This is a genomic window from Nocardioides sp., assembly GCF_016462705.1.
In the GTDB taxonomy this organism is placed as follows: Bacteria; Actinomycetota; Actinomycetes; order Propionibacteriales; family Nocardioidaceae; genus Nocardioides.
Window position 1 is genome coordinate 1 of the sequence record NZ_JAEMSS010000006.1, and the last position, 51,274, is coordinate 51,274.

Consider the following 51,274-nt stretch of genomic DNA (forward strand, 5'->3'; position numbering starts at 1 on the left):
CCCCCGCCCGGTCCCCGTCGCCAGGCCGTCCGCGTCGCCGCTGGTCGTGCCAGGTCCTGACAAGGAGACCCACCTCGCGGTCATGAGCGGCTTCGAGCGCCGCGGGATGTGGGTCGTGCCGGAGCGGATGACCGTCGTCGCGTTCTGGGGCGGCGCCGAGCTCGACCTGCGGCAGGCCAGGTTCGCGGCGCAGGAGTGCGTCATCACGATCAACGCGGTCATGGGCGGCGCCCAGGTGATCGTGCCTCCGCACGTCAACGTGCGGATGGAGGGGACGGGGATCATGGGCGGCTACTCCGGCCCGTCGGGCCTCGTGGACCCGCAGCTGACGGCCGACTCTCCCACGGTCCGGATCCGCGGCGTCGCGATCATGGGCGGCGTCAACGTGGAGCGCAAGCACGGCTAGTCGGCAGCTGCACCGCTGAGTCGGCCCAGAAGCGGGTAACGGATCGTCAATCGATCCAAACGCGCCGAGCGGGAGTCCGGGGGGCAGGGGTGGACAGAACCAGTCGGCAACGACTAGATGTGATGGGCAGCACCTATCGGGAGGGGCGCCCATGACGAAGCCGCACGCTAGGACCACAGCTCGCCGAGCCGGGGCCCTGGCTGCCGCCCTGGTGGTGGGCGCCACGGGCCTGACCGCCTGCTCGGACGAGTCCGGCAAGCCCACCCTCAACTGGTACGTCAACCCCGATGGGGTGGACACGCTCACGGCGCTCGCCGAGTCGTGCAGCACCGACGACTACGACATCGAGATCCAGCTGTTGCCGTCAGGCGCGACCGACCAGCGCACCCAGCTCGCCCGCCGGCTCGCCGCCGAGGACTCCTCCACGGACCTCATGAGCCTCGACCCCGTCTTCGTCGCGGAGTTCGCCAACGCCGACTGGCTGGAGCGACTGCCGGACGAGGCGGCCAGCGCGGCGACCGACGACGACGTCCTCGAGGGCGCCGCCGAGACCGTCACCTGGGACGACGGGGTCTACGCCTTCCCGCAGTGGGCCAACACCCAGGTGCTCTGGTTCCGCAAGTCCCTCGCGGAGGCGGCCGGGCTCGACATGACGCAGCCGGTGACCTGGGAGCAGGTCATCGATGCCGCGGCTGACAACGGTGGCACCGTCGGGGTCCAGGCGAACAAGTACGAGGCCTACGTCGTGTGGATCAACGCGCTGATCCAGGGGGCCGGCGGCCAGGTCATCTCCGACAACGAGGCCGGCAAGGACGCCAAGATCGAGATCGACTCCGACGCCGGTCGCGAGGCGGCCGCCGTGATCGAGAAGCTGGCCGGGTCGGAGGCCGCGCAGGCGGACCTCACCACCTCCAACGAAGGCACCAGCCTGGGCCAGATGTTCGGAGGGCCCGGAGAGTTCATGGTCAACTGGACCTTCGTCTACCAGAACTACAAGGGCCTCATCGAGTCCGGTGACATCACCGAGGAGGAGTTCGCCGATCTCGGGTGGGCCCGCTACCCGGCCACCGTCGAGGGCGAGGAGTCGAAGCCGCCGATCGGCGGGATCGACATCGGCGTGGGCGCCTACTCCAAGCACCCCGACTTCGCGCTCGAGGCGGCCGCGTGCGTGACGTCGGCGGAGGCCCAGGTCGACCTGGCCGTCAACGAGGGGCTGATGCCGTCGCGCACCTCGGCCTACGAGTCGCCCGAGCTGGCGGAGGCCTATCCGGCCGACCTGCTGGACCTGTTCAGCCAGAGCGTGGACAGCGGCGGCCCGCGGCCCAAGAGCGCCTACTACGCCACCATCTCGGCGGCCATCCAGAGCGTGTGGCACGCCCCGACGTCGGTCGATCCGGACCAGACGCCCGAGGAGTCGGCGGCGTTCCTCCGCGAAGTTCTCGACGGGAAGGCACTGCTGTGACGACGACGGTGGTGGCACCACGGACCGAGCGGCAGCAGAAGCCCGAGGTCAGCGACCGGGCGAAGGCGGAGACCCGTCTGGGCCAGAAGCTGGTGGCTCCGGCCATCGTGCTCATGCTCGTGGTGACGGCGTTCCCCATGCTGCGCGCGCTCTACCTGTCGCTCTTCAACTACTCGCTGACCGCACCCGAGGACCGGGAGTTCGTCGGTCTGAGCAACTACGCGACGGCGCTGACCGACCCGCTGTTCTGGAAGACGACCGGTGTGACGGTGCTCTACATGCTGGTCACGGTGGGTGTGGAGCTGGTGATCGGGTTCGTGTTCGCGATGGTGATGCACCGCGTGATCTTCGCCCGCGGGGTGATCCGGACCTCGATCCTGATCCCCTACGGGATCATCACCGTGGTCTCCGGCTTCGCGTGGCAGTTCGCCTTCAGCTTCCAGAACGGCTTCGTCAACGGCTGGCTGCCGTTCCTCGACACCGACTTCAACTGGTTCGGGGACACCACCCCGGCGGTGATCGCGATCATGGTCTCGGAGATCTGGAAGACGACGCCGTTCATGTCCCTGCTGCTCCTCGCCGGCCTGGCGCAGGTGTCCGAGGACATGATCGAGGCGGCCAAGGTGGACGGCGCGACCTGGTGGCAACGCCTCTGGAAGGTGGTCCTGCCGAACATGCGGGCGGCCATCATGGTCGCGGTGCTGTTCAGGGCGCTGGACGCCTACCGGATCTTCGACAACATCTTCGTGATGACGGCCGGCGCCGTGAACACCGAGTCGATCTCGTTCCTGACCTACCGCCAGACCATCGAGCAGTTCCAGCTGGGGATCGGCTCAGCGCTCTCGGTGCTGCTGTTCCTGTCGGTGCTGGTCATCGCGTGGCTGATCGTCAAGTTGTTCAAGGTCGACCTGGCCTCGGCACGGCAGGAGGGCTGACATGCGCAAGGTCGGGACACTCATCGGGTGCGCGCTCATCCTCGTGTGGTGCCTGCTGCCGGTGGTGTGGATCATCTCGTTGTCGTTCAAGTCGCAGACGGCTATCACCAACGGCAGCCCGGGGTTCTTCCCGGCGTCCGGTGACAGCGCCGGGTGGCAGAACTACCAGGACGTCCTGGACAACGAGCAGTTCCGCAGGGCCATCTTCAACTCCATCGGAATCAGCCTCATCGCCACGCTGCTCTCGGTCGTCATCGCCACCCTGGCGGCCTACGCGATCGCGCGGCTCGAGTTCCAGGGCAAGCGGTTCGTGCTGACCACGGCGCTGGCCATCGCGATGTTCCCGGTCGTCTCGCTGGTGGGCCCGCTGTTCGACATGTGGCGGGCGTTCGGGCTCTACGACACCTGGCCGGGACTGATCATCCCGTACATGTCCTTCACGCTGCCGCTGGCGATCTGGACGCTGTCGGCGTTCTTCCGGGAGATCCCCTGGGAGATGGAGCAGGCGGCGCAGGTCGACGGAGCGACCTCGTGGCAGGCGTTCCGCAAGGTGATCGTCCCGCTGGCGGCGCCAGGGGTGTTCACCGCGGCGATCCTCACGTTCTTCTTCGCCTGGAACGACTTCGTCTTCGGCATCTCGCTGACCTCGACCGAGCGCGCCCGTCCGATCCCAGCCGCGCTGTCGTTCTTCGTCGGCTCCGACCCGTTCAACCGGCCCGCCTCGCTCCTGGCCGCGGGAGCGGTCGTGTCCACGATCCCGATCATCATCATCGTCCTGATTTTCCAGCGCAAGATCGTTGCCGGGCTGACCTCCGGCGCAGTGAAGGGTTGACCCATGGCTGCCATCGAGATGAAGAACATCGTCAAGAAGTACGGGGACGGCTTCCCGGCTGTCAACGACGTCAGCATCCACGTCGCGGACGGCGAGTTCGTGATCCTCGTCGGTCCGTCGGGGTGCGGGAAGTCGACCCTGCTGCGGATGATCGTCGGGCTGGAGGACATCACCGAGGGGGAGATGATCATCGGCGGCAAGGTCGTCAACGACCTCGCGCCGCGAGACCGCAACCTGGCGATGGTCTTCCAGAACTACGCCCTCTACCCGCACCTGAGCGTCTACGAGAACATCGCGTTCCCGCTCCGGCTGGCCAAGGTCGACGACAAGACGGTCGACGAGAAGGTCCGCGAGGCGTCCAAGACCCTCGAGCTCGACGAGCACCTCGAGCGCAAGCCGGGCAACCTCTCGGGTGGCCAGCGTCAGCGGGTCGCGATGGGCCGGGCGATCGTGCGCGACGCCGATGCCTTCCTCTTCGACGAGCCGCTGTCCAACCTGGACGCCAAGCTCCGTGGCCAGATGCGCAGCGAGATCGCGCGGCTGCAGAAGAAGCTGGGGATCACGACGGTCTACGTCACCCACGACCAGACCGAGGCGATGACCCTGGGCGACCGGGTCGCAGTGCTCAAGCGAGGCCTGCTCCAGCAGCTCGCCACGCCGCGCGAGCTCTACAACAACCCCGGCAACCTCTTCGTCGCCGGGTTCATCGGCTCGCCGCCCATGAACTTCCTGCCCGCGACGGTGGAGGGCACGACCGTGGAGCTGCCGTTCGGCAAGGTCGAGATCCCGGCGGACAAGGCGGAGAAGGCGGCGGGGAAGGGCCTGCTGATCGCCGGCATCCGGCCCGAGGCCTTCGAGGACGCCTCCGTGGTCGACACGAGCTCGTCCCGTACGGGCTCGACGTTCACGGCGACCGTCGACGTCGTCGAGTGGCTGGGCAACGAGGCCTACGCCTACATCCCCTTCGAGGCGCCGCCCGAGGTGCGCGAGCAGCTCGAGCAGCTCGAGCGTGACCTGGACGGCGAGACGCTGCGCACCCAGCTCGTCATCGGCCTGTCCGGCACCACCAAGATCGCCGAGGGTGACGAGGCCGAGATCTGGGTGGACACGTCCAAGATGCACCTCTTCGACCCGTCCACGGGGGAGAACCTCACGGTCGACCTGGACGACGCCGGCGAGATCCCCGCCAACGCCGCGAAGCAGCCCGCCACCGCCTGACCACGGTTCTACGCCCGGCGACCCGGCGGCGGCCCCGTGGTGCCCCGGCCGACGAGCCGGGTCTCGAGGATGACCTGCCGCGGCTGCCAGTTCTCTCCCGAGGCCTTCGCGCCCAGGGCCGCCAGCACCTGCTGGGCGGCCACCCGGCCCTGCTCCTGGACCGGTTGGGCCACCGTCGTGAGGTCGAAGAAGTCGGCCAGCTCGTGGTCGTCGACGCCGACGACGGAGAGATCCTCCGGAACGCGCAGCCCGAGGTCGCGGGCGGCGCGCAACACCCCGAACGCCATCTCGTCGGAGGCCGCGAACACCGCCGTCGGGCGGTCGGGCCGGTCGAGCAGTGACCGTCCCGCAGCCGTGCCGCCGGCGATCGTGAAGCTGCCGTCGCGCTCGAGGGTGGGGTCGGGAGTCAGCCCGGCATCCAGCAACGTGTCGCGGAAGCCGGACAGCCGGTCGGCCGGGGCGGAGAAGTCCAGGACACCCTCGGTCGCCCCGCCGACGTAGGCGACCCGCTGGTGGCCGAGGTCGATCAGGTGCTGGATCGCGGACCGGGCCGCGGCCCGGTCGTCGATCCGGACGGTCGCCCAGCCGGGCACGTCCGCACCGACGAAGGTCACCGGCCGGGCCAACCGGTCGAGGCGGGCCAGCTCATCGGTGGTCGGCCGCAGGCTCAGCACCAGCACGGCGTCCACGCGCTTGGTGAGCAGGTCCGTGTCGAAGACCCGGTGCCTGGCCGCGGTCGACCCGGCGAGGTTGTAGAGGAGCAGGTCGTAGTCGCGGCCGCTCAACACCTCCTCGGCGCCGTGGACGACCGAGGAGAAGAACCACCTGGTCACGTAGGGGACGACGACGGCGACGGTCCGGGTCTGGCCGCTGGCCAGCCGTACGGCGGTGGGGGAGGGCGCGTAGCCCAGTCGGAGCGCGGCCTCCAGGACGATGGCACGTGTCTCCTCGGTGACGCCGGGGAGCCCACGGAGGGCGCGCGAGACGGTGGCCGTGGACATCTCGACCTCGCGGGCGACGTCCTTGATCCCGGTCATCGTCGGCACTCACTACGGTGATCCGTATGCCACGTCATCTTCCCGGTCCGTCCACACTCGCCTTCGGGGTCGCGACCGCGGCCTACCAGATCGAAGGGGCGACTCAGGAGGACGGCCGCGGCCCCTCGATCTGGGACACCTTCGCCGCTAGGCCGGGGACGGTCCGCGACGGCAAGGACGGGTCGGTGGCCTGCGACTCGTACCACCGGTTCGACGAGGACCTGGACCTGGTGTCGGGGCTCGGGGTGGACTGGTACCGCTTCTCGATCGCCTGGCCGCGCGTCCTCCCCGAGGGCGCCGGCCAAGTGGAGCCCCGCGGACTCGACTACTACGACCGGCTCGTCGACGCCAGCCTGGCCCGGGGGCTGTCGCCCATGGCGACCCTCTACCACTGGGACCTGCCACAGGCGCTCGAGGATCGCGACGGCTGGCTCAACCGGGACACGGCCGAGGCGTTCGCCGACTACGCCATGGTCGTCCACGAACGGCTCGGCGACCGCGTCCAGGTGTGGTCCACGCACAACGAGCCGTGGTGCGCGGCCTACCTCGGCTACGCCGCGGGTGTGCACGCCCCCGGCCGCAAGGAAGGTGGCGCCGGGCACCGCGCCGCCCACCACCTCCTGCTCGGCCACGGCCTCGCGGCCGGCCGACTGCACGAGGCCGGGGTCGAGGACCTGGGCATCGTGCTCAACCTGGCGCCGTTCTGGCCGGAGACGCCGGAGGCGGAGGAGGTGACCGACGGCATCGACGCGATCCGCAACCGGGTCTGGCTGGGCCCCTTGGTCGACGGCGCCTACGACGACGGGCTCCTGGCGGTCGCCCCCGAGCTCGCCGACCCACAGCTCGTCCGCGACGGTGACCTCGAGATGATCCGCGGGTCGGCCGACTGGCTGGGGATCAACTACTACACGCCGTTCCACACGACGTTGGCGGATCCCTCGGTCGCGCGCCACCCCGAGCTCGACGCCTATCCGGGGGCCGGCGCCGTCTCGTTCGTGGTCCGCGAGCCGCGCACCGACATCGGGTGGGAGGTCGACGCGAACGGTCTGGAGGAGCTGTTGGTCGACACCCACCGGCGTACCGGGCTGCCGCTCCTCGTGACCGAGAACGGTGCCGCCTACCCCGACGACCGCACCGTCGACGGGACCGTCGACGACCAGGACCGGATCGGCTACCTCCGTGACCACATCGCCGCGACCGACCGGGCGCGGGCCGCCGGTGCCGACGTCCGCGCCTACGTCGTCTGGACGCTGCTGGACAACTTCGAGTGGGCCGAGGGCTACACCAAGACCTTCGGCGTCGTCCATGTCGATGCCGAGGACCAGACGCGTACCCCGAAGGCTTCCTACCGCTGGCTCGTCGATCATCTCGCCGCCCGGTAGGTCCCGCGCAGCACGGTCCTAGCCCTTGACGCTTCCGGCCAGCAGCCCACGGACGAAGTAGCGCTGCAGGGACAGGAAGACGACCAGCGGGACGACCAAGGAGACGAAGGCGCCGGCCGACAGCAGGTGCCAGTCCTGGCCGCGAGTGCCCGACAGCTCCGCCAGCCGGACCGTCAGCGGTGACACGTCGAGGCTGCCGCCACCGAAGACCAGGGCCACGAGCAGGTCGTTCCACACCCACAGGAACTGGAAGATGCCGAACGCCGCGATGGCGGGCGTCATCAGCGGCAGCATGATCCTGGAGAAGATCTGCACGTGTCCGGCCCCGTCCACGCGGGCGGACTCGATCAGCTCCCCCGGGATCTGGGACATGAAGTTGTGCAGCAGGTAGATCGCCAGGGGCAGGGCGAAGATCGAGTGCGACAGCCAGATCGTGTAGAACCCACCGCCCGGTGCGTCGCCGCCGGCGAGCGGCTGCAGGTTGAACGGCGGCTGCACGTAGAGCTTCAGCAGCGGGATCATCGTCACCTGGATCGGCACGATCTGGAGCGCGAAGACAGCCACGAACAGGAAGTCCCGCCCGGGGAACTTGATCCAGGCGAACGCGTAGGCCGCCAGCACCGCCAGGCAGATCGGGATGATCACCGACGGGATGGTGATCACGATCGAGTTGACGAAGTAGGTCGCCAGGTCGGTGTCGGTGCCGTTGAGCACCTGGTCGTAGTTGTCCCACGTGAAGCTGGGGTCGGTGAAGATGTTCCACCACCCGTTGCTCTTGACGTCGTCCTCGGGCCGGAACGACGAGATGAGCAGGCCCGCCGTGGGCACCGTCCAGAGGACGGCGATGACCACCGCGAACAGCGACGCCCACGGCGAGCTGAGCTTCTGCCGGGCCTGCGAGGACGCCGTCTGCTTGGCGACGACGTGCTCGACCGGGAGGTCTGTGGCGGCGGTCATCGGGCCTCCAGCTTTCGCATCTGACGGACGTTGTAGATGACGATGGGCATCACGAGCACGAAGATGAGCACGGCCAGGGCAGCACCGAGTCCCGCGTTGTTGGAGCGGAAGCTCTGCACGTAGAACTCGTAGGCCAGGACGCTCGTGTCGAAGTTGCCGCCCGTCGCGGTGCGGACGATGTCGAAGACCTTCAGCGTGGTGATGCTGATGGTGGTCACCACGACGATCAGCGACGGTCTGATGCTCGGCACCGTGATGTAGCGGAACATCCGCAGCCCGCCGACCCCGTCCAGCTTGGCGGCCTCGACGATGTCCTCGGGGATCGCCTTGATGGAGGCCGAGAGGATCGTCATCGCGAAGCCGGCCTGGACCCAGATCATGATCACGATCAGGAACAGGTTGTTCCACGGCTCGGTGAGCAGGAACTGGTAGGTGTCGAACCCCAGGGACTTGAGGACCTGGTTGGCCAGCCCGATCTGGGAGTTCTCCGCGTCGCGGTAGTCGTAGACGAACTTCCAGATGATCGACGCGCCCACCAGCGAGATCGCCATCGGCAGGAAGATCAGGCCCTTGGCGAACTTCTCGAACCTGGACCGGTCGACCAGGACCGCGTAGACCAGGCCGACGAACGTGGACACGATCGGGACGAGAGCCACCCACAGCGCGGTGTTGCGGAGCACCTTGATCTGCTCGGAGTTGGTGAACACGGTCTGGTAGTTGTCGAAGCCGACGAACCCGCTGCTCGTGTTGTCGCGGAAGGACTGGTAGATCGTGTTGATCGCCGGGTAGAGCAGCCCGAGCGCGATCAGCGCGATGGCGGGCAGCACGAAGGCGACGAACTGGAGCCGCTCGCCGTTGCGCGACCGGAACCGCGAGGTGAGCAGCAGGATCAGGGCGACGACCCCGAAGAAGACGGCGATGCAGATCAGGAGCTGGACGAACTTCTCACCCGTGGACATGTGGCACTCCCATCGGACGCTGACAGATGGTGGCAGGCGGTGGCACGCCGGGACATGGATCCCGAGGGGCCCCGGCCGGTCGACGACCGGCCGGGGCCCGGGTCAGGCTGCGATCAGGAGGAGGGCCAGGAGTCCTCGATCTGGCTGAGGACGGTCTCGCTGTCCTCGCCGGTGATCCAGGCGGTCATCCCCTTCCAGAAGGAGTTGGCGCCCACCTCGCCCGGCATCTGGTCCGAACCGTCGAAGCGGAAGACCGCCTCGGGGTCCTGCAGGATCTCACCGGACAGCTGGTCGATCGGGCTGACCAGGTTGGCGACGTCGAGACCCGTGTTGGCGCTGACCCAGCCGCCGGCCGGCGTGTTCTTGGCCTTCTCGTTGGCCCACACGTCGGTCGAGAGGTAGGTCTGCAGCGCCGCGACCTCGGGTGCGTCGGAGAACGCGGTGGTGAACTCGCCGCCACCCAGGACCGGGCGACCGAACTCGTCGCTCACGGTCGGCAGGTAGAACGCGAACGCGTCGCCGTCCTCGGCCACGACGGTGCCCTCCGGCCAGTTCGCGGCGTAGAAGCCGGCCTGCCGGTGCATCGCGCACTTGCCGTCCAGGATCGGCAGGCCGCCGTCCTGGAACGCCGTCGTCGCGATCGACTTGACGTCGCCGATGCCGCCGTTGACGTACTCGTCGTTCTTGAGGATCTCGCCGACCTGGTCGAGACCCTCGACGACCTGCGGGTCGTTGAACGGGATCTCGTGGTTGACCCAGTCGTCGTAGGCGTCCGGGCCGGCCGTGCGCAGCAGCACGTCCTCGAGCCAGTCGGTGGCCGGCCAGCCGGTCGCCTCACCGGACTCGATGCCGGCGCACCACGGCTTGATGCCGGCGGCCGCGATCGTGTCGGAGAGCGCGATCATGTCGTCCCAGGTCTCGGGGACGGTCCAGCCGTTCTCGCTGAACATCGTGGGCGAGTACCAGACGAACGACTTCACGTTCGCACCGAGCGGGGCGGCGTAGAGGGTGTCGTCCACGCTGCCGTAGGCACGCCAGTCCTCGCCGAAGAACTCGTCGACGTTGTCCGAGACCGTGTCGGGAGCCTCGACCACCTTGCCGGTCGCGACGAGGGTCTTGAGCAGGCCGGGCTGGGGGACGAACGCGATGTCCGGCGGGTTGCCCGCCTGGACGCGCACGGGCAGCTGGGCCTCGAACTCCTTGGAGCCCTCGTACTTGACCTCGGCGCCGGTGCAGGTCGTGAACAGCTTGTAGGAGTCGATCTGCGGCTTGTCCTCCGGCGCGACGATGGAGGTGTAGACGCCCACCTCGCGACCCGAGAGGTCTCCGAACTCGGCCAGCTGCTCGAGGTCTTCGCACTCGGCCTTGTCCTCGCCGGGCCACGTGCCTCCGGCGGCCTCGCCGCCCTCGTCGTCGTCGGCGCAGCCGGCCAGGACCAGTCCCGCGCTCACTGCCGCGGCGACCAGGGCCATCCGGCGCCTGTTGCGTAATGCCATGCCAGGTCCTCTCTAGGTTTCAGCAAGGTTTCCAGGACCGATGAAAACGTTTACATGGACTGTGGTCAATGAATGCCCGCATCACGATCTGGTAACGCAGGTCACAGTGTTCGGGTCGCGGACGTTTGCAGCGCCACCCCGTTCCGCCGGTGCCGGACCTATGCGTAGGGTGACCCGCGTCACTTCACAACGGATCGTCCGGCACGTTCCTGCCGGTGAAGGGAGCACATCAACATGGCCACAGTGACGTTCGAGAAGGCACAGCGCTGGTATCCGGGGTCGGACAAGCCCGCGGTGCCCGGCATCGACCTCGAGATCGGCGACGGGGAGTTCATGGTCCTCGTCGGTCCCTCGGGGTGCGGCAAGTCGACCACGCTCAGGATGCTCGCGGGGCTGGAGGAGGTGAACTCCGGCAAGGTCTTCATCGGCGACCGGGACGTGACCGACCTCCCGCCGAAGGACCGCGACATCGCGATGGTCTTCCAGAACTACGCGCTCTACCCGCACATGTCCGTGGCCGACAACATGGCCTTCGCGCTCAAGATGGCCAAGGTCCCCGAGAGCGAGCGCAAGAAGCGGGTCGCCGACGCGGCCAAGATCCTCGGCCTGACCGAGTACCTCGACCGCAAGCCCAAGGCGCTGTCCGGGGGTCAGCGGCAGCGCGTCGCCATGGGTCGCGCCATCGTCCGGTCGCCTCAGGTGTTCTGCATGGACGAGCCGCTCTCCAACCTGGACGCCAAGATGCGGGTGGCGACCCGCACCGACATCGCCAAGCTCCAGGCCGACCTCGGCGTCACCACCGTCTACGTCACCCACGACCAGATCGAGGCGATGACGATGGGCGACCGGGTGGCGGTCATGAAGGACGGCGTCCTGCAGCAGGTCGACAGCCCGCTGCGCCTCTACGACCGGCCCGTCAACCTGTTCGTCGCCGGGTTCATCGGCTCACCGCAGATGAACCTGCTGGAGGCGACCTCCAAGGACGGGAAGGCGCAGATCGGCGGCTACCTGGTGCCCGTCGACCCCGCGGCGTCCCAGCAGCTGGGACAGCACCACCGGATCACCGTCGGCGTCCGTCCGGAGGCGTGGCGGCTCGTGTCCGCGAACGAGGGCGGCCTGCCGGTGGCGGTGACCGTGGTCGAGGAGCTCGGCGCGGACAGCTATGTCTACGGCACCTGCGACGTCGAGGGCACACCGTCCAACGTGATCGTCCGGCTCAGCGGCCGGGACACGGCGTCGAAGGGCGACACGATCTACGTGACGACCGACCCGGGCAACGTGCACGTGTTCGACACCGAGACGGGCGAGCGACTGTCGGAGTGATCGACTGATCGACCGAAGTGTGGTGTCGCCGAGTCGGCGGTACTGCGGCCCCGGGCCGAAGGCCCCACTGCTGCCGTAGCGCCGACTCGGCGCACGCGGCACCCCGCTGCGCCTGGCTGGGGACGCAGCCCACACGTGCATCAGGCCCGGTCCGCGTTCCTCCGGATCGCGCTCGCGAACGTGTCGAAGAGGTCCGGGGGCAGGTCGTGCCCCATGCCGTCGATGAGCAGCAGCTCGGCGCCGGGGATCGCGGCCGCGGTGGCGCGCCCGCCGGAGACGTGCACCATCTTGTCGGCGAGCCCGTGCACGACCAGGGTGGGCATCCGCAGCGCCCGGAGCCGGGGTCCGCGGTTGGGCTGGGTGACGACCGCCAGCATGTGGCGCAGGGTGCCGCTGCCGCTGATGCCGCGGTCCCAGGTCTCGGCGGCCCGGGCGCGCACCTTCTCCTCGCTCTGCGGGTAGCCGGGAGAGCCGATCCGGTTCCAGACGACCACCGTGGAGTCGAGGTAGTCCTGGCGTGTGCCTCGCTTCGCCAGCAGGTTGGGGAAGAGGCTGGGGTGCTGCCAGCCGACGGTGCGGCGGCCGGTCGTGGACATGATGCTGGTCAGCGACCGCACCCGGCCCGGCTGCACGATGGCCATCGTCTGGGCGATCATCCCGCCCATCGACACGCCGACCACGTGGGCGGACTCGAGCCCGAGGTGGTCCAGCAGCCCGAACGCGTCGTCGGACAGCGCGTCCAGCGTGTAGGGGACCTTGACCCGGCGGCCGGCGAACGCGCTCACCAGCATCGCCCGGGTCACCCGCCCCCGGCCCCGGCTGGAGCGACCGGTGTCCCGGTTGTCGTAGCGCACGACGTAGAAGCCGCGCTCGGCGAGCATGGTGCAGAGCTCGGTGTCCCACCAGTTCATGGGGCCGCCCAGGCCCATGACGAGCAGCAACGGGTCGTCGTCGGGGTCGCCGAACGTCTGGTAGCAGAGCTCGATGCCGTCGCCCACCGGGGCGAACAGCTCGTCGGAGACCGCCACGGTGGCCGGAGAGCCATGGATCGACTGGTCCATACCCGTAGTCAACCGCAGGGATGGATGTCCCACGCTCCCGGGTTACCTCCCCTTAACCTGCTGGACGGGGAAGGAGGTCGTATGGACGACCAGCTGGAGGGTTCGACGCTCGGTTCCTTCCTCCTGCCCCACGGTTTCCGCAGACCCGCGGTCCGCGCCGTGATCCGGGAGGGCCGGGTCGTGGCCGAGGCCGGCCGGTACGCCCTGGCGGCGCGCGCCGAGCGCCGCCACGGCCGCGAGTCGTCGTACCTCCAGCGCGCCAGCGTCCGTCAAGGGCCCCGTGGCGGCGACCCGGTGCTGCTGGTGCCGGGCTTCATGGCCGGTGACTACACGCTCGCCGCGATGGCGAGGAGCCTGCGCCGGCGCGGCTACCGGACCTACCGCTCGCACATCGCCGCCAACGTGGGCTGCACGCTCGACGCGGCTGCCGCTCTCGAGGCCCGGATCGAGGCGATCGCCATCCGGCGCGGGACCCGGGTCAGCATCGTCGGGCACAGCCTCGGCGGCATGCTCGCTCGCGGACTCGCCGTACGGCGCCCGGACCTGGTCGCGGGGATCGTCACCATGGGCAGCCCGATGCTGGCCCCCGGTGCCCATCACGTCGGCCTGACGGCCGGCGTGGAGGCGTTGGTGCGGCTGAGCCGGGCGGGACTCCCCGGGCTGATGTCGGCGGAGTGCGTCGCGGGCGCCTGCGCGCGGCAGAGCTTCGAGGAGAGCCGGGAGCCGATGCCCACGGAGGTGGCCTTCACCGCCGTCTACTCCAAGCGCGACGGCATCGTCGACTGGCGGGCCTGTGTAGACCCCGAGGCCCGGGCGGTCGAGGTGACGGCGTCGCACGTCGGGATGGCCCTCGACCCGGCGGTCATCGACCAGGTCAGCCGGGCGCTCGCCCTCCAGGACGGCCGCGGGTCCGCGTACCGGCCGGGGAGAGGCTCAGCTCTCGAAGTCGACAGCGGCGAAAGCGCGTAGCTTCGAGAGCTGGTGCTCGGAGCGGATCGACCGGATGGTGCCGCTGCGCGACCGCATGACCAGCGAGTCGGTGGTGCAGCCTCCGGGCCGGTAGCGCACGCCGTGCATGAGGTCGCCGTCGGTGATCCCGGTCGCCACGAAGAAGCAGTCGTCGCCGGTGACCAGCTGGTCGGTCGTGAGCACGGCGTCGGGGCTCAGGTCGTGGCCCGCGTCCAGGGCGCGCTGCCGCTCCTCGTCGTCGGTCGGCCACAGCTGGCCCTGGATGACGCCGTCCATGCACTTCATCGCGCAGGCCGCGATGATCCCCTCGGGGGTCCCGCCGATGCCGAGGAGGAGGTCGACGCCGCTCCCGGGCCGAGCTGCCGAGATGGCGCCCGCGACGTCGCCGTCGACGATGAACTTGATCCGCGCTCCGGTGGCCCGGATCTCGTCGACCAGTCCCTGGTGCCGGGGGCGGTCCAGCAGGACGACCGTCACGTCGGAGGGCTTGGTGCCCTTCGCCTTGGCCACCTGGTGGATGTTCTCGGCCACGGGGTAGCGGATGTCCACGACGTCGGCGGCCTCGGGGCCGGTGACCAGCTTGCGCATGTAGAAGACGGCCGAGGGGTCGTACATCGAGCCGCGCGGTGACACCGCGAGCACGGCGACGGCGTTGCTCATCCCCTTGGCGGTCAGGGTCGTGCCGTCGATCGGGTCGACCGCGACGTCGCACTCTGGACCGGTGCCGTCGCCGACCTGCTCGCCGTTGTAGAGCATCGGGGCGTTGTCCTTCTCGCCCTCGCCGATCACGACGGTGCCGTTCATCCCGATCGTCGAGATCATGACCCGCATCGCGTTGACCGCGACCGCGTCGGCGCCGTTCTTGTCGCCCCTGCCCACCCAGCGGGCCGCGGCCATGGCCGCCGCCTCGGTCACCCGTACCAGCTCGAGAGCGAGGTTGCGGTCCGGCGACGCCGCCGCGACAGCCAGGTCGGGTGCGAGGGGCGGGGGTGGGGATCCGCTCTCGGTCATGCCCCAACCCTAGTGCCCCACCTCCTGCAGTGATCTCGCCCCGAGGGCTGAAAGGATGGGTCGCGTGAGTGAACTCGAGGACGAGAGCCCGCGCGAGGAGCCGTCCCGCTACAGCCGGACCACCAACGGCTTGCTCGCGTCCCTGATCGTCACGGTCCTCGCGGTCGGGGCGTTCGTCGTGTTCCGCGAGGCGTTCCGCGACCAGCCCGTGGTCACGCGCGACGCCGTCGACTACCTCGGCACCGTCGAGGACGCGCAGGCGGGCGGGGTGGAGCTCGTCTACCCGAAGAACCTGCCCGACGGCTGGATCGCCACCAGCATCGACTTCGTGCCCGGCGAGCGTCCGGCCTGGGGGATCGGCATGCTCACCGCGGACGGCCGGTACGTCGGTCTGCGGCAGGAGGACGCCGATGTCGACGAGCTCGTCGCCAGCTACGTCGACGAGAACGCCGAGCCCGGCGACGAGAGCGGTGTCGAGAGCGGCCTCACCGCCGGACCCTGGCAGACCTGGGCCGACACCGGCGGGGACCTCGCGTACTCCACGACGCTCACCGGCGGACAGGCCAGCACGATGGGGGAGACCCTGCTGGTCTACGGCTCCGCCAGCCGCGACGACCAGGAGCAGCTGATCGGGCTGCTCACGACCGCCGAGATCGATTGAATACCCTCGTGAGCTTCGGCCCCAGGCCATGACGACGCTCGCTGCGCTCGCCGGCTCCGCCGTCGCCACGGCCGCGGGGCCGATCACGACGCGCGCGCGCTTCGCGCGCAACGCTCGCCTCGGTCGCCTCGCTCCCTCGCTCGCAACGGCGACCTGGCTCGCCTCGCGCAGTCGCGGCGGGAGTCAGTCTTCGTCGTCGTTGCCCTGAGCGGCGTCCAGCCGCTTCCGGACCCCGTCGAGCCACTGCTGGCAGACCGTCGCCAGGTGCTCGCCGCGCTCCCACAGCGCCAGCGACTCCTCCAGCGTGATGCCGCCGGCCTCGAGCCGCCGCACGGTCTCGACCAGCTCCTCCCGGGCCGTCTCGTAGGAGAGACCCTCGCCGTCGGTCTCGGTCGTCTTGTCAGCCATCGCTCTCCTCGAGCAGCTCGGTGCGGGTCGTGCCGGTGGTGACCGCGTGGACGCGTCCGTCGGCCACGCGCACGCTGATCGACGCTTCGGGCGGGACGCCCGCGACCGACGTGACCACGTGCCCGTCGGCGTCCTCGAGCACGGCGTAACCACGTTGGAGGGTGGCGAGCGGCGACAGCGCGCGGGCCCGGGCGCGCTGGTGCGCGACGTCGTCCTGCGCCCGGTCCAGCCGGTGGCCGAGCGTGCGTCGCGCCCGGCCGACCAGGTCGCGCACCTCCTCGGCACGCTCGTCGAGCAGGACCCGCGGGTCGCCCAGAACCGGTCGCGAGCGCAGGGCGTCGAGACCGGCCTGCTCGCGCGCCAGCCAGCCACCGAGCGTGTGCCGCAGCCGATGCCGGGCCGCATCGACCAGGCGCAGCTCCTCGGCGACGTCGGGGACGACGAGCTTGGCCGCGTCGGTCGGGGTCGACGCGCGGACGTCGGCGACCAGGTCGAGCAGCGGCTGGTCCTGCTCGTGGCCGATCGCGGAGACGACCGGGGTGCGGAGCCGGTGGACCGCCCGGATCAGCCCCTCGTCGGAGAACGGCAGCAGGTCCTCGACCGACCCGCCACCCCTGGTGACCACGATGACGTCGACGTCGGGGTGGCGCTCGAGCCGGCTCAGGGCCTCCATCACCTCCCCGGCGGCACGCTGCCCCTGCATCGTGGCGTAGGCGACCTCGAAGGCGACGTTGGGCCACCGGCGGCGGGCGTTGTCGAGCACGTCCCGCTCCGCCGCGGACTCGGGCGCGGTCACCAGCCCGACCCGGCGCGGGAGGAACGGCAGGGCGCGCTTGAGCTCGCGGGCGAACAGCCCCTCGGCCGCCAGCAGCTGCCGACGCTGCTCGAGCCGGGCCAGCAGCTCGCCGAGCCCGACCATCCGGATCTCCCGGACGGCGAGCGAGAACGAGCCGCGGTTGGCGTAGTAGGACGGCTTGGCCAGCACGACGACGCTCGCGCCCTCGACCAGCGGCGTCGCGAGGCTGTCGACCCGGTCGCGCGGGACGGTCAGGGGCACCGAGATGTCGGCCACCGAGTCGCGCAGCGTCATGAACACCGTCTGGATGCCCGGCCTGCGGTTGATCTGGGCGATCTGGCCCTCGACCCAGACCGCGCCCAGGCGGTCGACGTACTGGGAGACCAGGTTGGCGATCTGGCGCACCGGTGCCGGTGAGCTCGCGCTGGTCTCGAGGGGCATGCGCTGGACTTTAGGGCGTCCTACCGACCGCCCATACGATGGTCGTATGACCACCGACGTCGGGATGCCCCGCGTGCTCGCCCCGGACGAGGCCGAGCGCGCCGTGCTGCTGGCGGCGCCGCGCGGCTACTGCGCCGGCGTCGACCGGGCGGTCGTCACCGTGGAGAAGGCGCTCGACCTCTACGGCGCCCCCGTCTACGTCCGCAAGCAGATCGTCCACAACAAGCACGTGGTGGCCGACCTGGAGTCCCGCGGGGCGATCTTCGTCGAGGAGCTCGACGAGGTCCCGGCCGGGGAGACGGTGGTGTTCTCCGCGCACGGCGTCTCTCCCGCCGTCCACCAGCAGGCCGAGGAACGCGGGCTCAAGACCATCGACGCGACCTGCCCGCTGGTGACCAAGGTCCACCACGAGGCCAGGCGGTTCGCCTCCGACGACTACGACATCCTGCTGATCGGGCACGCCGGCCACGAGGAGGTCGAGGGCACGGCGGGCGAGGCCCCCGAGCACATCCAGCTCGTCGAGAGCCCCGCGGACGTGCCCGGCATCGTGGTGCGCGACCCCGCTCGCGTGGCCTGGCTCTCCCAGACGACCCTGTCCGTCGACGAGACGCTGGAGACGGTGGCCGCGATCCGCGAGCGGTTCCCGCTGCTGCTCGACCCGCCCAGCGACGACATCTGCTACGCCACCCAGAACCGCCAGCTGGCGATCAAGGAGATCTCCCGCGGCGCGGACCTGGTGATCGTGGTCGGCTCCGGCAACTCGTCCAACTCGGTCCGGCTGGTCGAGGTTGCCCTCGAGGCGGGCGCCAAGGCGTCCTACCGCGTCGACGACGCCTCCGAGATCGACGAGACCTGGCTCGACGGCGTCCGCACCGTCTCGGTCACGTCGGGTGCGAGCGTCCCGGAGTCCCTGGTCGACGAGGTGCTCGCCTACCTGGCCGATCGGGGCTACCCCGACGCCCAGGCGGTGCACAGCGCCGAGGAGTCACTGATCTTCGCGCTGCCCAAGGAGCTGCGCCGCGACCTCAAGGCTGCCGCGGCGCGGTAGCCGTCCTCGCCTAGCGACCCTTCTTCTTCTGGTTGCGAGGCCGCTTGGTCACCTTGAGGGGGGCCGCCTGCGCGGGAGCCTTCGGAGCAGGGGTCCGGGACACGGGAGGCTCGGCAGCTGGAGCCTTCGACCCGGAAGTCTCCGTCGGCGGCTTGGCGGGGGGAGTCTTCTTCGTCGCCTTCGTCGCCTTCTTCGCCTGGGCCTTCGCCTGGGCCTTCGGCTGGGCCTTCGGCTGGGCCTTCGGCGGGGTCCGCACCGGAGCAGGTGCCACCGGTGGTTCCGGCGCCAGGTTCTGCTCCCGGAACTCCAGGTCCTCCAGGTACGCCGGGCCGGCCGGCACCGGGTGCGGAGCCTCGTCGTCGGTGTCGGAGTGGGCGACCTTGCGGTCACGCCTGATCGAGATGACCACCTGGACCGCCAGGATGAGCAGCAGCAGGGCGACGCCGGCGACGAACCACCTGGCGTACGAACGCTCCTCGTCCTCGCCGCCCGCGGCCGCCCCCTCCTGCTCCAAGGTGGTGCTGTCGACGGTGAACGGCGGCGCGGAGGCGTCGGTGAGCAGCAGGTCGCCGGTGAGGGTGGACCACCCGTTGCTCACCAGGAAGTCGATGAGCTTGGTGGTCAGCGTCCGCGGTGCCGTCTGGCCGGTGGGCGACCAGCCGCCGATCATCAGGACCTGCCGGTCGGCCGAGTCCCGGGGGCCGATGGCCTCCATCACGGCGTACGGCTCCTGCGAGGTGACCTCGAAGGACGAGTCGGCCTGGTTCAGCAGCCTGATCGACGAGAGCCGGAGCGGCGCCTCGAGGCTGGTCGCGTCGGCTGTGGTCGCGCCGATCAGTACGCCGGACCGGTCGTCGGCGATGAACGCGTCCGCCGGGACGAGCTGGACGTCCAGGGGGAACGACGCGGCCGCCTGCAGCGACCCCACGACCCGGGCGAGCTCCTGGGCCGCCGCGAACCGCTGCGGCCCCTCGGTGCGGACCGCCACGGGCAGGCTGCCCTGGAGCACCTGGGGCCACAGCTGGAAGCCGCCGGTGTCGCCGGTGCCGGCGGTCGCCGTCAGCGTGGACCCCTCGGTGTCCAGGTCCACCTCGATCGGCGGCGAGCCGGGCGCGGCGCAGGGGAGCCCGTCGGGTGTCACGGCGCTGAGCACCAGCTGCAGCTCGTTGACCGAGCGCAGCTTGCCGGCAGGGATGAGGAAGTCCATCTCCAGCACGCCGGAGTCGTCGAGGGTCTTGGAGCCCACCAGCTCGCCGTTCATCCGGACGTCCAGCCGGGCCCGGTCGGGGTCGCTCACCGCGCTGTGCGCGCCCTGGAGGTGCACGTCGAGCTCCGAGACGGGCGAGGAGAAGGCGTCCTGCGGGATCTCCACGACCTGGGAGGTGAGCCCGTAGCCGGACAGGGCCACCTCGCCGGCGCCGACGTCGGCCAGGGTGCGCTCGAGCTCCGGCTCGCGGACGCCCAGCTCACCGCTGATGCCCTCGGCCTCGGGGTCGTTGACGAGCTGCAGCGTGTCGCCACCCGTGGTCAGGGCGAGGCCCCTGGCGGCGGCTCCCAGGTCCTCGCCGGTAGCGGCGATGGTGAGGACGGGCACGCCGACCTCCGGGGTGACCGCGACGTCGGTGGTGACCTCTCCCGGGCGGCCGACGGTCAGCACCACGACGCGCTGGGTCGCCACCGCGGTCGTCGGCGCGTCCGCGAGCGTCCCGAGCTCGATCTCGGTCCCCTCGGGGTAGCGGCTGCGCAGGGCGGCCACGGCGGCGATGCCGGCCTCGAGGAGGTCGTCGTCCGCGTCCGCGGCGATCAGGACGTCGATGCGGTTGCTGGACGCCGGGAAGAAGCCGGCCAGGCTGGTCGGGGCCTGCTCCTCGCCGGAGTAGGTGAGCGCGATCTTGCGCAGCGACGCCTCGCCCGCCGCGGGCCGGCAGACGCCGGCGATCGCCGGACCCTGCGAGGACATGGTGAGGCCGATCGTGCCGTCCGCGACGACGTCGGCGGCGGTGACCGGGATCCGCACCTTGGTGTACAGCGTGGAGTCGACGGTGCGGGCGACCCGGCCGTTGACCCGGAAGGTCACCACCCCGTTGTTGACCACCTCCGGCATGGTCAGCACGCCGGTGATCGCCCGCGGCACGACACCGGCGGGCACGGGAACGTCGAACCGGGTCGTGTTGACCGCTGCCGTCGACATGCTGCCGGGGACGGTCGTGTCCTTCGCCGCCGCCGGGGCGGTGCCGAGGACGACGCAGCCGGCCGCGAGGGCGAAGGCAGCTGTGAGACGGAGGGGTCGTCGCACGGGGTGGCTCCTGACGTGACGGGTGTGACGCAAGTGCAGGGAAGTGCAGGGAACAGTGTGACGCAAGTTCGGCACGTAGTCTCAGGAGTCGTGGCGCGGTATCTGGACATCCATCCCGACAACCCTCAGCAGCGGTTGCTGCAGCAGGTGGTGGACGCGCTCAACGACGACGCCCTCATCGCCTACCCGACCGACTCCGGCTACGCCCTCGGCTCCCGGATCGGCAACCGGGACGGCCGGGACCGGATCCTGCGCATCCGCGGCCTCGACGAGCGGCACCACTTCACGCTGGTGTGCAAGGACTTCTCGCAGCTCGGCCACCTGGTGCGGGTCGACAACGCGGCGTTCCGGGCCATCCGCGCCGCCACACCGGGTCCCTACACGTTCATCCTCCCGGCCCTCCCGGAGGTGCCGAAACGGCTGCTGCACCCCAAGAAGCGCACGGTGGGGGTCCGGATCCCCGACCACCCGCTGGTGCAGGCCCTGGTCGACCTGCTCGGTGAGCCGCTGCTGAGCAGCACCTTGATCCTGCCGGGGGAGACCGAGCCCCGGACGATGGGCTGGGAGATCAAGGAGGAGCTCGACCACGTGGTCGACATCGTGGTCGAGGCCGGCGAGACGCCGGCCCAGCCCACCACGGTCGTGGACTGGTCGGAGGGTGCGCCCGAGGTGGTGCGGGTCGGTGCCGGGGACCCGTCCCGGTTCGAGACCTAGCCGGAGCTCTGAGCCGCGTAGCTGCGACGTACGGCGAGACAGGCCAGGCACAGCCCGTAGCCGACCCCGAGCGCGACGGCGTGCGTCGAGAGCCCCGACACCACGGCCTGGACCAGGCCGTCGTCGGGCTGGGCGATCGCCGCCGGCTTGGCGACGGCGACCAGCACGAACACGCCGGCCATGATCAGCGGCGGGAGCACGCCGACGGTGAAGAAGTCCTCGGGCCGCACGAGCAGGGCGAGGGCGACGCAGACCAGGACGAAGGCCACGTCGAAGAGTCCCGTCACGCGGTCGGCGCGGGCGAGGTCGAGGGCGGCGACCGAGAGCGCGACGGCGAGCCCGAGCGCCACGATCTGGTAGCCGGGTTCGTGTCCCTCTTCCCACAGGGTGCGAGCGTGGCTCACGTTGCTCACCGTAGGTCGGGCCGCGGGTGGCTCGTCGGAGCCGCGCCGTAGGTTGGGCGGGTGCGGATCGCGACCTGGAACGTCAACTCGCTGCGGTCCCGGATCGACCGGGTCGAGCGCTTCTTGGAGCGGCACGACGTCGACGTGCTCGCGGTGCAGGAGACCAAGGCCCGTGAGGACCAGCTCCCGCTCATGGGGCTGCAGTCGCTGGGCTACGAGATCGCCTCGGCCGGCACCAACCAGTGGAACGGCGTCGCGATCATCAGCCGGGTCGGGCTCGAGGACGTGGAGGTGACCTTCCCGGGCCAGCCCGGCTGGGGCGAGCCGGCCGAGCCGGAGTCCCGGGCGATCGCCGCGACCTGCGGCGGCGTCCGCATCTGGTCGCTCTACGTCCCCAACGGCCGCAAGCCCGACGACCCGCACTACGTCTACAAGCTCGACTGGCTGGCTCGGCTGCGCGAGGCGGCTCGGCCCTGGCTGGGCTCCGAGACCGCTCTGGTCGGCGACTGGAACGTCTGCCCGACCGACGACGACGTCTTCGACCCCCAGCAGTTCCGCAGCTCCACCCACGTCACCCCGCCCGAGCGGGCGGCGTTCCAGGCGTTCCTCGACGACGGTTACGCCGACGTCGTACGTCCGCACTGCCCGGGACCCGGGGTGTACACCTACTGGGACTACTACCGCCAGCGCTTCGAGCGCAACCGCGGCCTTCGCATCGACTTCGTGCTCGGATCGCCGTCCTTCGCCGGCCGGGTGACGGGCGCGTTCATCGACCGCGACGAGCGCGACCCTGCGCAGGGCACGGGCTCGCCGTCCGACCACGCGCCGGTCGTCGTGGACCTCGGCTGACCCCCACCCCCTAGCCTCACTGCATGGAGCGGGTCGCGGCGTGGTCGGTGCACGCCTTCACGGCGACCGGCACCGTCTTCGCGCTGCTGATGGTGCACTTCGCCTACCAGGGCGAGGTCCGCACGGTCCTGTGGCTGTTCCTGGCCGCGATGGTGGTCGACGGCACCGACGGGATGCTCGCGCGTCGGTTCCGGGTCAAGGAGGTCGTCCCGCAGCTCGACGGCGCACTGCTGGACAACATCGTCGACTACCTCACCTACGCCTTCGCGCCCATGGTGCTGCTCTGGGAGACCGGCTACCTGCCGGACGACGCGTGGGGCGGTGTCGTCGCCGCCATCCCGCTGGTCGCCTCCTGCTACCAGTTCTGCCGCAGCGACGCGAAGACCGAGGACCACTTCTTCCTGGGCTTCCCGAGCTACTGGAACGTCGTCGCGTTCTACGTCATCGTCTTCGAGCTCGGCCCGGTCGCGACCACGGCGGTGCTGCTCGCGCTGACCGTCCTGATCTTCGTGCCGGTCAAGTACGTCTACCCCTCGCGCACCGAGACGCTCTGGTACACCAACATGGCACTGGCGACGGCGTTCCTGGTGCTGTTCGGAGCGATCACCTCGCAGCTGCCGGACGTGCCGGTCGTGCTCACCGGCCTGTCGCTGGCCTACCTGGCGTACTACGTCGCGATCAGTCTCTGGCTGACCTTGCGTCGTCGCTGACGCGACCGGACCCGGGCGAAGTCGCCCGAAACCGCCCCACGCCCACCAGGCGCGAACGTAGCGTGAGTCCATGACCGACAGGGAGACCACGTCGGCCGTGCCACTCGTGGTGCTCGCCGTCGTCGTGCTCGGGTTGATGGGATATCTCGGGTGGCGGGTGTACGACCGTCCCGTCGACGAGCACAGTGCCAGCCGGGTGGCCGTCCGAGCGACCGACGTCCTCGTGCGCGCCGGGGGCGGCGACCCCACCCTGTGCACGGCGATGCGCGAGGTCTCGGCGCCGGACGCCGCCGACGCCTCGGTGCAGAGGTGCGAGGAGGTGGCGAGCCGGGCCATCGCCGGCGTCGGCCGGCTCGGCCCCCAAGGCCTGCAGGCCACAGACGTCGACGTGGGTCGTCACTCCGGGTCGGTCACGGTCTCCGGGACGCTGCAGACAGGCGGCCCGACCTTTCCGCTCAGGGTCACCTGGCCGGTCGAGCGGGTGGACGACGCCTGGACGGTGTCAGGCGCACCGGACGTGCAGATCGGCTGACCCGCGTCACAGCCACCCGACGCCGGGACCGCGAAGTGCATCCGGCGCGGGTGGGACCTGCCGGGGCACCATCTCCTCGCAGCTGGCCGCGAGCTCTGCGTGACACCGGTCCACCCCGGGCCCGCCGTCCGCGGTGTCGTGCCCGTCCCACCCGATGAGTCGGTCGTTGCCGCCCAGGCCGATCATGACGTCGTCGCCGGACTGTCCGTCGATGCTGTCGGCGCGGGGGGAGCCGCGCAGGACGTCGTCGAAACCCGTGCCGGACCAGCCCTCGAAGTGGCTGAAGTGGAACAGCGCGCGGCCGCGGTACCGAGCCGTGCCGGCGCCGGCGTCGACGAGCACGCCCCGCGTGGCGGAGTCCAGCCACAACGCGTCGGGCCCTGGACCGCCATCGACCCTGGCCCACCCGTCGTTGCCCTCGAAGACGTCGGCCCCGGTCCCCAACCGGACCCGGGCCTTGCTCGGCTCGCCGAACATCACGAGGTCCGAGCCGGGGCCGGTGCTGATCACGCCCTTGCGGCCGAGCCGAGCGACGTCGACGTAGTCGTCGCCGGCTCCGCCGAACACCTTGCCCCGGTTGCTGAAGACCTGGACGAGGTCGTCGCCGCCGCCGAGCCGGACGACGTCGTTGCCTTGCACCCTCTGGAACGTCTCGGGCGCATCCGAACCGACGAACCGGTCCGCGCCGGCGGTACCGCTGTAGGAGGCGATCCGGGCGAAGGCGTCGTCCCCGTTCCCCCGTTCGTGACCTTCGGCCACGCGGATGTCGACGCCGCGTCCGTCGAAGGTCAGGGAGGCCTCCGACTGCTCACCGTCGTAGTAGTCGGTGCCGGCGTCATCGATCATGTAGGTGCGTCCGGTTCCCCCGTAGACGCGGTCGTCGCCGTCGCCAGGCCTGATGAAGGCCTCACCGTCACCGGCGCACACCACGTCGTTCCCGCCGGGATCGTCGTAGGAGTCGTTGCCACCCCCGAGCACGACGACGTCGTCACCGGCCGTGCCTGTCACCTCGTCGTCCCCGTCGCCCAGGACCATCGTGGCCGGCTCGCCTCCGCACGTGGCGGCCGCGGCCGCGACAGCCGGGTCCGGAGTGGCCGGCACGACGAGCAAGCCGGTCGCGAGAGCAAGAGCAGCGGCAGCCCCTGCCCTGGGACGAGTCACCGGCCCAACCCTATGTCTCACCCGCTCCTGACGTGGACAGCCACGCACGCGCGGACGCGTGGCTACGAAGGAATCCATTGGCCTCGCTCGGTGTTGGGCCGTCACCATGATCCGCATGTTCGCTGCTCCCCTCGCGACCTCGTCGCTGCTGGCCGGGCCCTGCCTGTTCCTGGGCCCGTCAGCCGCTGTCGCGCGGGTTCTCGACGCGCGAACCTGACCCTTCCTCGTGAGTCCCCGGACCGCTTCGGGGGAGGGTCGTCAGACCTCGTAGCGGTCCGTCCAGCGGTGTGCGCCCGTACGCCGCCCAGCAGGCACTCACAGAGAGCAGAAGCACAGCCATGGCCAAGCGCCAGTTCGTCCGCACCAAGCCCCACCTCAACATCGGGACCATGGGTCACGTCGACCACGGGAAGACGACCCTGACCGCCGCGATCACCAAGGTGCTCGCCGACGCCGACCCGGCCGCCAACGAGTTCGTGGCGTTCGACGGCATCGACCGCGCGCCCGAGGAGGTCCAGCGCGGGATCACCATCAACATCTCGCACGTGGAGTACGAGACGGCGACCCGCCACTACGCCCACGTCGACATGCCCGGTCACGCCGACTACGTGAAGAACATGATCACCGGCGCGGCGCAGGTCGACGCCGCAATCCTCGTGGTCTCCGCGCAGGACGGCGCGATGCCGCAGACCCGCGAGCACGTGCTGCTCGCGAAGCGGGTCGGCGTGCCCTACCTCGTGGTCGCCATGAACAAGGCGGACACGGTCGAGGACGACGAGCTGCTCGACCTGGTCGAGCTCGAGGTGCGGGAGCTGTTGTCCGAGTACGGCTTCCCCGGCGACGAGGTCCCGGTCGTCCCGGTCTCCGCGCTGGGTGCCCTCGAGGGCGATCCGCGCTGGACGCAGTCGGTGCTCGACCTGCTCGCCGCGGTCGACGACTACGTGCCGCTGCCCGACCGCGCGTTCGGCGACCCGTTCCTGATGCCGATCGAGAACGTGCTCACCATCAGTGGTCGCGGCACGGTCGTGACGGGAGCGGTGGAGCGCGGCGTGCTCGCGGTCGGTGAGCCGGTCGAGGTGGTCGGCCTCGGCGACACGGTCGCCTCGGTGGCCATCGGGATGGAGTCGTTCGGCAAGACGCTGGACGCGGTCCAGGCCGGTGACAACGCGGCGGTGCTGCTGCGCGGCGTACGCCGTGACGAGGTACGACGCGGCCAGGTGCTGGTCGTGCCCGGCTCGGTCACGCCGCACGCCAGGTTCACCGCGAACCTGCATGCGCTCACCGCCGCGGAGGGCGGCCGGCACACGCCGTTCGCCTCGGACTACCAGCCGCAGTTCTACTTCCGCACCACCGACGTGTCGGGTGCGCTCGACCTCGGTGAGGTCGAGCTCGTCTTCCCGGGCGACTCGGTGGAGGTGACCGTCGAGCTCGGCAAGGCGGTGGCGATGGAGCCCGGCCTGGGCTTCGCGGTCCGCGAGGGCAACCGCACCGTCGCCGCAGGCGCGGTGACCGCCGTCCTCGACTGAGCGAACGGGCGGGACCACACAGACCCGCTACCTGGGGAAGGGCGGCCCCGCGACCTGGTCAGTCGCGGGGCCGCTCCTGTCGTTGCTGGGTGGTTGCATGGCGGTATGACTCGTGTGCTGGTGACCGGGGTGCGCGGCAAGACGGGTGTCGCGCTGGCCGAGCTGCTTGCCGCACGTCCGGACGTGGAGGTGCTCGGCGGCAGCAGCGACCCGTCCAGGGTGAGCACGGCCGGGGTGAGGCCCACGGCCTTCTCCTGGGACGACCCGGCCGGGTGGGACGCGGCCATCGCAGGGCTCGATGCGGTCTACGTCGTCCGCCCGGACCGGGCCGACGCGCCGGAGCTCATCGGCGCGCTGGTCACGCGGGTCGCGCCCACGACCCGTCTCGTCCTGCTGTCGGAGCAGGACGCGGACTACGTCGGGCCTGACGGGTGGGCGATCCGCGCCGAGCGCGCGGTGCGGGAGAGCGGGAGGCCGTGGACCGTCCTGCGGCCGAGCTGGTTCATGCAGGTCTTCACCGACCCGCGCTTCTACGGGGGCACGGTCGCCGAGACGGGGATGCTGCCGTTCTCGAGCGGAGGGGCGACCGTCGCCTGGATCGACGCCCGGGACATCGCTGCCGTCGCCGAGCGGGCCCTGTTGGACGAGCAGCACGCTGGGCAGGTCTACGAGCTGACCGGACCGGAGGCACTGACGCTGCCGCGCACGGCCGAGCTGCTGGCACGTGCGACCGGACGCCCGGTCGTGCACCGGGAGACCACCATCGAGGACGAGCTCACCGGCACCGAGGGCTTCATCCGTGAACTGACGGCACTGACGTTCGAGCGTGTGCACGCCGGGAGCTTCGCGACGGTGACCGACGCGGTCCAGCGCGTGACGGGCCGGGCACCAGGGTCGCTGGAGGCGTTCCTGACGAGGTCGTTCTAGGCGCGTCGGGTCCGCCGAACCCGGCTCAGCGCAGGGTCAGGGTGCCCGAGGTGACCGCGGGCCAGTCGAGCGCCGCGTGCTCGGCGACCCGGGCATCGATGGCCTCGGCGACCTCCCGCGGCCAGGGCTCGGTGCCGCGTGGGTCGAGCCGGACGCACAGCCCGATCTCCTCGAACACGGTGGCCACGCGCTGGTGCGTGTCGTCGAGCACGAAGACGAGCGCGTGCAGCGCCCGCTCCGAGCGCCCCAGCAGCCGGACCCGGACCGACATCCGGTCTCCGGTGTGCAGCTCGTGGAGGTAGGTCACGACGTGCTGCGCGGCCAGGCACGCCAGTCCCTCCTTGATCGGCCAGTTGTGCGCGATGCCGAGGTCGACGAGCGACTCGTCGAGGCCCTCGCTGCCGATGCCGAGGTAGTGGCGGACGTTGAGCTGCCCGTTGTTGTCCTCGAACGCGATGGGGACCGGCTGGACGGAGTACGCCGGCAGGCCGGCGAGCTGCTCGTAGGTGGGGTGGTCGGGCATGCGGCCGACCCTAAGGGTCGGCCCTAGACTCGCCCGACGTGGCTCTCACCATCGGCATCGTCGGACTTCCCAACGCGGGCAAGTCGACGCTCTTCAACGCCCTCACCAAGAACGACGTGCTCGCGGCCAACTACCCGTTCGCCACGATCGAGCCCAACGTCGGCGTCGTGGGCGTCCCCGACGAGCGGCTGCCCCGGCTCGCCGAGCTGTTCGGGTCGGCCAAGATCCTGCCCGCGACCGTCGAGTTCGTGGACATCGCCGGCATCGTCCGCGGGGCCTCCGAGGGCGAGGGCCTGGGCAACAAGTTCCTCTCCCACATCCGGGAGTCCTCGGCGATCTGCCAGGTCACCCGGGTCTTCCGCGACGAGGACGTCACCCACGTCGACGGTGAGGTCAACCCCGCCAGCGACATCGAGACGATCCAGACCGAGCTGATCCTGGCCGACCTGCAGACCCTGGAGAAGGCCATCCCGCGGCTGGAGAAGGAGGCCAAGGGCAACAAGTCCCTGGCTTCGACGGTCGACGCGGCCAAGGCCGCGCAGGCGGCGCTGGACGGTGGTACGCCGGTCATCGCCACCGACATCGACCGCTCGCTGATCCGGGAGCTGTCCCTGCTCACGGCGAAGCCGTTCATCTACGTGTTCAACTGCGACGCCGACGAGCTCGCCGACGAGGACCTCAAGGCCCGGATGCAGGCCCTGGTCGCTCCCGCCGAGGCGATCTTCCTCGACGCGAAGTTCGAGTCCGAGCTCGTCGAGCTCGGCGACGACGACGAGGCCCGCGCGATGCTCGCCGAGATGGGCGTGGAGGAGCCCGGCCTCGACGTGCTCGCCCGGGTCGGGTTCGACACCCTCGGCCTGCAGACCTACCTGACCGCGGGCCCCAAGGAGACGCGGGCCTGGACGATCAAGAAGGGCGCCACCGCCCCCGAGGCCGCCGGCGTCATCCACACCGACTTCCAGCGCGGCTTCATCAAGGCCGAGGTCGTCTCCTTCGACGAGCTGGTCGCGCTCGGGTCCATGCAGAAGGCCAAGGAGGCCGGCAAGGTCCGCATGGAGGGCAAGGACTACGTGATGGCCGACGGGGACGTCGTGGAGTTCAGGTTCAACGTCTGAGTCCAGCGGTCACTCCGAGACGCTGAGCGTCCGTCCGACCCACTCCTCCCGCGAGAGGGCGTCCGCCATCGCCCTGGCCACCTGCCGCCGCGACACCTTCCAGGCCGGCACGGTGTCGTCGGTCCGGACCGTCGCGGGGACCGGCCGCTCCTCGTCGTGCAGCACGACGGGGCGGATGATCGTCCAGTCGAGGTCGCTCGCCCGCACGGTCGCCTCCTGCACCTCGTGGTCGGTCACCTGCGGACGGATCGCGAGGGAGAAGAACGCCTTCAGCGCCAGCGGCATCCGGCGGTAGGTGTCGCCGATGCCGTACGTCGACTGCACGAGCAACCGGCGTACGCCGGTCTCCGTCATCGCCCGCACCACGTTGGCCGTCCCGGCCGAACGCACGTCCAGCCGGGAGCTGGCTCGACGGGTCAGCCGCACCCGGAACGGGTTGTCCGGGATGCCCAGGGTCACGACCACGGCGTCCTGCCCGGCGACCGCCTTCGTCACCGCGTCGGCGTCGAGCACGTCGCCCGCGACGTAGCTCACTCCGTCGACGTCCCCGTCCGCGCTGCGCGCGAACGCCGTCACCACGTGACCCCGCTGCGCGAGCTCGCTCACCAGCTCCGCGCCCGTTCCCCGGCTCGCACCCACCACCAGAACCCTCATGTCTGTCTCCTTCGGTCGCTCCGGGCCGTTTCCCGGAGGTACCGTCAGCGTCGCTCCGAAGTGCTGGACGATCAATGCCCGTTCAACCGAGGATGTTGCTCAATCGTCCAGACTGAGGCACAGTGGGCGCTGTGACCCATGACGTCCTGTCCGAGACGCTGGACGACTTCGGCATGAGCGGCGTGTTCTACGCGGCATCGGAGATGGCTGCGCCGTGGGGCATCGGGATCCCGCCGATGCCCGGGACCATGATCTTCCACCTGGTCACCCGGGGGGCCGCGGTGATCGAGGTCGCCGGCCAGCTGGCCGAGCTCCGGCCCGGCGACGTCATGCTGGTGCCGCACGGCGCAGGGCATTCCGTCCTCGACGCCGCGGGCAGCGTCGCGACACCGTTGTTCGACCTGCCGCGCGAGGAGCTGGGGGAGCGCTACGAGCGCATCCGGCTGGACGGCCCCGGAGAGGTCACCGAGCTGCTCTGCGGCGCCGTGCGCTTCTCCGGCCTCGGGGTCACCCGTCTCGTCGAGTCGCTGCCGCCGATCCTGGTCGCCGCCCCCGACGACGCGGCCTGGATGCGAGCCTCCTTCGGCCTGATCGCCGACGAGTCCCGCAACCCGCGCCCGGGCAGCGACGTGGTCACCGCCCGGCTCGCCGACGTGCTCGTCATCCAGGCGATCCGCGCCTGGCTGGCGTCGAGCACGCCCGACCGGGGGTGGGTGGCCGGACTGCGCGACCCGCAGCTGGGCCGGGCCCTGGCGGCGTTCCACGGCGCGCCCGGTGACGACTGGAGCCTCGAGTCGCTGGCCCGGGTGGCCGGGGTGTCCCGTTCGGGCTTCGCCGCGCGCTTCTCCGAGCTCATGGGCGAGCCGCCGATGACCTACGTGACGTCCTGGCGGATGGCGCTGGCCGCCCGGCTCGTCCGGGAGGAGCGGCTGCCGCTCGCGCGGGTGGCCGACCGGGTGGGCTATCGGTCCGAAGCCGCCTTCAACCGGGCCTTCCGGCGAGCGCACGGCGTCACGCCGGGCGTGTTCGCCCGGCGTGACGAGGCGCCGTGGGACGTGCTCAGCCTGTCACCGTCCTGACGATCTCGAGCTGGCGCACCAGGAACGCCCCGTCGTCGCGCTTCTTGCGGCGCAGCCACGTGGTCACCTCGGTGTTGCACTTGCTGGCGTTGCACGGCCCGCAGGCAGGCACCACGTTGGCGAGCGTGTAGCGGCCGCCGCGCGAGATCGGCAGCATGCAGTCCTTCTGCAGCGCCGCGCCGTCGCCGCCGCAGTAGGCGCAGCCCCCCCAGGCCTCCATCAGCGCGAACCACTGCGCCTCGGTCAGGTCGTGGTCGACCGCGGCCATCCGGCGCTTGCGCCGACGTGCGTACGTCGCGGCGCGGGTCCGGGAGGCCACCTGGTCAGGCTAGACGGTCTTTGGGCCCGGAGGCCGGGACCTTCGTCGCTGGGAGCGGCGTCGACTGCGTGCTGAGGTGGACACGCGCCCCCTCGGCGCAGTCCAGAAGAGAGGCTGACGATGAAGGTCCACGTCCACACCGACCGCAACCTCGTGATCGACGCCGAGCTCGAGGCCCGCATCGCGTCGAACGCCGCCGCGGCGCTGGCGAAGTTCGGCCCGAGGATCATCCGCGTCGACCTGCACCTGACCGACCAGAGCGCCGGCCGGAAGAGCGGACCGCACGTCCGCTGCCGCGCCGAGGCGCATCCGTCCGGGCTGCCCCCGGTGACCGTCACGCACGACGCGCCCGACGCCAAGGCGGCGCTGGACGGTGCCGTCGCGGACCTCGGCTCGGCGCTCGGCCAGACCCTCTCCCGGATCGTCGACAAGAGCCGCCGCCAGGCCGCCCGGCGCCCCTGACCTGATCTGCCCCGGTCACTAGTCCGAACACCAAGCCGACCCTGGGGGCGGTTCACCCTGGCGACCCCTGCCGAAACTTGGTCGTCCGGGCTTCAATGGGCAGATGTGGTCCGGGGGGGCCCGCAGGCGGAGGGGCGTGCGGCCAGTGCGAGTCGTGCTCGGCGCGCTCGCACTCGGCGTCGTCATGGTCGCCGGGATCGGCTCGTTCGGGGCGGGCAGCGACGAGCCACGGCTGGTGTGGTCCGACGAGTTCGACGGCCGGGCCGGAGAGCTGCCCGACGGGCGCAAGTGGAACCTGGAGACGATCGGCCAGACCTCCGGCAACGGCGAGCTGCAGTGCTACACCGACGTACCCGACAACGCGGCCACCGACGGCAACGGGCACCTGGTGATCACCGCGCACCGGGACCCCGGCCACTACTGCACCGACGGGTCGCAGAACGACTACACCTCGGCGCGCCTCAACACCATCGACAAGCACGTCTGGAAGCACGGTGGGTTCGAGATCCGCGCCAAGGTGCCCGACGGGGTGGGCACCTGGCCGGCGTTCTGGGCGGTCGGCGAGGACTACCCGGAGGTCGGGTGGCCCGAGTCCGGGGAGCTGGACGTGATGGAGGTGATCGGCGCCGACATCACCAACCTCATCGGCACCGTCCACTTCCCCGACGAGCAGGGGGAGCGGGTCTTCCTCCAGGCCTCGACGGACCTCCCGGCCCCCTTGAGCGAGGACTTCCACGTCTACGCGATGGAGTGGGACGAGGACGCCATCGTCTGGTCCCTGGACGGCGAGGAGTACGGCCGCGTGACCCGGACCGAGGTCGAGGAGCTCGGCGACTGGGTGCTGGACGACGAGTTCTACCTGATCCTCAACCTGGCGATCGGCGGTGTGTACGGCGGCCCGGTCGGTGCGGACACCGTCTTCCCCCAGGAGTTCGTCGTGGACTACGTGCGGGTCTACCGGTAGCGCGGGACCTCACCGGAACCACGACCGCCTCATCGCGTAGACCCAGCGTCGCCGGGGGTGCTCGGTCACCGACCAGAGCAGGTCGCTGGAGGGCCACCAGGCGACGTCCTCGGGCCCCATGGGCGTCGCCCAGCGGTGCCGCCGCCAGGCGCCCGGACGTCCGACGTGGACCGACCCCGGCACCCACGGACCGGTCGAGGCCGTCAGGTACCAGGTCTCGCCGACGATCGCCGCGCCCTGGGTGCGAACCGCCCCCTCGTCGTCGAGGACGAGCGGTCGGCTGACCCCGTCCTCACCGGACGCCAGGAACAGGGTCTCCGGGTCGAGCGGGAAGCGGGCCAGCCGGCGGGTCTGCCGGCTGTTGCCGTACTCGCCCGCGACGAGCTGCGGAGGGTCGGTCCTGCGGTCCAGCGACAGGAACGAGTAGCGGAGCCGCTCGACACCCTCGCCGGTCACGGCGCGGTAGGAGAACCGGACCGGCAGCACGTACCGGTAGCCGAACGACGCGACGTGAGCGTCCTCGACGCCGAGCCGGTCCGTCGGCGACGCACTGTCGGGCAGCCGGAGGATGTCGTCGAGCCGGCAGGTGATCACGCCTCGCGCGGTCGCGGCGATGTGCAGGTAGGGCCCGCACCACACGAGCCCACCCGCGTGCACCTTCAGTGGCTCCAGCCCGAGGACGCCGCCGGACAGCGTGGGGACGACGAGCAGGACGTGCCGGTACCGGCGGCTGTCGAGGTCCAGGAACGTGACCCGGACCCCTTGGCCGTCCTTGGCGTACCAGGAGACCACCACCAGCCGCCGGCCCTCGACGTCCTCGGTCTCGGAGGCGTCCGCCGAGGTCGAGATCCCCTGGGGCCACCACCTCGGGTCCCGGCGGTCGGCGGCGTCCCAGGCGTAGGCCCGGTGCACCGCCCGGCCGAGCCCTCGCGCCAGGAGCGACCGCCGGGCCCGGCGGTCGAGGTCCTGGAGCACGGTCGGCAGGCCGGCCCGTCCGCCGGTGCGAGCGGCGAGGGCCTCGATCTCGTCGACGTTCTCGTCGGTGCGGACGAGGTGGATCCCCGGCACCTCGGTCACGGCCTCCACCCTACGATCGAGCACGTGACCGAGACCCCCGCGCAGCGCCTGCTGCTGGTGCACGCCCATCCGGACGACGAGTCGATCGGTCAGGGCGCCACGATGGCCAAGTACGCCGCCGAGGGCCGCGGCGTGACGCTGGTGACCTGCACCGCCGGGGAGATGGGCGAGATCCTCGTCCCCGAGCTCCAGCACCTGGCGGCCGACCAGGAGGACGGCCTCGGAGAGCACCGCCGCGGCGAGATCGCCGATGCGCTCAAGGAGCTGGGCGTCACCGACCACCGGTGGCTCGGCGGCTTCCAGCACTACCGGGACTCGGGGATGAAGTGGCACGAGGACGGTCACGCGGTCGCCGCCGACGAGGTGCACGACAACGCGTTCTGGCACGCGGACCTGACCGAGGCGGCCGACCACCTCGTCGCGATCATCCGCGAGGTGCGGCCGCAGGTCCTGGTCACCTACGACCAGTTCGGCGGCTACGGGCACCCCGACCACATCCAGGCGCACCGGGTCGCCATGTACGCCGCCCAGCTTGCCGCGGTCCCGTCCTACCGCGGCGACCTCGGCGAGCCGTGGGACATCGCCAAGATCTACTGGGGTGCCATGTCGGAGAGCCGGATGCGGGAGGGGCTGCGCCTGCTGCGCGAGTCGGGGGACACGACGTCGTTCGAGGGGATGGACCCCGACGGGCCACTCCCGCCCTTCATCACTGCGGACGAGAACCTCGCCTGTGCCGTCGACGCCCAGGACTTCGTCGAGCACAAGATGGCCGCCATGCGCGCCTACCCCACGCAGATCCAGACCGACGGGCCGTTCTTCGCCCTGTCCAACAACGTGGGCAGCACCGCCTGGGGGATCGAGTTCTACCGGATCGCGAAGGGCCGGCTGGGTGAGCTCGGCCCCGACGGCCTCGAGACCGACCTCTTCGCCGGCCTCCCGGCCTGAGCACCGGCCCGGTGCGCGTCCTGACGGCGGTGCTGCTGCTCGCCGCCGGCGCGGTCACCGGTGTGGCCGCCGTCGCGGTGCACCAGCGGTGGTGGGGCCTCACCCTGGCTGCGGTCGCGGTCGCGGCCACCGTGCTGACGCTGCCTGGTGGCTGGTGGTCCCGCCTGCCGTTCTCCCTGGGGTTCGCCGCCGTGCTGGGCCTGGCCATCACGCCCCGACCGGAGGGCGACTACCTGGTGCCCGGCAACGTGCGCGGCTACGTCCTGCTCGCCGTGGGCATCCTGGCGGTCCTCATCGCGGTCGCGACGCTGCCGCGCCCGGGGCGGCTACCTAGGATGAGCCCGTGACCGGGGTTGCGGGAGAGTCGACGGGCGAGCTGTTGCCCGTACCTGACGGGTCCGCACAGCCGGGCAAGCCCAAGAAGGAGCGCGAGGGCGGGCGCCTCGTGCTGTTCGTCGTGCTGCTGCTCGCCGTGCTCCTGGCCGGGGGCTACGTGGCGGCGTACGCCGTGGCCGGCGACAAGGTCCCGCGCGGCACGACGGTGGCCGGTGTCGCGATCGGCGGCAAGACCCCGCAGGCGGCGGCCCAGGCGCTCGAGGACGGGCTGGCCGACCGGGTCGCCGAGCCGGTGCTGGTCGCGGTCGGCAGCGAGAGCCGGGAGCTCGCTCCCGCCGAGCTGGGGCTGAGCGTCGACTACGTCGCGTCGGTCAGTGAGGCCGGCGGTCAGCGGACCTGGGACCCGCAGCGGCTGTGGGACTACTACACCGGCGGCGAGGACCTCGACCCGGTCGTCCGGCTGGACGAGGGCAAGCTCGAGCGGGTCCTCGACGACCTCGACGCGGCCTATGGCACGAAGGCCAAGAACGGCGCCATCTCCTTCGACACCGGCCGAGCCGTGGTGACCGAGCCCCAGGTCGGCCAGGCCCTGGACAAGGAGGGCGCCGCCGACCTCTTCCGGGAGGCCTGGCTCGCCGACGTGGAGCAGGCCGCGGTGACCCTGCGGCTCGACGACATCGCGCCCGGCATCGACTCCGCCGACGTCCAGCAGGCGATGGACACCTTCGCCAACCCGGCACTGTCAGGCCCGGTGACCCTCGTCTTCGGCGGGTCACCCGTCGAGCTGTCGCCGCGTGACTACGCGCCGGCGCTGCGGCTCAAGCCGGTCGACGGCACGCTGGTGCCGGCCCTGAAGAAGAAGGCGATCACCGCCCTGGTCGACGCGGGGATCACGAGCGAGGCCCCGGTCGACGCGACCGTCGCCCTGGTCAACGGCAAGCCCAAGGTCATCCCGGCCAAGCCCGGCGTGAGCTACGAGCCGGAGGCCGTCACCGACCTGTTCCTCGACCTGGTGCAGCAGCCCGAGGGGTCCCGTTCCGCGGAGGTCGAGGCCACCGTCGCCGAGCCGGAGTTCACGACCAAGGACGCCAAGGCGCTGAAGATCAAGGAGCAGGTCTCCACCTTCACCACCTACTACCCGCCGGCCGAGTACCGCGACATCAACATCGGCCGGGCCGCGGAGCTGATCACCGGCACCGTCCTCAAGCCGGGGGAGACGTTCTCGCTCAACGACACGGTCGGGGAGCGGACCGAGGCGAACGGGTTCACCACGGGCTTCGTCATCCAGAACGGCATCTTCAAGGAGGACCTCGGCGGCGGCGTCTCCCAGATGGCCACCACGACGTTCAACGCCGCCTACTTCGCCGGCCTCGAGGACGTCGAGCACAAGGCGCACTCGGTCTACATCGACCGCTACCCGGTGGGCCGCGAGGCGACCGTCGCCTGGGGTGCGGTCGACCTGCGGTTCGCCAACAACACGCCCTACGGCATCCTCATCGACGCCGTGGTCATCCCCAGCGCCGGGCGCTCGCAGGGCACGGTGACCGTGACCATGTACTCCACGAAGTACTGGGACATCACCAGCTCCACGGGCGACCGCTACAACTTCACCTCGCCCGGGACCCAGACCATGTCGGGCCCCGACTGCGTGCCCAACCAGGGCTACGGCGGCTTCGACATCGACGTCAAGCGCTACATCCGCCGGGTCGGCGACCCCACCCTCCTCGAGACCGAGAACCTCTTCACGCGCTACATCCCCTCGGACACGGTGATCTGCAAGCCGTGACCCGGGATCCCGACGGCGCTGGTGGCCGTCGGACCCTCGTGCGCCTAGGTGTCGCGACCGCCCTCCTGCTCGTCGCGGCTGCCGGGTGCGGTGACGACCCGCCCCCGGCGGACCCCGCTCCGGCGACCCCGGGCGGCGACCTCGGCGAGGGCTGGCAGCGGCTGGAGGACGCGCCACTGGCCGGCCGGACCGGGGCGAGCGTGGTGGGCGTCGGCACCCGGGCCTACGTCTTCGGCGGGTGGGAGTTCCTGTGCCCACCCAACGCCGACTGCGCCGGCCCGACCGAGCCCCCCTTCGCCGACGGCGCCGTCCTGGACCTGGAGACGGGGGAGTGGGAGCCGATGTCGGACGCGCCCCACGGGCTGGCCTACTCCTCGACGGCGGTGCTCGACGGTGACATCTACGTCGTGACCACGTGTGCCGGTGTCGCCGACTGCTACGGCCGTCCCGAGCTCCTGCGGTACGACACGACCGGCGACACCTGGACCGAGCTCGGAAGGATGCCCCGAGGGATCGGCAGCTCGCTCGTGGCGACGGACCACGGCCTGGTCGCGTTGTCGGGCACCTACGAGAACGGCCGCGAGGCCGAAGCGCTCTTCGACGAGGAGACGGCCACCTGGGACCCGTTGCCGGACGCGCCGTTGCCGAGGACGTACGACCGGTTCGCCGTCCCGGACGGTGACCGGCTCCTGGTCTTCGGCTCGCCCGCGCTCGAGCCGGACGAGGAGTCGTCGACGAAGGTGGCGGCGGCGTACGACTTCGGGACCGGCTCGTGGACCGGTCTCCCGTCGGCGCCCGGGCCCGGCTACCAGGTGTGGCCGGCCGGGGACCGGGCCTTCCTCAACCCGCACTTCAGCGAGGACGGCGGGGGCGTGCTCGACCTGCGGAGCGGCACCTGGGGCCCGTTCCCCGCCGGTCCCGACGACCCGGAGTGGCGTGGCGACATGGCAGGTCTGGTCACGGCGCAGGGTGCGACCTACGAGTACGCCGATGGCTGGGTCCTCGACGCCCGCGACGACACGTGGCTCGAGGTCCCTCCCCGTGGCGGGGAGGTCTACGACGAGTCGGTCGCTGCAGCCGGGCAGGCACTGGTGGTCTTCGGCGGCCAGGTCTGGGAGGGCGGCGACGGGCGGCTCCTCGCCGAGACGTGGGTCTGGCGGCCGCCCGTCGACTAACTGGCACGATCGCCGGCATGGAAGCCGCGCGCGCGACCTCCTTCGGAGGCTGGGCCGAGGAGTACGACGCCTGGCGTCCGAGCTATCCCGACGCGGCGGTCGACTGGCTGGTGCCGCCGGGTGCCTCGCAGGTCGTCGAGGTCGGGGCCGGCCTGGTGGCGCGGGCGTGCGCGGCGTCAGGAGCGGCAACCGCGCCCCTCACCTTCGACGCCCTGTGCGTGCGCTGGTACCCGGACGGCTAGGGCGCCGCCAGATAGCGGTACCGGTGGTGCGGGACGAACCCGAGCCCGTCGTAGAGCGAGAAGGCGCGGGTGTTGTCGCCCAGCACCTGGAGGTACGCCGTCGTGGCACCGCGCTCCGCGCCCCACTCGAGCAGCTCGGCCATGACCAGCAGTCCGAGACCACGTCCGCGCTCGGCGGGGTCGACCTCGATGCCGCGGAAGCCGACCCAGTCCTCGTCGTACGCCGCGACGCCGGACGCCACGAGGCGGCCCTCGGGCGTCCGCACGGACGCCGTGACCAGGCGGTCGTCACCCTCGAGAGAGACGTCGACCCCGGCCGGCACGGCCCGCGGGAGGGACCGCCTGGCCTGGGCGACGGAGACGATCTCGAAGACCGTGTCCGCGTCGTGGCTCTCCAGCACCCAGCCGTGCGAGCGGAACAGGTCGTCCTCGGCGGAGCCGGGCAGGACCGCCGCGATCGGCCGCTGACCGTGGCCCTCGTAGAACGCGACCACGGACTCGTAGTCGCCGGGGACACCGGACGGAGCCATGGCCAGGACCGAGTTGGCCCGGCGCGCGGTCGACTCCGCGGACCGGCGCAGCAGCCAGGAGCCGAGCGCCTCGGTCTCCAGGCCTGGCCAGAGCGCCAGGGCGCGCACCTGTGCGGCCTGGGGTTCGACCCGGAGCCGTAGCGAGGGTCGCGGGGGGACCGGTTTGCCGGACACGATGTCGGCGATCGGGACGCGCACCGGCTCCAGCCCTGGTGCGGAGTCGGGCTGCACGACACACACGCCGTCGCCCCAGGAGAGACAGGTACCGAGCAGGTCGGTCATCGCGGGGCCGCCCGTCGGCCCCCGCTCCCCGGGCAGGACCCGGCGCACCACGATCCGCACGCCGACGACATGCGGGCCCAACCCCTGGGCTACCTGCTCGCCGGACACGCCGGGATACTAGGCTGGGTCCGCTCTCGGGGCCCGCTCCGCGCTCGACATCTTCGTCTCTCCAGGAGGACCAGATGACTTACGTCATCGCCCAGCCGTGCGTCGACCTCAAGGACCGCGCGTGCGTCGACGAGTGTCCGGTCGACTGCATCTACGAGGGCAAGCGGATGCTCTACATCCACCCCGACGAGTGCGTCGACTGCGGTGCGTGCGAGCCGGTCTGCCCGGTGGAGGCGATCTTCTACGAGGACGACACCCCGGAGCAGTGGAAGGACTACTACGACGCCAACGTCCACTTCTTCGACGACCTCGGCTCGCCCGGCGGCGCGGCGAAGATGGGTGAGATCGACAAGGACCACCCGCTCGTGGCGGCGCTGCCGCCCCAAGAGCACGACGAGTAGTCCGGCATCGACGGCAAGCCAGACAACCGGGTCTCCGCCCGGCTGGGTGACTTCCCCTGGGACCGGCTGACCGAGCACGCTGCTCGGGCCCGCAGCCACCCGGACGGCATCGTCGACCTCTCCGTCGGCACCCCGGTCGACCCGACCCCCGAGGTCGCCCAGCGCGCCCTGCGTGAGGCCGCGAACGCGCCCGGATACCCGCTCACGGTCGGCCGCGAGGACACCCGCCAGGCCTGCCTGGACTGGCTGGCGGGGCACGGGGTCACCGGGCTCGGCCTGGACCAGGTCCTCCCCGTCATCGGCACCAAGGAGCTGGTCGGCTCGCTCGCCCTGCACCTCGGCGTCGGGCCGGGTGACACCGTCGTCTTCCCGGAGCTCGCCTACCCGACGTACGCCGTGGGCGCGGCGCTCGCGGGGGCTCGGGCGGTCGCGACGGACGGGCTCACCCGGCTCGGACCCCAGACGCCGGCGCTGGTCTGGCTCAACTCGCCGTCCAACCCGACCGGCCGGGTGCTCCCGGTCGAGCACCTGCGCAAGGTCGTGGACTGGTGCCGGGAGCGTGGGGTCGTCCTGGCCTCCGACGAGTGCTACCTCGAGTGCGCATGGGACCCCGAGCAGCGACCGGTGTCGGTGCTGCACCCGGACGTGTGCGGCGGCTCGGCGGAGGGGATCCTCGCGGTCCACTCGCTGTCGAAGCGGTCCAACCTGGCCGGCTACCGCTGCGGGTTCGTCGCCGGGGACGCCGCGCTGGTGGGCGAGCTCCTGGCCGTGCGCAAGAACCTCGGCCTGATGATGCCGACCCCGCAGCAGGTCGCGATGGCAGCGGCCCTGCGGGACGGCGAGCACGCCCGCGCCCAGCACGCGACCTACCTCGCGCGCCGGGAGGTGCTGCACGCGGCGGTGACCGGCGCCGGCTTCCGGGTCGACCACTCGGAGGCCTCGCTCTACCTCTGGGCGACCAGGGACGAGCCGTGCTGGGACACGGTGGCCTGGCTCGCCGACCGCGGGATCCTCGTGGCCCCGGGCGAGTTCTACGGCGCCGCCGGGTCGCAGCACGTGCGGGTGGCGCTCACCGCCTCCGACGAGCGGGTCGCCGCGGCTGCGGAGCGGCTCCGGATCTGAGGCCCGGAGAGGTCAGGCCGACACCGAGACGACCGCGTCGTGTCCGTCCGGAGTGAGGTAGTGGCCGTCGTCGAAGAGGATGACGCCGTTGCACAGCCGGCACCAGCCCTGCTCCGTGTGGTCGGCCACGACGTGGGCGCGGTAGCAGTCGTGGTCCTGAGCGTCAGGACAGGCCGGGTGGTGGCTGCACATGTGGTTTCCCTCCCCAGGGGCCGAGCGATGTCGTCTCCCCTTGATTGGACCCCACTTTGTGGCCGAAATCACGTCCCGCGCCGCAATTTGTTGTCCCAGACGCGAAAATGGTCCGAACGGGCTAGTCCACGTGGCTCACGGGAACACGTCCACGTGCACGTGGTCACGGTGCTCGAGGATCGCCCGGTCGCCCGAGCGGGCGGGCGGGTCGTAGTCGCGCCACCCCTCGTCGGAGCGGTTGGCTGTCCAGATCCGGTCGTCGAAGATGACGGTCCGGACGTCGAGCTGGTCGGCCTGGCTCACGAGGTAGTGCGCGATGGCCCAGCCGCGGACCCGGTTGGTGGGGTTCACCGGACGGACGAAGACGTCGACGGCACGGCCCTCGTAGTGCGCCGACCCCTCCATGTGTCCGGTCGTGACCCCGCCCGGCGCGAATCCGCCGAGTGGCTGGTCGTCGAACAGCTCGGCGACCGCCTGCCGGACCTGCTCGGCGCGGTCGGTCAGCCCCGAGTCGACCAGCTCGTCGCTCGTCCCCTCCGGTTCGCCCCCGATCCGGCAGCTGAACGCCCGCGGGGAGTTGCCGGTCAGCGCGGACGCGAGGGTCCGCGCGTCCTTCTCGTGGTCGGCGTAGGCGGTCGGGAACCCCGAGCGCTGCACCTCCTGGGCGGCGACGGTGATCTCCATCGCCTGGTAGCCGTCCACCCGCATGAGGGCGTCGTAGAACGCGTTGGTGGCGTACGTCGGGTCGAGGATCTGCTCGGGCTCGCCCCACCCCTGCGAGGGTCGCTGCTGGAACAGGCCGAGGGAGTCCCGGTCACCACCGTCCAGGTTGCGCAGACCGGACTCCTGGTACGCCGTGGCGAGCGCGATCGACGCGGCCCGCGCGGGCAGGCCACGGGCGACCGCGATCGCGGTGATGAGGCCGGCGTGCTCGGCCTGGTCGGGGTCCAGGGTCACCGTGTGGCCGTCGACCGTCGCGGTGCACTGGTCCGGGGCGGCGAAGGGGACCAGGTCTCCGTCGCCCAGGAGCACGACGCCACCGGCCACGAGCAGGCCGGCAGCCAGCCCGCCCGCCACCAGCACCGTGCTTCGTCTCACCGCACCAGTGTGCGGAGGGGGTGGTCAGCCGGACGCGCCCTAGTTGGCGTGCAGGGCCTCGTTGAGAGCGACGCCGTCGCTCTGCCACGGGACCGCCTCGACCGTGCCGGTCACCGAGTTGCGCCGGAAGAGGACGTGGTCCGCGCCGGAGAGGGTGACCGCCTTGACCACCGTCGGGGTGCCGTCGGCACCGGTGACCGTGACCTTGGTGCCCGCGGTGACGTAGCAGCCGGCCTCGACCACGCAGTCGTCCCCCAGCGAGATGCCGATCCCGGCGTTGGCGCCGATCAGGCAGCGCCTGCCGACCGAGATGACCTCGCTGCCGCCGCCGGAGAGGGTGCCCATGATCGACGCGCCGCCGCCGACGTCGGAGCCGTCGCCGACGACCACACCTGCCGAGATCCGGCCCTCGACCATGGAGGCGCCGAGCGTGCCGGCGTTGTAGTTCACGAACCCCTCGTGCATCACCGTCGTGCCCTCGGCCAGGTGCGCCCCGAGCCGGACCCGGTCCGCGTCGGCGATCCGCACCCCCGTCGGCAGGACGTAGTCCACCATCCGGGGGAACTTGTCCACGCCGTAGACGGTCACCAGGCGTCCGGCTGCCTGCAGTCGCGCCCGGGTCGACTCGAACCCCTCCACGGCGCACGGCCCGGCGTTGGTCCACACGACGTTGGTGAGCACCCCGAAGATGCCGTCCATCGCGATGGTCCGCGGTGCGACCAGCCGGTGGCTGAGCAGGTGCAGGCGCAGCCAGGCGTCGTCCGTGCTCGCGGGCGGCTGCTGCAGGTCGGGGACCTCGACGGTGCGCACCTCACGGGTCACCCGGCGTACGTCGTCGGTGCCGGCCAGGGCTGTGAGCTCGTCCGGCACGACGGTGCCGTCCGGAGCGCCGAGCGCGGGCGCCGGGAACCAGATGTCCAGCACGGAGCCGCGCTCGTCGAGGGTCGCGATCCCGTGTCCCCAGGCTGCGGTCGGTGCGTCAGTCACGGAGCCTGACTCTACGGCGAGACCCCGGACGGCGGGCAGCGAGGGATGGGCTTCTAGCACAGCGCGCCCGCCTGTGTCCCGGTTTTCGGCGAACCGGTCTTCTGCGCGCGCGCCTCCTGTGGTTGGCTGGCCTCTTCACGAGCCGCGCTGGGGGGCGAGGGCATGGCACAGATCTTTGGTGACGACTGGGCGCACGAGCCTGCCCAGGCCAGCCGATGGGGGCACTCCGGCCCCAGGATCTTCGCGGGGGTCCTCGGCACGATGGCGCTGCTGGCGGTGCTGCCGGTGTCCTACCCACCCGGTGGCAAGACGCTGGTCTCGCTCGCGGTGATCGCACTGATGGTCGTGACCCTGGTCGAGATGCGCAAGCACGACCGCGCGCTGTGCGAGCGCTGTGTCGCCGACTTCCCCCTCAACCCGGCGCTCGAGGCCGAGACCTACCGTCGGCGGCTGGCGACGGCGCACCTGCTGGCCGAGCGCCGGACCGCGACCTGGTACCTCGTGGTGATCCTCGTGGCCTGCCTGCTCCCGCTCGTCGCGCCACCTCCGCTCCGGGCGCCGGCCATGCTGCTCTGGCTCGCGTCCCTGGCCAGCCTGGTCTACCTGATGCAGAGCGGGGTGACCCACCGCCGCCTGCAGCCGTGGTGCCCGCACTGCGGCCCCCAGGGCGGCAGCGACCAGGTCGAGGCTCCGGAGCCCACGCCGCTCGACTCGATGAGCTGAGCCGCGGGACACCGGCTACTGGCCGGTCCTCCCGTCGATGCACTCCCGCAGCAGGTCCGCGTGGCCGCAGTGCCGCGCGTACTCCTCGATCATGTGCACGACCATGTCCCGGATGCTGACGACCTCGGAATCGCGCCCCGGGATCGGGACCTCGCGGCCGTAGTCGGACTCGGGCACGGAGTCGAGCCACTCCTCGGCCTTGGCGATCTCCCGCCGCCAGGTCGCGAACGCGTCGTCCACGCACTCCCGGGTGCCGACGGAGCCGTTGAAGTCGAGGTCACGGTCCTCCTCCGTGCGGTAGAGCCGGTCCTCCCCGGTGGCCTGCGCGACCCGCTGGAACCAGCTGTGCTCGACCGCGGCCATGTGCCGGACCAGGCCGAGCAGGCTCATCGTGCTCGGCGGGACGCTCCGGGTCGCCAGCTGCTCGGGGGTCAGGCCGTCGCACTTCAGGCCGAGCGTCAGCCGGTAGTTGCGCAGGTACTCGACGTACGTCTCCTTCTCGCCCTGCGGGTTGTCGTAGGTGCGGGGGTCCTGGCCGTCCTCGGTCCACATGTCACTCATTCCTCGAGCCAACCGGGGCGCTGTGGACGTGGCAAGCGAGTTGTCGGCCAGCGGGCAGAACCTGGCGTGGCCTTCGACCCGGGTCCACACTGGAGGGAGCGTCGATGTGTCACGTCATCCCGAGGAGGACGGCCCAGTGGTGGTCCGGCACGACGACCCGCTCGAGCGGGTGCCGATGTCCTGGGAGCAGTACCTCAAGCTCCCGGAGCGGCCTCGCGCGGAGTGGGTCAACGGCGTCGCGGTCATCATGAACGCGCCGCCGAGCTTCGACCACGGCAGGAGCGCTCTCCGGTTGGGAGCCGTCCTTCTTGATGCGCTCCCGGACTTGCACGTCGTGACCGAGGTTCAGCTACGTATGTCCGAGGACCTCGTGCGCCTGCCGGACCTCATGGTCGTCGACACCGCACCCGCCGACGATTGGGTGTCCGAACCCCCGCTCATGGTGGCCGAGGTTCTGTCGCGGTCGACCAAGTCCGAGGACGTGCTCGTCAAGTCCGCCGAGTACGCCCACTTCGGGATCGGCCACTACTGGATCCTCGACCCGGAGCAACGCACCCTCGAGGTGATGCGTAACGAGGCGAACGGCTGGTTCACGCTCGTCGTGCTGGATGACGAGCACCCAGAGGTGACCGCCGTGGTGGCGGGCCGTCCGGTGTCGGTCGACCTGCGGCAGATCCTGCGCACCTGAAGGGTGCCCACACAACCGACCGGCCAGATGCGGCGTCTCACACACATGGCGCGTGGTGGGCTTCCGACGTTGCTCATGGCGAGCGTGCCGACGTCCGGGAGTGGTCGTCGTCGACAACCACACCTCGGCACCCGTGGCCCGGCTGCGTGCCGGCGTTGGGTTCCCGCGCGGGTGGCTGGACGACGACTCGTTGTTCTTCTACGACGAGACCCGCGGCCTCCTCGTCTGGGACGTCACCAGCGGCGCGGTCGGGACGCTCACCCGGGTGCGCCCGGGCACCCGGCCCGACAGCTACTGGACCGCCAGCGTCGCCGTCGACCTGATGCGCTGACGGCAATTCGATTCGGCACGGAGGTGGCGCCACCCGTACGCTGGTGGCACAGGCGCTCGAGCCGTCATCAGCGGCGAGCCTCCGGAAGAACGCCCCAGCAGCACCGGGGTCACTAGAACCGGACGGGTAGGCCCGTCACAGCCGTGAACGAAGCGGTCCCGCTCCGGCGGGGCAAGCGAGGTGGTACCGCGGCAGCCCTGTCGTCCTCGTGTCACACGAGACGACGACAGAGAGACACCGATGAGCTACCCCAAGTCCGGCGACGGTCCCGTCCCGTCCAGCCCGCGCTTCCCCGAGCTCGAGGAGCGGGTGCTGGAGTTCTGGGAGAAGGACGGCACCTTCCAGGCGAGCGTCGACCAGCGGGAGGCGGGGGAGCACGGCGCCAACGAGTTCGTCTTCTACGACGGACCGCCGTTCGCCAACGGACTGCCGCACTACGGGCACCTGCTGACCGGCTACGTCAAGGACGTCGTGCCGCGCTACCAGACCATGCGCGGACGCCGGGTCGAGCGCCGGTTCGGCTGGGACACCCATGGGCTGCCGGCCGAGCTCGAGGCGATGCGCCTCAACGGCATCAAGACGACCGACGAGATCCTCGAGCTCGGCATCGAGAAGTTCAACGAGGCCTGCCGCGCCTCGGTGATGAAGTACACCGCCGAGTGGCGCGAGTACGTCACCCGCCAGGCCCGTTGGGTCGACTTCGACAACGACTACCGCACCTACGAGCCCGACTACATGGAGTCGGTCATGTGGGCCTTCAAGCAGCTCTACGACAAGGGCTGGGTCTACGAGGGCTTCCGGGTGCTGCCCTACTGCTGGAACGACGAGACGCCGCTGTCCAACCACGAGCTGCGCATGGACGAGGACGTCTACAAGATGCGCCAGGACCCGGCGGTCACCGTGGGCTTCCGGATCACCTCCGACGGCCCGCTCCGCGACGCCCTGCTGCTGACCTGGACGACCACGCCGTGGACGCTGCCGAGCAACCTCGCGGTCATGGTCGGCACCGAGATCGACTACGTGGCGGTCCAGCACGACGGCCACCGGCTGGTGCTCGCGGAGGCCCGGCTGCCCGCGTACGCCCGGGAGCTGGCCCCCGACGGACAGGGCGAGCCGGAGGTCGTCTGGCGGGGGACGGGTGCCGACCTGCTCGGCCTCACCTACGCGCCGCCGTTCACCTACTACGCCGGTCACGAGAACGCGTTCCGGGTCGTCCCGGCCGACGAGGCCGTCACCACCACCGACGGCACCGGGCTGGTGCACAGCGCCGGCGCGTTCGGTGAGGTCGACAAGGAGGTGACCGACCGTGAGGGCATCGAGGCGGTGATGCCGGTCGGCAAGGACGGACGGTTCACCGACCCGGTCACCGACTACGCAGGCATGCAGGTCTTCGACGCCAACCTGCACATCATCGACGACCTCAAGGCCGCCACCCGGGGGGAGCAGAGCGGCTCGGTCACCCCCGGCACGGTGCTGCTGCGCCGCGAGACCTACGACCACAGCTACCCGCACTGCTGGCGCTGCCGCGAGCCCCTGATCTACAAGGGCGTGTCGTCGTGGTTCGTGCAGGTCACGGCGTTCAAGGAGCGGATGCTCGAGCTCAACCAGCAGATCAACTGGGTGCCCGAGCACAACCGCGACGGCTCCTTCGGCAAGTGGCTGGAGAACGCCCGGGACTGGTCGATCACCCGCAACCGGTTCTGGGGATCGCCCGTCCCGGTGTGGAAGAGCGACGACGACGCCTACCCGCGCATCGACGTCTACGGCTCCTTCGAGGAGATCGAGCGGGACTTCGGCCGGCTGCCACGCAACCGGGCGGGCGAGCCGGACCTGCACCGGCCCTACGTGGACGACCTCACCCGGCCCAACCCCGACGACCCGCGTCCCGAGGGGGAGCGGTCGACGATGCGCCGCGTCACCGACGTCCTCGACGTCTGGTTCGACTCCGGCTCGATGAGCTTCGCCCAGGTGCACGTGCCGTTCCAGAACGAGGAGTGGTTCGAGCACCACTTCCCGGCCGACTTCATCGTCGAGTACTCGGGTCAGAACCGGGGCTGGTTCTACACGCTGCACGTCCTGGCCACCGGGGTCTTCGACCGTCCGGCGTTCCAGAACTGCATCAGCCACGGCTACGTGCTCGGCTCCGACGGCAACAAGATGTCGAAGTCGCTGCGCAACTACCCGGACGTCAGCGAGGTCTTCGACCGAGACGGCGCGGACGCGATGCGCTGGTTCCTGATGGCCTCGCCGATCCTGCGCGGCGGCACCCTGGTCGTCGCCGACCAGGGCATCCGGGACGCGGTGCGGACCGTGATGCTCCCGCTGTGGAACAGCTGGTACTTCTTCCAGCTCTACGCCAACGCCGCGGGCAAGGAGGGGTCCCCGTCGACGGCGTCGACGGACCCGCTCGACCGCTACCTGCTGGCCAAGTGCCGCCAGTACGTCGAGCGGGTGACCGCACAGATGGACGACTACGCGATCGCGGACGCCTGCGACTCCACGCGGGACTTCGTCGACGTGCTGAGCAACTGGTACATCCGGCGCTCGCGCGACCGGTTCTGGGAGGGCGACCAGCAGGCCCTCGACACCCTCTACACGGTGCTCGAGACCGTCTGCCGGGTCACCGCGCCGCTGCTGCCGCTGACGACCGAGGAGGTCTGGCGGGGGCTGACCGGAGGGAGGTCCGTGCACCTCACCGACTGGCCGTCGGCCGAGGAGCTGCCGGCCGACGCCACCCTGGTCGCCGCCATGGACCAGGTCCAGGACGTCTGCTCGGCCACCTCGGCGCTGCGCAAGGCCGGCGGCCTGCGCAACCGCCTGCCGCTGGGCTCGCTCACGGTCGTCGTCGACGACCCGGACTCGCTCCGGGCCTTCACCGGGATCGTCGCGGACGAGGTCAACGTCAAGGCGGTGCGCCTGCTGGCGGCCGACTCGGCCGACGCGGCGGCGTACGGCGTCTCGCAGCGGCTCAACGTCAACGCGCGCGCGGCCGGCCCGCGCCTGGGCAAGGACGTCCAGCACGCCATCAAGGGCTCCAAGTCCGGTGACTGGTCGGTGGCCGACGACGGCACCGTCATCGCGGGCGGGTTCGCCCTCGAGGAGGGCGAGTACACCCTCGAGACCGTCGTGGGCTCCGAGGACGCGGGCATCGCGACCGGCATGCTGCCCGGCGGTGGCTTCGTGGTGCTCGACACCGAGGTCACCCCGGAGCTCGCCGAGGAGGGCCTGGCCCGCGACCTGGTCCGGTCCGTCCAGCAGGCCCGCCGGGACGCGGGCCTGGAGGTCTCCGACCGGATCGCGCTGACCATCGCCGGCTCGGACGCCGTGCAGGCGGCCGCGCGCACGCACGAGCCGCTCATCACCTCCGAGACCCTGGCGACGTCGTACGACGTGCGGCCGGGCCCCGACGGCGAGCCCCAGGTGACGGTCACGAAGGCGTAGCGCTCCCCGGGCGGCTACCAGGGCACCGTGCCCTGGGCGTCGACGAACGTCCCCGAAGGGGCGTCCGCGGGAAGCGTGGCGGCGCGGTGGACCACCTCCGCAGCCTGCTCGGCGGTCAGTGGCGCCTGCTCCCGGCTGGTCGGCGTCAGGTCCGTCTGGACGAACCCCGGGCACACCGAGGTGACCTTGAGCGACGTGCCGGTGAGCGACTTGGCGAGCGCGATCGTCACGTTGTTCAGCGCGGCCTTGGACGACTGGTACGCCGGGACGACCGTGCCGTAGTAGGGCGATCCCGGGTCGGTCTGGTCGGTCAGCGACCCCATCGTCGAGGTGACGTTGACGATCCGGCCGGCGCGGCTGGTGCGGAGCAGCGGCAGGAAGGCCTCGAGCACGGCGACGGCGCCGAAGAGGTTGGTGTCGAACGTCTGCCGGAACATGCCGACGTCGACGACCTCGGCCGGGTCGGGGTGGGTGGCCTCCGGGAGCACGCCTGCGTTGTTGACCAGGACGTCGAGGTGCCCGAACCTGGCCGCGACGTGGTCGGCGGCCGCTCTCACGCTGGCGTCGTCGGTGACGTCCAACCGCAGCGCCGAGGCTGAGCGGCCCTCCCGGTTGATCCGGTCGGCAGCCTCCCGGACCTGGGTCACGTCGCGGGCGGCCAGGATCACGTGGCCGCAGTCCCGGGCGAGCCGGTGGGCGGTGGCCCGCCCGATCCCGCGGCTGGCCCCGGTCACCAGGGCGACCCTCGTGGTTGTCATCGTCGTGTCGGTGTTCTCTGCGCTCACGGAGACAGTCCATCCCGCCGAAGGCCCCGGCGCTGGCGGGAATCGGGCCCAGGTCTCCGGCGGGAAACGGACATCGGACTGGCGGTCGCTCAGCGCGACAGGTTGCGGTACGCGCGGGCCGACAACGGCAGGAACACCGCGGTCAGGACGAGCGGCCAGACGAAGGCCACCAGCACGGCGTGCTCGGCGAGGACGCCGGCGGTGATGCCGGTGGGGTTGCCGAACAGCTCGCGAGCGGCGGCCGCGGTGGCGGACACCGGGTTCCACTGCGCGAGGAAGCCCAGCCAGTCCGGCATCGTCTCGGGCGCGACGAACAGGTTGGACAGGAAGCCGAGCGGCCAGACCAGGACCTGGACCGCCACCTGGCCACCCTCGCCCCGGAGCACGACGCCCAGGAAGATCCCGATCCAGAGCACCGCGAACCTCAGCCACAGCAGCAGAGCGACGGCGAGCAGGGCGCGGCCCACGCCCTGGTCGACCCGCCAACCCACGAGCAGACCGCCGACCACGAGGACCGCGAGCTGCGCCGCCGAGTTGGTGAGGTCCGCACCCGCCCGGCCCAATGGCACCGCCACACCGCTGATCGGCATCGACCGGAAGCGGTCGGTGATGCCGCGCTTGGCGTCCTCCGCGACCGCGGCCATCGTCGTCTCGACGCCGAACATCATGGAGAGCGCGAACATGCCGGGCAGCAGGTAGGGCAGGTAGTCGCCGCCACCGGGCAGGTCGATCGCGCCGCCGAAGAGGTAGCCGAAGACGAGCAGCAGCATCAGGGAGAACGCGATCCCGAAGATCGGCGTCCACGGCTCGCGGACCCAGTGCTTCAGGTCGCGCAGGGTCACGATCCAGCCCTGGCGCAGGGTGGCGATCATCGGTGGGCTCCTTCGGTCAGGTGCAGGAAGACCTCGTCGAGGGTGGGCCGGCGCAGCAGCACGTCGTCGACCGCGATCCCGGCGGAGTCGATGGTGCGGACGACGCCGAGCAGGGCGGCGGTGCCACCCGCCTGGCCGGCCTCGACGGACACCGCCCGGGTCTCCGCGTCCACCGAGCCGTGCAGCAGCGCCGCGAGCGCCCCCGGGTCGACGTCCGCGCCCGGCGTCACGATCACCCGGTCGCCGCCCAGGCGGCTCTTGAGCTCCGCCGACGTCCCCTCGGCGATGACCCGGCCCGCCCCCATCACGGTGATCCGGTCGGCCAGCTGGTCGGCCTCGTCGAGGTACTGGGTCGTCATCAGCACCGTGGTGCCGAGGCCGACGGCCTGCCGGACCGCCTGCCACACCTCGGCTCGTCCTCGCGGGTCGAGTCCGGTTGTCGGCTCGTCCAGGAACAGCAGCCGGGGCCGGAGGATCAGGCTGGCGGCGATGTCGAGGCGGCGCCGCATGCCACCGGAGTAGGTCGACACCTTGCGGTCGCGGGCGTCGGCCAGGGCGAACGTCGCCAGGAGCTCGTCGCCGCGGGCGGCTGCCTCGGCCTTCGACAGCCCGTGCAGCCGACCGAGGAGGACGAGGTTCTCGTGGCCGTGCAGCACCTCGTCGAGGGCGGTGGCCTGGCCGACCAGGCCGATCGCGCGGAGCACGGCCGTCGCCTCCCGGCGTACGTCGTGGCCGGCGACCCGGACCTCGCCCCGCTCGCAGCGGGTGAGCGTCGCGAAGGTGCGGACGGCGGTCGTCTTGCCGGCGCCGTTGGGGCCGAGGAGGGCGTGGATGGTCCCGGGTGCGACCTCGAGGTCGAACCCGTCGAGGGCGTGCACGTCGCCGTAGGTCTTGTGCAGGGCCCGGGCGAGCAGGGCGGGTGATGCGGACGTCATCTGACTCCAATCGCGTACGA

The 51,274-nt window shown here is 71.1% G+C and carries 54 protein-coding genes; 31 read left to right on the plus strand and 23 right to left on the minus strand.

The features are described from left to right. The 5 genes from JHD21_RS01360 to ugpC (JHD21_RS01380) form a co-directional block, all read left to right on the plus strand. On the plus strand, positions 1–406 hold a 406-nt coding region (locus JHD21_RS01360; RefSeq protein WP_292671034.1), incomplete at its 5' end, for a LiaF domain-containing protein. 151 nt (positions 407–557) lie between these two features. After that, entirely contained in the window at positions 558–1,868 is a 1,311-nt protein-coding gene (locus JHD21_RS01365; protein ID WP_292671035.1) for an extracellular solute-binding protein, read from the plus strand. 11 nt (positions 1,869–1,879) lie between these two features. Then, positions 1,880–2,803, plus strand: coding sequence for a sugar ABC transporter permease (locus tag JHD21_RS01370; RefSeq protein WP_292671037.1), 924 nt, complete (start codon positions 1,880–1,882; stop codon positions 2,801–2,803). A 1-nt stretch (position 2,804) separates the two neighbouring features. Then, complete coding sequence (locus JHD21_RS01375) at positions 2,805–3,635, plus strand: carbohydrate ABC transporter permease (protein ID WP_292671039.1); 831 nt, start codon at positions 2,805–2,807, stop codon at positions 3,633–3,635. Between the two features lie 3 nt (positions 3,636–3,638). After that, the gene (gene ugpC / locus JHD21_RS01380; protein WP_292671041.1) at positions 3,639–4,853 is read left to right on the plus strand and encodes a sn-glycerol-3-phosphate ABC transporter ATP-binding protein UgpC; all 1,215 of its coding nucleotides are present in this window, start codon (positions 3,639–3,641) and stop codon (positions 4,851–4,853) included. An 8-nt stretch (positions 4,854–4,861) separates the two neighbouring features. On the opposite strand, the gene JHD21_RS01385 is transcribed toward ugpC (JHD21_RS01380), so the two are convergent. Further along, on the minus strand, positions 4,862–5,890 hold the full coding sequence (locus JHD21_RS01385) for a LacI family DNA-binding transcriptional regulator (protein WP_292671043.1): 1,029 nt from the start codon (positions 5,888–5,890) through the stop codon (positions 4,862–4,864). Positions 5,891–5,916: 26 nt separating this feature from the next. On the opposite strand from JHD21_RS01385, the gene JHD21_RS01390 reads away from it, so the two are divergent. Further along, positions 5,917–7,272, plus strand: coding sequence for a GH1 family beta-glucosidase (locus tag JHD21_RS01390; protein WP_292671045.1), 1,356 nt, complete (start codon positions 5,917–5,919; stop codon positions 7,270–7,272). Between the two features lie 18 nt (positions 7,273–7,290). On the opposite strand, the gene JHD21_RS01395 is transcribed toward JHD21_RS01390, so the two are convergent. The 3 genes from JHD21_RS01395 to JHD21_RS01405 form a co-directional block, all read right to left on the minus strand. Further along, complete coding sequence (locus JHD21_RS01395; RefSeq protein ID WP_292671047.1) at positions 7,291–8,229, minus strand: carbohydrate ABC transporter permease; 939 nt, start codon at positions 8,227–8,229, stop codon at positions 7,291–7,293. Further along, positions 8,226–9,188, minus strand: a complete 963-nt coding sequence (locus tag JHD21_RS01400) for a sugar ABC transporter permease (RefSeq protein ID WP_292671049.1) — start codon at positions 9,186–9,188, stop codon at positions 8,226–8,228. Before JHD21_RS01400 ends, JHD21_RS01395 begins: the two co-directional genes overlap by 4 nt. Positions 9,189–9,301: 113 nt before the next feature. After that, positions 9,302–10,684 carry an ABC transporter substrate-binding protein gene (locus JHD21_RS01405; RefSeq protein WP_292671051.1) on the minus strand — a complete coding sequence of 461 codons (1,383 nt, stop codon included), beginning with the start codon at positions 10,682–10,684 and terminating at the stop codon, positions 9,302–9,304. A gap of 234 nt (positions 10,685–10,918) precedes the next feature. Between JHD21_RS01405 and ugpC (JHD21_RS01410) the strand changes: the two genes are divergently transcribed. Next, the gene (gene ugpC, locus JHD21_RS01410; RefSeq protein WP_292671052.1) at positions 10,919–12,007 is read left to right on the plus strand and encodes a sn-glycerol-3-phosphate ABC transporter ATP-binding protein UgpC; all 1,089 of its coding nucleotides are present in this window, start codon (positions 10,919–10,921) and stop codon (positions 12,005–12,007) included. A 140-nt stretch (positions 12,008–12,147) separates the two neighbouring features. Here ugpC (JHD21_RS01410) and JHD21_RS01415 read toward each other — a convergent pair whose 3' ends face one another. Beyond that, entirely contained in the window at positions 12,148–13,068 is a 921-nt protein-coding gene (locus tag JHD21_RS01415) for an alpha/beta hydrolase (protein WP_292671054.1), read from the minus strand. Positions 13,069–13,149: 81 nt separating this feature from the next. On the opposite strand from JHD21_RS01415, the gene JHD21_RS01420 reads away from it, so the two are divergent. Continuing rightward, positions 13,150–14,037 (plus strand): alpha/beta fold hydrolase, encoded by an 888-nt coding sequence (locus JHD21_RS01420; RefSeq protein WP_292671056.1) that lies wholly within the window; start codon positions 13,150–13,152, stop codon positions 14,035–14,037. Here JHD21_RS01420 and glpX read toward each other — a convergent pair. Next, positions 14,002–15,048 carry a class II fructose-bisphosphatase gene (gene glpX / locus JHD21_RS01425; protein ID WP_292671058.1) on the minus strand — a complete coding sequence of 349 codons (1,047 nt, stop codon included), beginning with the start codon at positions 15,046–15,048 and terminating at the stop codon, positions 14,002–14,004. The genes JHD21_RS01420 and glpX overlap by 36 nt on opposite strands. A 64-nt stretch (positions 15,049–15,112) precedes the next feature. On the opposite strand from glpX, the gene JHD21_RS01430 reads away from it, so the two are divergent. Further along, positions 15,113–15,709, plus strand: coding sequence for a DUF4245 domain-containing protein (locus tag JHD21_RS01430; protein ID WP_292671059.1), 597 nt, complete (start codon positions 15,113–15,115; stop codon positions 15,707–15,709). Positions 15,710–15,892: 183 nt separating this feature from the next. On the opposite strand, the gene JHD21_RS01435 is transcribed toward JHD21_RS01430, so the two are convergent. Both JHD21_RS01435 and xseA read right to left on the minus strand, forming a co-directional pair. After that, positions 15,893–16,117, minus strand: coding sequence for an exodeoxyribonuclease VII small subunit (locus tag JHD21_RS01435; protein WP_292671061.1), 225 nt, complete (start codon positions 16,115–16,117; stop codon positions 15,893–15,895). Further along, the gene (xseA, locus tag JHD21_RS01440) at positions 16,110–17,354 is read right to left on the minus strand and encodes an exodeoxyribonuclease VII large subunit (RefSeq protein WP_292671063.1); all 1,245 of its coding nucleotides are present in this window, start codon (positions 17,352–17,354) and stop codon (positions 16,110–16,112) included. Before xseA ends, JHD21_RS01435 begins: the two co-directional genes overlap by 8 nt. Before the next feature lie 46 nt (positions 17,355–17,400). On the opposite strand from xseA, the gene JHD21_RS01445 reads away from it, so the two are divergent. Next, positions 17,401–18,402 (plus strand): 4-hydroxy-3-methylbut-2-enyl diphosphate reductase, encoded by a 1,002-nt coding sequence (locus tag JHD21_RS01445; protein ID WP_365695314.1) that lies wholly within the window; start codon positions 17,401–17,403, stop codon positions 18,400–18,402. Between the two features lie 10 nt (positions 18,403–18,412). Here JHD21_RS01445 and JHD21_RS01450 read toward each other — a convergent pair whose 3' ends face one another. After that, positions 18,413–20,698 carry a cellulose biosynthesis cyclic di-GMP-binding regulatory protein BcsB gene (locus JHD21_RS01450; protein WP_292671065.1) on the minus strand — a complete coding sequence of 762 codons (2,286 nt, stop codon included), beginning with the start codon at positions 20,696–20,698 and terminating at the stop codon, positions 18,413–18,415. A 90-nt stretch (positions 20,699–20,788) separates the two neighbouring features. On the opposite strand from JHD21_RS01450, the gene JHD21_RS01455 reads away from it, so the two are divergent. Further along, a complete protein-coding gene (locus tag JHD21_RS01455) occupies positions 20,789–21,412 on the plus strand; it encodes an L-threonylcarbamoyladenylate synthase (RefSeq protein WP_292671067.1) in 624 nt (207 codons plus the stop codon). On the opposite strand, the gene JHD21_RS01460 is transcribed toward JHD21_RS01455, so the two are convergent. After that, positions 21,409–21,816 (minus strand): DUF6542 domain-containing protein, encoded by a 408-nt coding sequence (locus tag JHD21_RS01460; RefSeq protein WP_292671069.1) that lies wholly within the window; start codon positions 21,814–21,816, stop codon positions 21,409–21,411. The genes JHD21_RS01455 and JHD21_RS01460 overlap by 4 nt on opposite strands. A 60-nt stretch (positions 21,817–21,876) precedes the next feature. Between JHD21_RS01460 and JHD21_RS01465 the strand changes: the two genes are divergently transcribed. The 3 genes from JHD21_RS01465 to JHD21_RS01475 all read left to right on the plus strand — a co-directional run bounded on the left by JHD21_RS01465 (position 21,877) and on the right by JHD21_RS01475 (position 23,907). After that, positions 21,877–22,665 carry an exodeoxyribonuclease III gene (locus tag JHD21_RS01465; RefSeq protein WP_292671070.1) on the plus strand — a complete coding sequence of 263 codons (789 nt, stop codon included), beginning with the start codon at positions 21,877–21,879 and terminating at the stop codon, positions 22,663–22,665. 23 nt (positions 22,666–22,688) lie between these two features. Continuing rightward, positions 22,689–23,375 carry a CDP-alcohol phosphatidyltransferase family protein gene (locus JHD21_RS01470; RefSeq protein WP_292671071.1) on the plus strand — a complete coding sequence of 229 codons (687 nt, stop codon included), beginning with the start codon at positions 22,689–22,691 and terminating at the stop codon, positions 23,373–23,375. 70 nt (positions 23,376–23,445) lie between these two features. Next, positions 23,446–23,907: a hypothetical protein gene (locus JHD21_RS01475; RefSeq protein ID WP_292671073.1), complete on the plus strand. Its 462-nt coding sequence runs from the start codon at positions 23,446–23,448 to the stop codon at positions 23,905–23,907. A 6-nt stretch (positions 23,908–23,913) separates the two neighbouring features. On the opposite strand, the gene JHD21_RS01480 is transcribed toward JHD21_RS01475, so the two are convergent. Next, positions 23,914–25,068 carry a calcium-binding protein gene (locus JHD21_RS01480; protein ID WP_292671074.1) on the minus strand — a complete coding sequence of 385 codons (1,155 nt, stop codon included), beginning with the start codon at positions 25,066–25,068 and terminating at the stop codon, positions 23,914–23,916. Positions 25,069–25,406: 338 nt separating this feature from the next. Here JHD21_RS01480 and tuf point away from each other — a divergent pair, with 338 nt between their 5' ends. Further along, entirely contained in the window at positions 25,407–26,594 is a 1,188-nt protein-coding gene (gene tuf / locus JHD21_RS01485; protein ID WP_292671076.1) for an elongation factor Tu, read from the plus strand. 105 nt (positions 26,595–26,699) lie between these two features. After that, entirely contained in the window at positions 26,700–27,521 is an 822-nt protein-coding gene (locus JHD21_RS01490) for an NAD(P)H-binding protein (protein ID WP_292671077.1), read from the plus strand. Positions 27,522–27,546: 25 nt separating this feature from the next. Here the strand turns inward: JHD21_RS01490 and JHD21_RS01495 are convergent, their stop codons facing one another. Then, the gene (locus JHD21_RS01495; RefSeq protein ID WP_292671078.1) at positions 27,547–28,044 is read right to left on the minus strand and encodes a thioesterase family protein; all 498 of its coding nucleotides are present in this window, start codon (positions 28,042–28,044) and stop codon (positions 27,547–27,549) included. Between the two features lie 38 nt (positions 28,045–28,082). Here JHD21_RS01495 and ychF point away from each other — a divergent pair, with 38 nt between their 5' ends. After that, on the plus strand, positions 28,083–29,159 hold the full coding sequence (gene ychF / locus JHD21_RS01500) for a redox-regulated ATPase YchF (protein ID WP_292671079.1): 1,077 nt from the start codon (positions 28,083–28,085) through the stop codon (positions 29,157–29,159). A gap of 9 nt (positions 29,160–29,168) precedes the next feature. Here the strand turns inward: ychF and JHD21_RS01505 are convergent, their stop codons facing one another. Beyond that, positions 29,169–29,813: an NAD(P)-binding oxidoreductase gene (locus JHD21_RS01505; RefSeq protein ID WP_292671080.1), complete on the minus strand. Its 645-nt coding sequence runs from the start codon at positions 29,811–29,813 to the stop codon at positions 29,169–29,171. A gap of 131 nt (positions 29,814–29,944) precedes the next feature. Here JHD21_RS01505 and JHD21_RS01510 point away from each other — a divergent pair, with 131 nt between their 5' ends. Then, a complete protein-coding gene (locus tag JHD21_RS01510) occupies positions 29,945–30,892 on the plus strand; it encodes an AraC family transcriptional regulator (protein ID WP_292671082.1) in 948 nt (315 codons plus the stop codon). Here the strand turns inward: JHD21_RS01510 and JHD21_RS01515 are convergent. Continuing rightward, a complete protein-coding gene (locus JHD21_RS01515; RefSeq protein ID WP_292671083.1) occupies positions 30,873–31,211 on the minus strand; it encodes an HNH endonuclease signature motif containing protein in 339 nt (112 codons plus the stop codon). The two genes, JHD21_RS01510 and JHD21_RS01515, sit on opposite strands and share 20 nt — an antisense overlap. A 120-nt stretch (positions 31,212–31,331) precedes the next feature. Here JHD21_RS01515 and JHD21_RS01520 point away from each other — a divergent pair, with 120 nt between their 5' ends. Both JHD21_RS01520 and JHD21_RS01525 read left to right on the plus strand, forming a co-directional pair. After that, positions 31,332–31,673, plus strand: coding sequence for an HPF/RaiA family ribosome-associated protein (locus JHD21_RS01520; RefSeq protein WP_292671084.1), 342 nt, complete (start codon positions 31,332–31,334; stop codon positions 31,671–31,673). Positions 31,674–31,809: 136 nt separating this feature from the next. Then, positions 31,810–32,637 carry a glycoside hydrolase family 16 protein gene (locus tag JHD21_RS01525; protein WP_292671085.1) on the plus strand — a complete coding sequence of 276 codons (828 nt, stop codon included), beginning with the start codon at positions 31,810–31,812 and terminating at the stop codon, positions 32,635–32,637. A 9-nt stretch (positions 32,638–32,646) separates the two neighbouring features. Here JHD21_RS01525 and JHD21_RS01530 read toward each other — a convergent pair whose 3' ends face one another. Further along, the gene (locus JHD21_RS01530) at positions 32,647–33,714 is read right to left on the minus strand and encodes a hypothetical protein (protein ID WP_292671087.1); all 1,068 of its coding nucleotides are present in this window, start codon (positions 33,712–33,714) and stop codon (positions 32,647–32,649) included. A gap of 24 nt (positions 33,715–33,738) precedes the next feature. Between JHD21_RS01530 and mshB the strand changes: the two genes are divergently transcribed. Genes mshB through JHD21_RS01555 form a run of 5 tightly spaced genes read left to right on the plus strand, consistent with a single transcriptional unit; the run spans position 33,739 to position 38,198 of the window. Further along, positions 33,739–34,659: an N-acetyl-1-D-myo-inositol-2-amino-2-deoxy-alpha-D-glucopyranoside deacetylase gene (gene mshB / locus JHD21_RS01535; protein ID WP_292671088.1), complete on the plus strand. Its 921-nt coding sequence runs from the start codon at positions 33,739–33,741 to the stop codon at positions 34,657–34,659. 11 nt (positions 34,660–34,670) lie between these two features. Next, complete coding sequence (locus JHD21_RS01540; protein ID WP_292671090.1) at positions 34,671–35,006, plus strand: hypothetical protein; 336 nt, start codon at positions 34,671–34,673, stop codon at positions 35,004–35,006. Next, a complete protein-coding gene (locus JHD21_RS01545) occupies positions 35,003–36,781 on the plus strand; it encodes a VanW family protein (protein WP_292671092.1) in 1,779 nt (592 codons plus the stop codon). The genes JHD21_RS01540 and JHD21_RS01545 overlap by 4 nt, the downstream gene beginning before the upstream one ends. Continuing rightward, positions 36,778–37,956 carry a hypothetical protein gene (locus tag JHD21_RS01550; protein ID WP_292671093.1) on the plus strand — a complete coding sequence of 393 codons (1,179 nt, stop codon included), beginning with the start codon at positions 36,778–36,780 and terminating at the stop codon, positions 37,954–37,956. Before JHD21_RS01545 ends, JHD21_RS01550 begins: the two co-directional genes overlap by 4 nt. A 17-nt stretch (positions 37,957–37,973) precedes the next feature. After that, positions 37,974–38,198, plus strand: a complete 225-nt coding sequence (locus JHD21_RS01555; protein ID WP_292671094.1) for a hypothetical protein — start codon at positions 37,974–37,976, stop codon at positions 38,196–38,198. On the opposite strand, the gene JHD21_RS01560 is transcribed toward JHD21_RS01555, so the two are convergent. Then, the gene (locus JHD21_RS01560; protein WP_292671096.1) at positions 38,195–39,118 is read right to left on the minus strand and encodes a GNAT family N-acetyltransferase; all 924 of its coding nucleotides are present in this window, start codon (positions 39,116–39,118) and stop codon (positions 38,195–38,197) included. The genes JHD21_RS01555 and JHD21_RS01560 overlap by 4 nt on opposite strands. Before the next feature lie 74 nt (positions 39,119–39,192). Between JHD21_RS01560 and fdxA the strand changes: the two genes are divergently transcribed. Together fdxA and dapC are read left to right on the plus strand one after the other, a co-directional pair. Next, positions 39,193–39,519 (plus strand): ferredoxin, encoded by a 327-nt coding sequence (gene fdxA / locus JHD21_RS01565; protein ID WP_292671098.1) that lies wholly within the window; start codon positions 39,193–39,195, stop codon positions 39,517–39,519. 42 nt (positions 39,520–39,561) lie between these two features. Continuing rightward, positions 39,562–40,641, plus strand: coding sequence for a succinyldiaminopimelate transaminase (gene dapC, locus JHD21_RS01570; RefSeq protein ID WP_365695328.1), 1,080 nt, complete (start codon positions 39,562–39,564; stop codon positions 40,639–40,641). A gap of 12 nt (positions 40,642–40,653) precedes the next feature. Here dapC and JHD21_RS01575 read toward each other — a convergent pair whose 3' ends face one another. From JHD21_RS01575 to dapD, 3 genes are all read right to left on the minus strand, one after another. Continuing rightward, positions 40,654–40,833: a DUF5999 family protein gene (locus JHD21_RS01575; protein WP_292671100.1), complete on the minus strand. Its 180-nt coding sequence runs from the start codon at positions 40,831–40,833 to the stop codon at positions 40,654–40,656. Positions 40,834–40,968: 135 nt separating this feature from the next. Next, the gene (locus JHD21_RS01580; protein WP_292671102.1) at positions 40,969–41,931 is read right to left on the minus strand and encodes a hypothetical protein; all 963 of its coding nucleotides are present in this window, start codon (positions 41,929–41,931) and stop codon (positions 40,969–40,971) included. A gap of 39 nt (positions 41,932–41,970) precedes the next feature. Beyond that, the gene (dapD, locus tag JHD21_RS01585; RefSeq protein WP_292671104.1) at positions 41,971–42,918 is read right to left on the minus strand and encodes a 2,3,4,5-tetrahydropyridine-2,6-dicarboxylate N-succinyltransferase; all 948 of its coding nucleotides are present in this window, start codon (positions 42,916–42,918) and stop codon (positions 41,971–41,973) included. A 162-nt stretch (positions 42,919–43,080) separates the two neighbouring features. Here dapD and JHD21_RS01590 point away from each other — a divergent pair, with 162 nt between their 5' ends. After that, entirely contained in the window at positions 43,081–43,641 is a 561-nt protein-coding gene (locus JHD21_RS01590) for a hypothetical protein (protein WP_292671106.1), read from the plus strand. A gap of 15 nt (positions 43,642–43,656) precedes the next feature. Here the strand turns inward: JHD21_RS01590 and JHD21_RS01595 are convergent, their stop codons facing one another. After that, positions 43,657–44,202: a DinB family protein gene (locus tag JHD21_RS01595; protein ID WP_292671108.1), complete on the minus strand. Its 546-nt coding sequence runs from the start codon at positions 44,200–44,202 to the stop codon at positions 43,657–43,659. Positions 44,203–44,308: 106 nt separating this feature from the next. Between JHD21_RS01595 and JHD21_RS01600 the strand changes: the two genes are divergently transcribed. The 3 genes from JHD21_RS01600 to ileS all read left to right on the plus strand — a co-directional run bounded on the left by JHD21_RS01600 (position 44,309) and on the right by ileS (position 48,662). After that, the gene (locus JHD21_RS01600; protein ID WP_292671109.1) at positions 44,309–44,890 is read left to right on the plus strand and encodes a Uma2 family endonuclease; all 582 of its coding nucleotides are present in this window, start codon (positions 44,309–44,311) and stop codon (positions 44,888–44,890) included. A 100-nt stretch (positions 44,891–44,990) separates the two neighbouring features. Further along, positions 44,991–45,221 carry a hypothetical protein gene (locus JHD21_RS01605; RefSeq protein WP_292671110.1) on the plus strand — a complete coding sequence of 77 codons (231 nt, stop codon included), beginning with the start codon at positions 44,991–44,993 and terminating at the stop codon, positions 45,219–45,221. A gap of 240 nt (positions 45,222–45,461) precedes the next feature. Further along, the gene (ileS, locus tag JHD21_RS01610) at positions 45,462–48,662 is read left to right on the plus strand and encodes an isoleucine--tRNA ligase (protein ID WP_292671112.1); all 3,201 of its coding nucleotides are present in this window, start codon (positions 45,462–45,464) and stop codon (positions 48,660–48,662) included. A 14-nt stretch (positions 48,663–48,676) separates the two neighbouring features. On the opposite strand, the gene JHD21_RS01615 is transcribed toward ileS, so the two are convergent. From JHD21_RS01615 to JHD21_RS01625, 3 genes are all read right to left on the minus strand, one after another. After that, positions 48,677–49,447 carry an SDR family oxidoreductase gene (locus tag JHD21_RS01615; RefSeq protein ID WP_292671113.1) on the minus strand — a complete coding sequence of 257 codons (771 nt, stop codon included), beginning with the start codon at positions 49,445–49,447 and terminating at the stop codon, positions 48,677–48,679. An 89-nt stretch (positions 49,448–49,536) separates the two neighbouring features. Then, a complete protein-coding gene (locus JHD21_RS01620) occupies positions 49,537–50,319 on the minus strand; it encodes an ABC transporter permease (protein WP_292671114.1) in 783 nt (260 codons plus the stop codon). Then, positions 50,316–51,274 (minus strand): ATP-binding cassette domain-containing protein (locus tag JHD21_RS01625; RefSeq protein ID WP_365695326.1); only part of this gene is annotated, 959 nt, incomplete at its 5' end. The genes JHD21_RS01625 and JHD21_RS01620, both read right to left, overlap by 4 nt.

Coding starts and splice junctions, on each gene's coding strand:
- JHD21_RS01365 (WP_292671035.1), top strand. CDS start 558: ATGACGAAGCCGCACGCTAGGACCACAGCTCGCCGAGCCGGGGCCCTG.
- JHD21_RS01375 (WP_292671039.1), top strand. CDS start 2,805: ATGCGCAAGGTCGGGACACTCATCGGGTGCGCGCTCATCCTCGTGTGG.
- ugpC (WP_292671041.1), top strand. CDS start 3,639: ATGGCTGCCATCGAGATGAAGAACATCGTCAAGAAGTACGGGGACGGC.
- JHD21_RS01385 (WP_292671043.1), bottom strand. CDS start 5,890: ATGACCGGGATCAAGGACGTCGCCCGCGAGGTCGAGATGTCCACGGCC.
- JHD21_RS01390 (WP_292671045.1), top strand. CDS start 5,917: ATGCCACGTCATCTTCCCGGTCCGTCCACACTCGCCTTCGGGGTCGCG.
- JHD21_RS01395 (WP_292671047.1), bottom strand. CDS start 8,229: ATGACCGCCGCCACAGACCTCCCGGTCGAGCACGTCGTCGCCAAGCAG.
- JHD21_RS01400 (WP_292671049.1), bottom strand. CDS start 9,188: ATGTCCACGGGTGAGAAGTTCGTCCAGCTCCTGATCTGCATCGCCGTC.
- JHD21_RS01405 (WP_292671051.1), bottom strand. CDS start 10,684: ATGGCATTACGCAACAGGCGCCGGATGGCCCTGGTCGCCGCGGCAGTG.
- ugpC (WP_292671052.1), top strand. CDS start 10,919: ATGGCCACAGTGACGTTCGAGAAGGCACAGCGCTGGTATCCGGGGTCG.
- JHD21_RS01415 (WP_292671054.1), bottom strand. CDS start 13,068: ATGGACCAGTCGATCCATGGCTCTCCGGCCACCGTGGCGGTCTCCGAC.
- JHD21_RS01420 (WP_292671056.1), top strand. CDS start 13,150: ATGGACGACCAGCTGGAGGGTTCGACGCTCGGTTCCTTCCTCCTGCCC.
- glpX (WP_292671058.1), bottom strand. CDS start 15,048: ATGACCGAGAGCGGATCCCCACCCCCGCCCCTCGCACCCGACCTGGCT.
- JHD21_RS01435 (WP_292671061.1), bottom strand. CDS start 16,117: ATGGCTGACAAGACGACCGAGACCGACGGCGAGGGTCTCTCCTACGAG.
- xseA (WP_292671063.1), bottom strand. CDS start 17,354: ATGCCCCTCGAGACCAGCGCGAGCTCACCGGCACCGGTGCGCCAGATC.
- JHD21_RS01445 (WP_365695314.1), top strand. CDS start 17,401: ATGACCACCGACGTCGGGATGCCCCGCGTGCTCGCCCCGGACGAGGCC.
- JHD21_RS01470 (WP_292671071.1), top strand. CDS start 22,689: ATGGAGCGGGTCGCGGCGTGGTCGGTGCACGCCTTCACGGCGACCGGC.
- JHD21_RS01475 (WP_292671073.1), top strand. CDS start 23,446: ATGACCGACAGGGAGACCACGTCGGCCGTGCCACTCGTGGTGCTCGCC.
- tuf (WP_292671076.1), top strand. CDS start 25,407: ATGGCCAAGCGCCAGTTCGTCCGCACCAAGCCCCACCTCAACATCGGG.
- JHD21_RS01490 (WP_292671077.1), top strand. CDS start 26,700: ATGACTCGTGTGCTGGTGACCGGGGTGCGCGGCAAGACGGGTGTCGCG.
- JHD21_RS01495 (WP_292671078.1), bottom strand. CDS start 28,044: ATGCCCGACCACCCCACCTACGAGCAGCTCGCCGGCCTGCCGGCGTAC.
- JHD21_RS01505 (WP_292671080.1), bottom strand. CDS start 29,813: ATGAGGGTTCTGGTGGTGGGTGCGAGCCGGGGAACGGGCGCGGAGCTG.
- JHD21_RS01520 (WP_292671084.1), top strand. CDS start 31,332: ATGAAGGTCCACGTCCACACCGACCGCAACCTCGTGATCGACGCCGAG.
- JHD21_RS01555 (WP_292671094.1), top strand. CDS start 37,974: ATGGAAGCCGCGCGCGCGACCTCCTTCGGAGGCTGGGCCGAGGAGTAC.
- fdxA (WP_292671098.1), top strand. CDS start 39,193: ATGACTTACGTCATCGCCCAGCCGTGCGTCGACCTCAAGGACCGCGCG.
- JHD21_RS01575 (WP_292671100.1), bottom strand. CDS start 40,833: ATGTGCAGCCACCACCCGGCCTGTCCTGACGCTCAGGACCACGACTGC.
- JHD21_RS01590 (WP_292671106.1), top strand. CDS start 43,081: ATGGCACAGATCTTTGGTGACGACTGGGCGCACGAGCCTGCCCAGGCC.
- JHD21_RS01595 (WP_292671108.1), bottom strand. CDS start 44,202: ATGAGTGACATGTGGACCGAGGACGGCCAGGACCCCCGCACCTACGAC.
- ileS (WP_292671112.1), top strand. CDS start 45,462: ATGAGCTACCCCAAGTCCGGCGACGGTCCCGTCCCGTCCAGCCCGCGC.
- JHD21_RS01620 (WP_292671114.1), bottom strand. CDS start 50,319: ATGATCGCCACCCTGCGCCAGGGCTGGATCGTGACCCTGCGCGACCTG.